The 54,127-nt window shown below is 60.7% G+C and carries 51 protein-coding genes, 1 other RNA gene and 1 pseudogene; 26 read left to right on the top strand and 27 right to left on the bottom strand.

Features of this window, described 5'->3' with window-relative positions; all coding sequences use genetic code 11:
• From ADK28_RS25875 to ADK28_RS25855, 5 genes are all read right to left on the bottom strand, one after another.
• Positions 1-674: DeoR/GlpR family DNA-binding transcription regulator (locus ADK28_RS25875; protein WP_048797033.1), on the bottom strand; the 674-nt coding region annotated here is incomplete at its 3' end.
• A 311-nt stretch (positions 675-985) separates the two neighbouring features.
• Positions 986-2,311, bottom strand: a complete 1,326-nt coding sequence (locus ADK28_RS25870; protein ID WP_048797032.1) for an MFS transporter — start codon at positions 2,309-2,311, stop codon at positions 986-988.
• Positions 2,308-2,961: a DUF4286 family protein gene (locus tag ADK28_RS25865; protein WP_016929991.1), complete on the bottom strand. Its 654-nt coding sequence runs from the start codon at positions 2,959-2,961 to the stop codon at positions 2,308-2,310. Before ADK28_RS25865 ends, ADK28_RS25870 begins: the two co-directional genes overlap by 4 nt.
• 49 nt (positions 2,962-3,010) lie before the next feature.
• The gene (locus ADK28_RS25860; RefSeq protein WP_048797031.1) at positions 3,011-4,357 is read right to left on the bottom strand and encodes an amidase; all 1,347 of its coding nucleotides are present in this window, start codon (positions 4,355-4,357) and stop codon (positions 3,011-3,013) included.
• Entirely contained in the window at positions 4,357-5,070 is a 714-nt protein-coding gene (locus tag ADK28_RS25855) for a DUF2848 domain-containing protein (protein ID WP_048797030.1), read from the bottom strand. Before ADK28_RS25855 ends, ADK28_RS25860 begins: the two co-directional genes overlap by 1 nt.
• Positions 5,071-5,232: 162 nt before the next feature.
• Here ADK28_RS25855 and ADK28_RS25850 point away from each other — a divergent pair, with 162 nt between their 5' ends.
• Complete coding sequence (locus ADK28_RS25850; protein WP_169540627.1) at positions 5,233-5,877, top strand: GntR family transcriptional regulator; 645 nt, start codon at positions 5,233-5,235, stop codon at positions 5,875-5,877.
• Positions 5,878-6,102: 225 nt separating this feature from the next.
• Here the strand turns inward: ADK28_RS25850 and ADK28_RS25845 are convergent, their stop codons facing one another.
• The 3 genes from ADK28_RS25845 to ADK28_RS25835 form a co-directional block, all read right to left on the bottom strand.
• Complete coding sequence (locus ADK28_RS25845; protein ID WP_033639455.1) at positions 6,103-6,420, bottom strand: BrnA antitoxin family protein; 318 nt, start codon at positions 6,418-6,420, stop codon at positions 6,103-6,105.
• A gap of 225 nt (positions 6,421-6,645) precedes the next feature.
• Positions 6,646-7,392: an SDR family oxidoreductase gene (locus ADK28_RS25840; RefSeq protein WP_048797029.1), complete on the bottom strand. Its 747-nt coding sequence runs from the start codon at positions 7,390-7,392 to the stop codon at positions 6,646-6,648.
• Between the two features lie 96 nt (positions 7,393-7,488).
• Positions 7,489-7,722: a hypothetical protein gene (locus ADK28_RS25835; protein WP_016929998.1), complete on the bottom strand. Its 234-nt coding sequence runs from the start codon at positions 7,720-7,722 to the stop codon at positions 7,489-7,491.
• A 189-nt stretch (positions 7,723-7,911) separates the two neighbouring features.
• Between ADK28_RS25835 and ADK28_RS25830 the strand changes: the two genes are divergently transcribed.
• The 3 genes from ADK28_RS25830 to ADK28_RS25820 are packed head-to-tail and all read left to right on the top strand — an operon-like array spanning position 7,912 to position 10,521.
• On the top strand, positions 7,912-8,571 hold the full coding sequence (locus ADK28_RS25830) for a response regulator (RefSeq protein WP_016929999.1): 660 nt from the start codon (positions 7,912-7,914) through the stop codon (positions 8,569-8,571).
• A 4-nt stretch (positions 8,572-8,575) separates the two neighbouring features.
• On the top strand, positions 8,576-9,994 hold the full coding sequence (locus ADK28_RS25825; protein ID WP_033639452.1) for an ATP-binding protein: 1,419 nt from the start codon (positions 8,576-8,578) through the stop codon (positions 9,992-9,994).
• Positions 9,994-10,521, top strand: coding sequence for a GNAT family N-acetyltransferase (locus tag ADK28_RS25820; RefSeq protein WP_028127694.1), 528 nt, complete (start codon positions 9,994-9,996; stop codon positions 10,519-10,521). Before ADK28_RS25825 ends, ADK28_RS25820 begins: the two co-directional genes overlap by 1 nt.
• Before the next feature lie 10 nt (positions 10,522-10,531).
• Here ADK28_RS25820 and ADK28_RS25815 read toward each other — a convergent pair whose 3' ends face one another.
• The 8 genes from ADK28_RS25815 to ADK28_RS25780 all read right to left on the bottom strand — a co-directional run bounded on the left by ADK28_RS25815 (position 10,532) and on the right by ADK28_RS25780 (position 21,026).
• Positions 10,532-11,497, bottom strand: a complete 966-nt coding sequence (locus tag ADK28_RS25815; protein WP_048797028.1) for a quinone oxidoreductase family protein — start codon at positions 11,495-11,497, stop codon at positions 10,532-10,534.
• A 108-nt stretch (positions 11,498-11,605) separates the two neighbouring features.
• The gene (gcvP, locus tag ADK28_RS25810; RefSeq protein WP_004931634.1) at positions 11,606-14,485 is read right to left on the bottom strand and encodes an aminomethyl-transferring glycine dehydrogenase; all 2,880 of its coding nucleotides are present in this window, start codon (positions 14,483-14,485) and stop codon (positions 11,606-11,608) included.
• Positions 14,486-14,576: 91 nt separating this feature from the next.
• Entirely contained in the window at positions 14,577-14,963 is a 387-nt protein-coding gene (gene gcvH, locus ADK28_RS25805; RefSeq protein ID WP_016930003.1) for a glycine cleavage system protein GcvH, read from the bottom strand.
• Between the two features lie 44 nt (positions 14,964-15,007).
• The gene (gene gcvT, locus ADK28_RS25800) at positions 15,008-16,105 is read right to left on the bottom strand and encodes a glycine cleavage system aminomethyltransferase GcvT (RefSeq protein WP_048797027.1); all 1,098 of its coding nucleotides are present in this window, start codon (positions 16,103-16,105) and stop codon (positions 15,008-15,010) included.
• Between the two features lie 506 nt (positions 16,106-16,611).
• The gene (gene ubiI, locus ADK28_RS25795; RefSeq protein ID WP_033639448.1) at positions 16,612-17,814 is read right to left on the bottom strand and encodes an FAD-dependent 2-octaprenylphenol hydroxylase; all 1,203 of its coding nucleotides are present in this window, start codon (positions 17,812-17,814) and stop codon (positions 16,612-16,614) included.
• A gap of 81 nt (positions 17,815-17,895) precedes the next feature.
• Positions 17,896-19,074 carry a 2-octaprenyl-6-methoxyphenyl hydroxylase gene (ubiH, locus tag ADK28_RS25790; protein WP_048797026.1) on the bottom strand — a complete coding sequence of 393 codons (1,179 nt, stop codon included), beginning with the start codon at positions 19,072-19,074 and terminating at the stop codon, positions 17,896-17,898.
• A 1-nt stretch (position 19,075) separates the two neighbouring features.
• Positions 19,076-20,392 carry a Xaa-Pro aminopeptidase gene (pepP, locus tag ADK28_RS25785; RefSeq protein WP_016930007.1) on the bottom strand — a complete coding sequence of 439 codons (1,317 nt, stop codon included), beginning with the start codon at positions 20,390-20,392 and terminating at the stop codon, positions 19,076-19,078.
• 55 nt (positions 20,393-20,447) lie between these two features.
• The gene (locus ADK28_RS25780) at positions 20,448-21,026 is read right to left on the bottom strand and encodes a YecA family protein (RefSeq protein ID WP_028127696.1); all 579 of its coding nucleotides are present in this window, start codon (positions 21,024-21,026) and stop codon (positions 20,448-20,450) included.
• Positions 21,027-21,345: 319 nt separating this feature from the next.
• Between ADK28_RS25780 and zapA the strand changes: the two genes are divergently transcribed.
• The 3 genes and pseudogenes from zapA (at position 21,346) to ADK28_RS25770 (ending at position 22,558) form a co-directional block, all read left to right on the top strand.
• Positions 21,346-21,675 (top strand): cell division protein ZapA, encoded by a 330-nt coding sequence (gene zapA, locus ADK28_RS25775; RefSeq protein WP_004931621.1) that lies wholly within the window; start codon positions 21,346-21,348, stop codon positions 21,673-21,675.
• Positions 21,676-21,715: 40 nt separating this feature from the next.
• Positions 21,716-21,898: non-coding RNA, 6S RNA (gene ssrS, locus ADK28_RS29510), on the top strand.
• Positions 21,899-21,950: 52 nt separating this feature from the next.
• Positions 21,951-22,558 (top strand): annotated as a pseudogene (locus ADK28_RS25770) (5-formyltetrahydrofolate cyclo-ligase).
• A 48-nt stretch (positions 22,559-22,606) separates the two neighbouring features.
• Here the strand turns inward: ADK28_RS25770 and serA are convergent.
• Positions 22,607-23,845, bottom strand: coding sequence for a phosphoglycerate dehydrogenase (gene serA / locus ADK28_RS25765; protein ID WP_028127697.1), 1,239 nt, complete (start codon positions 23,843-23,845; stop codon positions 22,607-22,609).
• Between the two features lie 292 nt (positions 23,846-24,137).
• Positions 24,138-24,794: a ribose-5-phosphate isomerase RpiA gene (rpiA, locus tag ADK28_RS25760; RefSeq protein ID WP_004931614.1), complete on the bottom strand. Its 657-nt coding sequence runs from the start codon at positions 24,792-24,794 to the stop codon at positions 24,138-24,140.
• Positions 24,795-24,998: 204 nt separating this feature from the next.
• Between rpiA and ADK28_RS25755 the strand changes: the two genes are divergently transcribed.
• On the top strand, positions 24,999-25,892 hold the full coding sequence (locus tag ADK28_RS25755; protein ID WP_004931613.1) for a LysR family transcriptional regulator ArgP: 894 nt from the start codon (positions 24,999-25,001) through the stop codon (positions 25,890-25,892).
• 48 nt (positions 25,893-25,940) lie between these two features.
• On the opposite strand, the gene ADK28_RS25750 is transcribed toward ADK28_RS25755, so the two are convergent.
• The 3 genes from ADK28_RS25750 to ADK28_RS25740 form a co-directional block, all read right to left on the bottom strand.
• On the bottom strand, positions 25,941-26,672 hold the full coding sequence (locus ADK28_RS25750; RefSeq protein WP_004931607.1) for an oxidative stress defense protein: 732 nt from the start codon (positions 26,670-26,672) through the stop codon (positions 25,941-25,943).
• 121 nt (positions 26,673-26,793) lie between these two features.
• Positions 26,794-27,411 (bottom strand): arginine exporter ArgO, encoded by a 618-nt coding sequence (argO, locus tag ADK28_RS25745; protein WP_004931603.1) that lies wholly within the window; start codon positions 27,409-27,411, stop codon positions 26,794-26,796.
• 125 nt (positions 27,412-27,536) lie between these two features.
• Positions 27,537-28,355, bottom strand: a complete 819-nt coding sequence (locus tag ADK28_RS25740; RefSeq protein ID WP_033632146.1) for an IclR family transcriptional regulator — start codon at positions 28,353-28,355, stop codon at positions 27,537-27,539.
• 374 nt (positions 28,356-28,729) lie between these two features.
• Between ADK28_RS25740 and ADK28_RS25735 the strand changes: the two genes are divergently transcribed.
• The 12 genes from ADK28_RS25735 to ADK28_RS25680 all read left to right on the top strand — a co-directional run bounded on the left by ADK28_RS25735 (position 28,730) and on the right by ADK28_RS25680 (position 41,039).
• Positions 28,730-30,283, top strand: coding sequence for a sugar ABC transporter ATP-binding protein (locus ADK28_RS25735; RefSeq protein WP_048797025.1), 1,554 nt, complete (start codon positions 28,730-28,732; stop codon positions 30,281-30,283).
• The gene (locus tag ADK28_RS25730; protein WP_016930014.1) at positions 30,276-31,358 is read left to right on the top strand and encodes an ABC transporter permease; all 1,083 of its coding nucleotides are present in this window, start codon (positions 30,276-30,278) and stop codon (positions 31,356-31,358) included. Before ADK28_RS25735 ends, ADK28_RS25730 begins: the two co-directional genes overlap by 8 nt.
• A gap of 14 nt (positions 31,359-31,372) precedes the next feature.
• The gene (locus ADK28_RS25725) at positions 31,373-32,473 is read left to right on the top strand and encodes a substrate-binding domain-containing protein (protein WP_048797024.1); all 1,101 of its coding nucleotides are present in this window, start codon (positions 31,373-31,375) and stop codon (positions 32,471-32,473) included.
• Positions 32,470-33,345 carry an SMP-30/gluconolactonase/LRE family protein gene (locus ADK28_RS25720; protein ID WP_016930016.1) on the top strand — a complete coding sequence of 292 codons (876 nt, stop codon included), beginning with the start codon at positions 32,470-32,472 and terminating at the stop codon, positions 33,343-33,345. The genes ADK28_RS25725 and ADK28_RS25720 overlap by 4 nt, the downstream gene beginning before the upstream one ends.
• 256 nt (positions 33,346-33,601) lie before the next feature.
• Entirely contained in the window at positions 33,602-34,600 is a 999-nt protein-coding gene (yiaK, locus tag ADK28_RS25715) for a 3-dehydro-L-gulonate 2-dehydrogenase (RefSeq protein WP_016930017.1), read from the top strand.
• 13 nt (positions 34,601-34,613) lie between these two features.
• On the top strand, positions 34,614-35,084 hold the full coding sequence (locus ADK28_RS25710) for a YhcH/YjgK/YiaL family protein (RefSeq protein WP_016930018.1): 471 nt from the start codon (positions 34,614-34,616) through the stop codon (positions 35,082-35,084).
• A 124-nt stretch (positions 35,085-35,208) separates the two neighbouring features.
• Positions 35,209-36,504, top strand: coding sequence for an MFS transporter (locus ADK28_RS25705; RefSeq protein ID WP_033639442.1), 1,296 nt, complete (start codon positions 35,209-35,211; stop codon positions 36,502-36,504).
• Positions 36,504-37,994, top strand: coding sequence for an FGGY-family carbohydrate kinase (locus ADK28_RS25700; protein ID WP_048797023.1), 1,491 nt, complete (start codon positions 36,504-36,506; stop codon positions 37,992-37,994). The genes ADK28_RS25705 and ADK28_RS25700 overlap by 1 nt, the downstream gene beginning before the upstream one ends.
• Positions 37,991-38,647 (top strand): 3-keto-L-gulonate-6-phosphate decarboxylase UlaD, encoded by a 657-nt coding sequence (gene ulaD, locus ADK28_RS25695; RefSeq protein ID WP_016930021.1) that lies wholly within the window; start codon positions 37,991-37,993, stop codon positions 38,645-38,647. The genes ADK28_RS25700 and ulaD overlap by 4 nt, the downstream gene beginning before the upstream one ends.
• A gap of 1 nt (position 38,648) precedes the next feature.
• Complete coding sequence (locus ADK28_RS25690; protein ID WP_048797022.1) at positions 38,649-39,509, top strand: L-ribulose-5-phosphate 3-epimerase; 861 nt, start codon at positions 38,649-38,651, stop codon at positions 39,507-39,509.
• The gene (gene araD / locus ADK28_RS25685; RefSeq protein WP_033639438.1) at positions 39,503-40,198 is read left to right on the top strand and encodes an L-ribulose-5-phosphate 4-epimerase; all 696 of its coding nucleotides are present in this window, start codon (positions 39,503-39,505) and stop codon (positions 40,196-40,198) included. Before ADK28_RS25690 ends, araD begins: the two co-directional genes overlap by 7 nt.
• 142 nt (positions 40,199-40,340) lie before the next feature.
• Positions 40,341-41,039 carry an RluA family pseudouridine synthase gene (locus ADK28_RS25680; protein WP_048797021.1) on the top strand — a complete coding sequence of 233 codons (699 nt, stop codon included), beginning with the start codon at positions 40,341-40,343 and terminating at the stop codon, positions 41,037-41,039.
• A 7-nt stretch (positions 41,040-41,046) separates the two neighbouring features.
• On the opposite strand, the gene ADK28_RS25675 is transcribed toward ADK28_RS25680, so the two are convergent.
• Positions 41,047-41,586 carry a DUF2058 domain-containing protein gene (locus tag ADK28_RS25675; RefSeq protein ID WP_025160208.1) on the bottom strand — a complete coding sequence of 180 codons (540 nt, stop codon included), beginning with the start codon at positions 41,584-41,586 and terminating at the stop codon, positions 41,047-41,049.
• Positions 41,587-41,902: 316 nt separating this feature from the next.
• On the opposite strand from ADK28_RS25675, the gene ADK28_RS25670 reads away from it, so the two are divergent.
• From ADK28_RS25670 to ADK28_RS25660, 3 genes are all read left to right on the top strand, one after another.
• Positions 41,903-42,880, top strand: a complete 978-nt coding sequence (locus ADK28_RS25670) for a DUF1852 domain-containing protein (RefSeq protein ID WP_016930027.1) — start codon at positions 41,903-41,905, stop codon at positions 42,878-42,880.
• A gap of 25 nt (positions 42,881-42,905) precedes the next feature.
• Positions 42,906-43,937, top strand: a complete 1,032-nt coding sequence (locus ADK28_RS25665) for a methionine synthase (RefSeq protein WP_028127699.1) — start codon at positions 42,906-42,908, stop codon at positions 43,935-43,937.
• Positions 43,938-44,108: 171 nt separating this feature from the next.
• The gene (locus ADK28_RS25660) at positions 44,109-45,458 is read left to right on the top strand and encodes an MFS transporter (RefSeq protein WP_033639435.1); all 1,350 of its coding nucleotides are present in this window, start codon (positions 44,109-44,111) and stop codon (positions 45,456-45,458) included.
• An 81-nt stretch (positions 45,459-45,539) separates the two neighbouring features.
• Here the strand turns inward: ADK28_RS25660 and mscS are convergent, their stop codons facing one another.
• Positions 45,540-46,406 (bottom strand): small-conductance mechanosensitive channel MscS, encoded by an 867-nt coding sequence (gene mscS / locus ADK28_RS25655; protein ID WP_015378992.1) that lies wholly within the window; start codon positions 46,404-46,406, stop codon positions 45,540-45,542.
• Positions 46,407-46,611: 205 nt separating this feature from the next.
• Here mscS and ADK28_RS25650 point away from each other — a divergent pair, with 205 nt between their 5' ends.
• Entirely contained in the window at positions 46,612-47,280 is a 669-nt protein-coding gene (locus ADK28_RS25650) for a DUF1345 domain-containing protein (protein ID WP_016930030.1), read from the top strand.
• 56 nt (positions 47,281-47,336) lie between these two features.
• Here the strand turns inward: ADK28_RS25650 and fbaA are convergent, their stop codons facing one another.
• From fbaA to ADK28_RS25630, 4 genes are all read right to left on the bottom strand, one after another.
• Positions 47,337-48,416 carry a class II fructose-bisphosphate aldolase gene (gene fbaA / locus ADK28_RS25645; protein WP_004931586.1) on the bottom strand — a complete coding sequence of 360 codons (1,080 nt, stop codon included), beginning with the start codon at positions 48,414-48,416 and terminating at the stop codon, positions 47,337-47,339.
• Positions 48,417-48,532: 116 nt separating this feature from the next.
• The gene (pgk, locus tag ADK28_RS25640; RefSeq protein ID WP_025160206.1) at positions 48,533-49,696 is read right to left on the bottom strand and encodes a phosphoglycerate kinase; all 1,164 of its coding nucleotides are present in this window, start codon (positions 49,694-49,696) and stop codon (positions 48,533-48,535) included.
• Between the two features lie 70 nt (positions 49,697-49,766).
• Entirely contained in the window at positions 49,767-50,783 is a 1,017-nt protein-coding gene (gene epd, locus ADK28_RS25635) for an erythrose-4-phosphate dehydrogenase (RefSeq protein WP_004931582.1), read from the bottom strand.
• 311 nt (positions 50,784-51,094) lie between these two features.
• The gene (locus ADK28_RS25630) at positions 51,095-52,054 is read right to left on the bottom strand and encodes a LysR substrate-binding domain-containing protein (protein WP_272491432.1); all 960 of its coding nucleotides are present in this window, start codon (positions 52,052-52,054) and stop codon (positions 51,095-51,097) included.
• An 82-nt stretch (positions 52,055-52,136) separates the two neighbouring features.
• On the opposite strand from ADK28_RS25630, the gene ADK28_RS25625 reads away from it, so the two are divergent.
• Complete coding sequence (locus ADK28_RS25625) at positions 52,137-53,222, top strand: tartrate dehydrogenase (RefSeq protein WP_048797020.1); 1,086 nt, start codon at positions 52,137-52,139, stop codon at positions 53,220-53,222.
• Positions 53,223-53,586: 364 nt separating this feature from the next.
• On the top strand, positions 53,587-54,127 hold a 541-nt coding region (locus tag ADK28_RS25620; protein WP_048797019.1), incomplete at its 3' end, for a BCCT family transporter.

Here is a 54,127-nt window from a genome sequence, read left to right as displayed (position 1 = left end):
CGGCGGCCGAACTTGTTGCTGTCCACCAGCAGGAACTTGCGCTCCGAGGCCAGCAGCATCTGTTGCTTCAACCGCGCATGGTGCTCGTTGCTCTCGCGGATGCCGCCGTCCTGGCAAATGCCGTGGCAGGAGAAGAACAGCTTGTTGATCACGAACTCTTTCAGCATCTGCTCCGCCAGCACGCCGATAAAATCCTCGTACTTGGCGGAATACTCGCCCCCCAGGCCGATGGTGCGCACGTTGGCCTTGCAGGCCAGCGTCTGGATGATGTGCAGCGAGTTGGTCAGCACCACCAGCGAGATATCCGGCAGCTGGCGCGCCAAAAACCAGCTGGTGGAGCTGCTGTCCAGCAGCAGGCAATCCCCCGGCGCGATAAACTCCAGCGCGCGTTTGGCGATGCGCGTCTTCTGCTCCGGCGCCTCGTTGCTGCGCTGGCGGAAAGATTCCCCCTGGTCTATCTCGGCGGGCACATAGGTTTTCTCCGCCGCCGGCGGCTCGACGAACACCGCGCCGCCGTGGCTGCGCAGCAGCAGGCCGCGCCGTTCAAGCAGGGCCAGATCACGCCGCGCCGTCTCGATAGAGATCTGGCACAGCTGCGCCACCTCCTGCACCATCACGCGGCCGCGCTGGCTCAAGACTTCGGTAATAAAGCGATGACGTTCTACAGGCAGCATGTTTCTTTTCTCCTCCACGACGATGATTACGATATCGATTTGCCGCGCCGCGTTTTGCGCGCAGACGCAAAGCGCATCGCCCCGCGATCGGGCAACGATCGCGCTGTGATAGTTGTCAAAAAAATCGGGAAGGAAATGAAATGAATAATTACGAAAGTGTGGAGTAACAGACAGTTATGATGCGCGACCATCTGAGGCAGACTGGCGAGAAACGGTAAACGGTCACAATTCCACGTTCCGCAGCATGACCGTTAATGACCGTTTGTGTGGTTTTGACCGAACGCCGGGCCCAAAGTAGCCCGGCGTTCTATTTACAGCGGCTTATGCGCCGTTTCCCGCGCCGCCCATACCGCCCAAAGCGTGATAAGCAGAGCCAACGCGACATAGGCGGAAATCGCCAGCGTGCTGTCGTAAGATTTAAACAAAGAAGTGATGATCAGCGGGGCAAAGCCGCCACCGATAATCCCCGCCAAGGTATAGGCTAACGAAGATCCGGCATAACGCACCCGTGTCGGGAACTGTTCCGTGATGAATGCCGCCTGTGGCCCATACATCGCCGCATGGATCAACAGCCCAATCACCACAGCCATGCAGATCAACACCGGTTGACTGCTGTCGAGCAGGACGAAGAACGCAAACGCCCACACTATCGCCGCCAATGCACCGCCGATATACACCGGACGACGGCCGAAGCGATCCGACAACGCGCCGAACAGCGGTACTGCGACGGCGTTGCCTATCGCCCCCAGCATGGTGGCGCCCAGCGCCAGAGGGCGCGGCAGATTCAGCACGGTGGTGACGTAGGTCAACGTGAACACGACCACCAGCGCATAGAGCACGTCAGAGCCGATTCGCGATCCGCCGGCGATCAGCAGTGGACGCATGTGCTGCGTGAAGACTTCGCGGATCGGCGACTGCGTAACATCTTTCGACGCCTCCAGTTGTAAAAATGCCGGCGTCTCACCCACACCCCGGCGCAGCCACAAACCGAAGATGACCAGCACCAGACTCAGCAGGAACGGGATCCGCCAGCCCCATTGCTGGAAATCGTCCGCCGACATCGCCAACGTCACCAGCGTAATGAGGCCTGTGCCGATCAACGAACCGCAGGACGGCCCTACCTGAGCAAAGGACGCGTTGCGCCCGCGCTGATGCGGCTTGCCGTGTTCCATCGACAACAGTACCGCACCCGCCCATTCTCCGCCCAGCGCAATGCCCTGAATAAAGCGCAGCGTCACCAGCAGCAGCGGGCTCCAAATCCCCCAGCTGGCGTAGCCGGGCAGCAATCCCATCAGCGCCGTGGTCACGCCCATGATCACCAGCGTGGTGACCAGTACAAAGCGCCGTCCCAACACATCGCCAAGGTGGCCGAATACGATGCCACCGATCGGCCGGGAAACATAACCCACCGCATAAGTGGAGAAAGCCAGGATCGTGCCCACCAGCGGATCGAACGATGGGAAGAATACATGGTTGAAAATCAACGCGGCCATGATGTTGTAGACGGTGAAATCGTACCATTCCAGCGCCGTGCCGATCGAGCTGGCCGCCGCCAGTTTGCCGGTATTGGGCGGTGCGGCGGCGCTTTCTGCGGCCGGTGCGGCAGCCTGTGCCGTTTCAGTGGTGTATGCATTCATGATGTCAGCTCCTGTGCGGTCAGTTGCCAGCCAAGGGCATAATGCCAGGCATCGGCGGCGGGCATGTTCAGCGCTTCAGCGGCCTGCTCGCTTAAACGCAGGCCGGCTTCGGCGTCGCTGCTTTCGATCAATAGCATCGGCAACATTCGGCGGTTTTCTCGCGATTCTTTCGGCAGCGGGGAACTGAGTTCGGCATCCGGCGTCAACAGGCTGCTGCGCACGAATCCGGGCTGTTCAGCCAGCTGCGCGCCCAATTGCAAGACGCGGGCATGCAGCGCTTCCGATGCCGCCGACGGCAGCACAAAGATACAGAGATGACTGCCGCACCCTTGGCCAGTGACCGCCTCCACCGCACACACTCTGCGCATTGGATCACGCATTTTCTCCAGGCTCGCCACCGACCATGGCGTTTGGTGTTGAAACGCGGCGCGATAGGCTTCGGAGGTAAAACTGGCCAACGATTCGGTTTTATACAACCCCAAATATTGACGCCCCCCCTGCAATGCCCGATAGCGGGTGCCGGATAAAAAGCCGGGCACCCGCACTCGCTCCTCCACATGTTCGCGGTCATACCAGCGATTGAAATCCGCATCATCCTGCGTGGCGACATCCGTCGCGACAAACAGCATTCCGTTCTGGGAATCGTTCATGGATATTCTCCTGGTCATTTCAAAAGGCAGGCCTGCGCCCACCGGAAAATCACGCGTCGGCGAGGCAGCGTTCGATCGCCAGCGCCCACCCCAACAACACCTCATCACGCATCGGCAACCCAGCCAGCATCAGTCCGACCGGCGCCTCTCCTGGCTGTTGGCAAGGCAAGGACAACGCGCAACCGTCGAGGAAATTGATGATCGCGGGATTGCGCAGCATCAGTCCGTTGCAACGGAAGTAGGCATCATCCGCCGCCAGCTCGCCGATAGTTGGCGCAATCATCGGCACGGTCGGCATCAGCAAAGCGTCAAAACTCTGCAGCTCCGCCGTAACTCGCCGCTGCCAGCCGGCGCGTTGTCGCTGCAACAGCTGCAGCTCGGCGTCGCCCAAGGATGCGCCGCGGCGAATGCGCGACAGCACCCTTGGGTCATAACCATCGGCCCGTTCAGCGATCAACGCTTGATGCCAGCGCCAGGACTCCAGCGCGGTGAAACCGCCGTCGGCATTGATCGCCGCCAGCTCGGCGAACGCCGTGGCGGGGATAAATTCAATACGTGCGCCTGCCTGACTCAGGCATTGCAGGCTGCGCTGGAACGCCCCGGCGACTTCCGGCTGCAGTTCATCCAGCCCCACCGCTTGCGGCACGGCAAAATGCGCCTGCGCCAACGTTTTTTGCGGCACCCGCAGCGGACAGTCGGCAATCAGTGCATCCAGCGCAATACAGCTGGCGACGTCATGAGCGATCACGCCGATCGAATCCAGCGAAGGCGACAGCGGCAGTAAGCCGGCGTCATTGATGCGCCGTGCAGTGGGTTTATAACCGGTCAACCCGCACAGCGCGGCGGGAATGCGTACCGACCCGCCGGTATCGCTGCCAATCGCGCCCAGGCACATGCCGTCGGCCACCGCCACCGCCGCACCGGAAGAGGAGCCGCCGGGAATGCGCGCCGCCTGGCGCTCCCAAGGATTGGCCGGCGTCCCGTAATGCGGATTGATGCCCAGACCGGAATAGGCGAACTCCGTCATCGTCGTTTTGCCAACCACCACCGCGCCGGCTTGCAACAGCCGTTCCACTACCGCAGCGTGTTTTTCAGCGGCTGACGCGTCCGCTAATACGCGCGAACCGGCCGTAGTCACCTCACCGGCCACGTCAAACAGATCCTTGACCGAGATCGGCACGCCATCCAGCGCCGACAGAGGCGAGCCGGCGGCGCGTCGCCGATCGGAGGCCTGCGCTTGCCGTTGCGCCCACTCGGTGTAGGTTCGCGTAAATGCGCGCCCCCCCTCTCCCCGCTCATCGACGATCTGCGCCAAAGCGGCGGCGGTGAGTTGCACTGCGGTGAGCTCACCGCTAGCCAGCCCGGCGGTGGCCTGCATCAAAGTCAGCTTTTTCATTACGCCACCACCGGCAGTTCGATGCTGCGGTAGCGATGACTGATGGTTCGCCCGAGCACGTCGTCCACCAGTTCCATGCGAAACTCGCCAGCCGGCCGAATGCCGCCGATCGCCGCCACCGTGCCGCAAGTCATCGCCAACCCGTCGGGCGTTTGCGGCTGCGCCAGCCCGCACTCCGGCGGCTGCATACCGGTGAAGTAACGTTCCAGCAAATCACCGGGCGTACGCAACGCGGCAAGGCAGCCCTGTTGATACAATCGCCATTCGCCCTCTTCTCTGATCCACGAACGCAAGATCAAACTGTCCCAATGTTCCAACACCTCCTGCAGCGGCCAGGCGACTCGCGCCACCGGTTTAACGCAAATCTGTTTCGACAGCGCCACGCTGTGCGCTTCGAGTTGACGATCGGTGTGATCGGACGCCAATGACACGAACAGTTCGCCGCGGTGGGCAAAAATCAGCGGTTCCACTTCGCCGGACGTCGCGTTGCCAATGACTTCAATGGTCTCTTGCTGGCTCAACTGATTGGCGGCAACGCGGTAAAACAGGGGGATTGCACTGGGCTGGGGCACGCCCAGCTCGGCCAATTCACGAATATGGTGCAAGATCGCCTCGCGATCGCGTCCGGTCCAACCGGCGATCACCAGATGATCAATCTCAACATTCAACGTCGCCGCGCCGCAGGATTCAGGTAAAGTGAAGGTCAGTCTCATGGCAGTTTCGCCCCTTTTGTTAAAACACTGTGAAATTTCACTATATCTTTAGTTACCAAATAAGCGATTTCCATGCCATGTTTTTGTGTACTATGTCTAAAAACTTTCTTCTTGCAGGAGCAAAACGTGAAGACTGTTGACGCAGAAAGCCCGCAGCGCCCGATGACGGAAGAAGCCGGCGTGTCACTGAACGAGCTGGCCTACCGGCGTTTCAAACAGGCGCTGGTCACACTCAGCTACAAGCCGGGCGAATATCTCAATACCGCGCAGGTGATGAACGACCTGGATATGGGCAGAACGCCGATCAATCAGGCAATCCACCGCTTGGCCAACGAGGGGTTATTGCAGGTCATCCCGCGCAAAGGCGTGATGGTTTCACCGTTGTCGATGGACGATGCGTTGGAATTGATCGAAGTAAGGCTGGCTAACGAGATGCTGTGTATGCGGCTGGCAAGCCAGAAGATTACCGAGAGGCAGATAGCGACGCTGACCGAACTCAATCGGCAAATCGAAGCCGCGAGCCAGGAGCGAGATAGGGTGCGCATGATGACACTCGACCATGAATTTCACCAGGAACTGGCGCAGATCGCCGGCAATAACATGCTGGCGGATATCCTGAGTGTACTGCACGCCAGGGCGCAGCGTTTTTGGGCCAGCACCCTGTCGCGGGAAGGACATATGCGCGAAGTGATCGACGAACACCGGGCAATTATCGCCGCGCTGGCCGCACAAGACAGCGCCGCCGCCGCCGAGGCCGCGCAGGCGCATATCCTGTCATTCCGCACTGCGCTGCTGCACGACGGGTAACCCCGCGGCGCAGGATATTACCGGGAAGAGTTATGATGACCCTGTTCTGCCGATGAGCAGGAGATAAACGGTAAACGGTCATATTTCACGCTCCGCGGAATGACCGTTTTTATAGTTTTGATCGAGCTCCATCGAGAGGTGGCCGACGTTGGCAGGTGTTGCCTTAAAAAACAGCAAAAAAAATCCGGTGAGAATCTCACCGGATCGTTAGCCGCCTGACACACATTATTCCTCGTGCTCATGCTCTTTCAACATCGCCTCACGCAACACGGCGTTCAGGCGTTTCTGATAGCCTTTGCCTGGTCGCTGAAGCCAGGCCAACACATCCGCATCGATTCGGATGGTCTTCGATACTTTCATCGGCTTATAAAAACGCCCCTGAACCGCAGTCTGCCACGTTTCTTCCCCCAGCGCCGGCGCATCGGCATAATCGATGTCCTCGTCCGGCAACGCATTCAGTGAAGCAATTTGCGCTTTCTGCTCCTCCGTCAACGGCGGGAGTACGCTATGGGCCAGATTTTTGGCGGAATTTTTGCGCTTCATATCTTCCCCTCTCTTTGGCATCGGCCTTGCGTGCTGAAATGAAATGGTTGGGATCCAGAAAAACCCGTTGCGCTATCTCAAAACTGACATGGTGTTTGCGCTGGTTACTGTGATTTTTATCCTGATTCCATTCAAAATAAAAATACATTTTTGTAACTACATTTTGATTGTTATTTAATCAAAATACATCGCCTCCGAAGGGATGTCAAAATTCTCCGGACGCGTTCAACGCCCGCCTGCGGCCTCGATAAAGGTGCCGGTCACGTAAGATGCGGCGTCGGACAGCAGCCAGGCGATCGCCTCCGCCACTTCTTGCGGCTGGCCGCCGCGCTGCATCGGCAAACTGCCCTTCACGCGATCCACCCGGCCGGGTTCGCCGCCGCTGGCATGTATCTCGGTATAGATAAGTCCAGGCCGCACGCCGTTGACGCGGATGCCCTGCGCCGCCACCTCCAGCGATAGCCCGATGGTCAACGAATCGACGGCGCCTTTCGAGGCGGCATAATCCACGTACTCCCCCGGCGCGCCTAAACGAGAAGCGGCGGAAGACACATTGACGATAGCGCCGCCCTGCCCGCCATGACGCTGCGCCATGCGTTTCACCGCCTCGCGGCAACACAGGAAGTAACCGGTGACGTTGGTACCGAGCACCTGATTGATGCGCTCGGCGGTCAACTGTTCAATGTTCGCCTGCCGGAACAGAATGCCGGCGTTGTTGACCAGCGCGCTGAGCGTGCCCAGCCCGGCATCCAGCGCCCTGAACATCGCCATCACCTGCGCTTCATCGGCCACATCGGCCTGCAGCGCCAGCGCCTTACCGCCCTGCGCCTCGATCTCCGCCACCACCTGGCGCGCCGCATTTTCGTCACGCAGGTAATTCACACCCACCGCATAGCCCTGCCGGGCCAGCAGCAAGGCGGTCGCGCGGCCAATCCCCCGGCTTGCGCCGGTCACCAATGCCACTTTCGTCATACTGTTTTTTCTCTGGTTAGCGATATCAACACAGCGGCCTGCGCGCAGGCGCCCCGTATGCCCGTCAGAGTATAGAGCGGCTCCCTAAAAACCGCTTCAAAGCTGAGCCAGGCGGCGCAGCTGCTTTTTAATGCGCGACTTGGCGCAGCCGTAAGCATCCGTCGCCGCCGCCTGATGCACCCGCTGCAAAGCGGAAGCATGATGGCCGCCGTGGCTATGGCTCTGCGCATCGCCGCGAAAAGACAACAGCAACAGAACGAGCAGCATCGCAACGCTTGAATACATCAGCCGCCGCGAGGCGCCCGCGTTCGGGAAACCTTCAGTCTGCATGTTTCGCTCCCCCAGCCATAATTTCGAATGGCAGCAAAATAACTGAAATTCTTCCGCGCTCCCTTAACGCGAGATTAAAGCCAGATTAAGGTTTGCTTAAGAACACGCAGGCCGAGCAGGTTTCCCCGTTGTCTTCCCGTCAGCGTTATAGTTAGATAAGCGCGACTCAAGGATCTCAGCGGAAATAACGTGAACATACTGTTGGTGGAAGACGACCTGCAATTAGGCAAGGCGCTGTGCCGCGCATTGGAGCTGGCCGGCTTTAATTTGTGCTGGGTGCGCCTGATCGCCGACGCGGAAAATAAACTTTCATCCGGCGGATTCGATCTGATGCTGCTGGATCTCACGCTGCCGGACGGCGACGGTTTGCAGAAGCTGATCGCCTGGCGCGCCGCCGGGCAAAATATCCCGATCATCATCCTGACCGCCCGCGACCGCATTGAAAGCCTGGTGAACAGCCTGGACTCCGGCGCGGACGACTTTCTGGCCAAACCCTTTGCGCTGCCCGAACTCATCTCGCGCGTCAAAGCGGTTAACCGGCGCATGGCGGGCTTCGCGTCACAAACCTGGAGCCTCGGCGCGCTGTATCTCGATCCGGTCAACCATCAGGTCATGCTGGATAACGAATTGCTGATGCTGTCGAAAAAAGAGTATCACCTGCTGCACGAACTGATGCGTTGCGCCGGCACCGTGGTGCGCAAAGCGGTGTTGGAACAGCGGCTGTTCGGCCACGGCGATAGCGTGGAAAGCAACTCGCTGGAAGTGCACATGCATAATTTACGGCGCAAGATCGGTAAAGAAAGAGTGATTACCGTACGCGGCATTGGCTATTTGCTGAAGAAAGAGTAGCGGAATGATCGGTTTCAAATCCTTCTTTATGCGCACCATTATTTTCCAGGTGCTGGCCATTTTATTATTGTGGGGGCTCCTCGTCGCCTGGGTGAAATATTGGTATTACCCCGACATGGAGAAATATTTCGATAACCAGCAACGCATCGTCGCTGCAGGCATCGCCAATATTCTCGACGAAACAGGCACTGACAATATCGATTACCGCGGCATCATCAAGACCATTGAAGGCATGTACATTGATTCCATCAATAACGGCATGCAGGATGAAATCGACTATCACCCGCTGTTTGTGGTTTACGATCGAGACAACCGGGTGCTTTACAGTTCGCAAACGCAGGGAGAGCCGCTGCGCCTGCCGCCTTCGGTGCTGTCCGGTTCCGTCAATTACGCCGGCGCTAACTGGCATCTCGCCGGCAGCTGGAGCGAAAAGCGCCAGTACCGGGTGATCGTCGGCGAATCGTTCAACGATCGCACCACGCTGTTCGGCAATCCGGCGGAGAGCACCGCCGTACCGCTGCTGGGCATTCTGGCGGCCATCATCGTCACCTTGCTGTTTACCGCCTATTTCAGCCTGCGGCCGCTGCGCCAGATCGCCCGCACCATCTCCGATCGCCAGCCTGGCAACCTGTCGCCGATCAACGTCAGCGAGCAGTATCAGGAAATCCGGCCGGTGGTGATGGAGGTCAACAAACTGATGGCGCGCATCGACGCCGCCAATCAGCGCGAGAAACGGTTTATGGCCGACGCCGCGCACGAACTGCGCACGCCGATCGCCGCCGTGCTGGCGCAGCTGCATTTGCTGACCCAGGTCACCGAGCAGCAGGAGCGCCGGGAGATCATCGGCGACATGCAACAAGGGCTGGATCGCGCGGCGTCGCTGTCACGCCAGCTGATCAACCTGGCCAAGCTGGAGGCGGAAGATTTTCCGCTGAAGATTGAGGCGGTGGACATCTACGCCGAAATTGGCAAATGCATCGCGCAGCACGTTCCCTATGCATTGGAAAAGGATGTGGAACTGTCGCTCGACGGCAGCGAGGATGTGGTGGTGAGCACCGATCGCCGTGCGCTGATCGCCATCTTCACCAATCTGCTGGACAATGCGCTCAAGTACGCGCCCCCCGGCAGCCGTATCGAAGCCAATATCCGCTCGCTGGCGCCGCTCGGCTGCTATATTACGTTGCGCGACAACGGCCCAGGAGTAAGCGAAGAACACCGTTCCCGCCTGTTTGAGCGCTTTTACCGCGTGCCCGGCACGCAGCAAACCGGCAGCGGGCTCGGATTGGCCATCGCCCGCAACCTGGCCGACAAAATCGGCGCGCAGCTGCGCGTCACCGAAGGCCTCGACGATCGCGGCATCGGCTTCATCATCGATTTGCCGGAAAGTTACCGGCCACAGACTGAGAGTGAACCACGACCATGATTGCCCCTGTTCTGCTGCAACGGCAGCAACTCGACCGGCTATGGGATATCGACCGCAGCGAAATTATCGACACTCTGTATCGCCTGCAGGACGGCAAGTTGCACCCCTACCCGGACTACTACGATGTACGCGGCTGGGATCCGCACGATCGGGAAACCTATACGCCGATCCACGAAGCGTGCTTCGATCGCGGCGGGGCGTTCTTCGCGCTGTTCGAAGGCGAGGAGATCGCGGCGGCGGCGGCGCTGGACACCGAACCGCGCGGCCCACAGCGGGATCTGCGCCAGCTGCTGTTCTTTTACGTCAGCGCGCACAAACGCGGCCAGGGGTTAGGCAGGCAGCTGTTCCAGCTCTGCCTGCGTCAGGCGGCGCAAGACGGCGCCGCCGGGCTGTATGTCTCCTCCATCCCCAATAAAAGCACCGTAGACTTCTATCTGGCGCAAGGGTGCCGACTCATCGAACAGCCGGATACGGAATTGTTCGCCCGTGAGCCGGAGGATATTCATCTGGTCTGCCCTTGCCGCTAACGGCCGGGGCTTAACGGGCGATGCGTATCACCGAACGCACGTCACTTTTCTTGTTCAGATCCCACACCTCGGCGATCTCCGCCAACGCGTGTTCCTGCGTCTCGATAGTGAGCGCTCCGGTCGCCGCCAGCGTCAGAATCTCGGTCGCGTAGCGCTGCATTTCCGGGATCGGCGGGAAGTTGCCGGTGCCGCTGCCGAGGATCTGCAGCTGATTGCTGCGCAACACCGCCGCCGGCAGCCGGATGTCCGGCGCGGCCATCGAACCGACGTTGACCAAGCGAATGCCGCGTCCGCCGGCGTAAGACGAGAGATCGTGATTATTGAGGGTCGCAAGCAGCGCTTCGGTCGCCGGCCCCCAGATGTAATCGACGATCACCTGATAACCGCCCGGCCCCGCCGCCGCCGCGAAGGCCTGCGTCAGCGCCTCGCCCTGCAGGCTCAGATCCACCGTGGCATCCACGCCCAACGCTTCCAGCACGCTCAGCCGACGGCCGGCGGCAACGATACGCCCTGCCCCTGCCTGACGCGCCGCGGCAACCGCCAGCTTGCCTGAGGTGCCGGTGGCGCCGATGATCAGCACCGTTTCACCGGGCTGCAGATCCGCCCGCCAACGCAGCGGCAGCCAAGCGGCGAAGGCCGGATTGATCAGCGCTGCCGCCGTGGCGTCGTCCACCGCCTCCGGCACCGGCACCGTCCATGACGCGACGCTGCGCTCAGCCATCGCACCGTAAGGACGGCGGAAGGAGGCAAAGTACACCCGTTTTCCGTCCGCCGTACGGCCCACGCCGTCGGTGCCGGGCACTATCGGCAATTGCTTCGGGCTGGAATAGTGGGTGCCGGCGACGGTGGCGCGATCCAGCTGTTTGATGCCGGCCGCCAGAACGTCGATCGGCACTTCATTCGCCTGCGCCTGGGGCTCCTCAAAGGTGCCGAAAACCGGGGCTTGCCCCAGCGCTGTTACGATTGCCGCTTGCATGGTGNCTCCTCAAATCGTGGGAACGTACAGGAAAGAATAGGCCGCTATAAAATAAAAAGGGACACCGCATGATGCGGTGTCCCCCAAACACAAACTTTGCCGAACGTGTTATTCGTAATCGCTCATCGGCACGCAAGAGCAGAACAGGTTACGGTCGCCGTACACGTCGTCCAGACGCTTAACGCTCGGCCAGTACTTGTTCTCGCGTACGCCGGCCACCGGGAACACCGCCAGCTCGCGGCTGTACGGGTGCTGCCAGTCGTTGACCAGCTCCGCCTGCACGTGCGGCGCATTCACCAGCGGGTTGTCTTCCAGCGGCCATTCGCCTTTGGCGACGCGGTCGATCTCGCTGCGGATCGCCAGCATCGCATCGATAAAGCGATCCAGCTCCACTTTGCTTTCCGACTCGGTCGGCTCGACCATCAGCGTGCCCGCCACCGGGAACGACATGGTCGGCGCGTGGAAGCCGAAGTCAATCAGGCGCTTGGCGATGTCCATTTCGCTGATGCCGGTCTCTTCCTTCAGCGGACGAATGTCGAGGATGCATTCGTGCGCCACGCGGTGATCGCGGCCGGTATACAGAATCGGATACGCGTCTTTCAGACGGGTGGCGATGTAGTTGGCGTTCAGGATCGCCATCTGGCTGGCCTGCTTCAGGCCTTCCGCGCCCATCATGCGGATGTACATCCAGCTGATCGGCAGGATGGAGGCGCTGCCGAACGGCGCCGCGGAGACCGCGCCCTGCTGGGTGGTTACGCCGTCGATCTGCACGACGCTGTGGCCCGGTACGAACGGCGCCAGGTGCGCTTTCACGCCGATAGGGCCCATGCCCGGGCCGCCGCCGCCGTGCGGGATGCAGAAGGTTTTATGCAGGTTGAGGTGCGAAACATCCGCGCCGATGTAGCCCGGCGTGGTGATGCCCACCTGGGCGTTCATGTTGGCGCCGTCCAGATACACCTGACCGCCGAACTGATGCACGATCTGGCACACTTCACGAATGGTTTCTTCATACACGCCGTGGGTCGACGGGTAGGTCACCATGATGCAAGAGAGTTCTTCGCCTGCCTGCTCCGCCTTGACGCGCAGATCGTGCAGATCGATGTTGCCGTTCTTGTCGCAGGCGACCACGACCACGCTCATGCCCGCCATCTGGGCGGAGGCCGGGTTGGTGCCGTGCGCCGAGCTCGGGATCAGGCAGACGTGACGGCCCGCTTCGTTGCGGCTTTCGTGGTAGCGGCGGATCGCCAGCAGGCCGGCGTATTCGCCCTGCGCGCCGGAGTTCGGCTGCATGCACACCGCGTCATAGCCGGTCAGCTGCACCAGCCACTGAGACAGTTGGCCGATCATCTGTTGGTAACCGGCAGCCTGCTCCGGCGGGCAGAACGGGTGCAGTTCGGAGAATTCAGGCCAGGTGATCGGGATCATTTCCGCCGCGGCGTTCAATTTCATGGTGCAGGAACCCAGCGGGATCATCGCCTGGTTCAGCGCCAGATCCTTACGCTCCAAGCGATGCATGTAACGCATCATCTCGGTTTCGCTGTGATAGCGGTTGAATACCGGGTGGGTCAGGATCGGATCCTGTCGCAGCATGGCGGCCGGGATCGATTGACTGTTTTTGCTCACCGCCGCGTCCAACGCGTCGATGTCCAGACCGTGATTGTCGCCGGCCAGCAGTGCGAACAGCGTTTGCACGTCTTCACGCGAGGTGGCTTCATCCAGCGTGATGCCCACGGCGCCGTGGATGTCGGTACGCAGGTTGATGCCGAAGCTCAGCGCGCGCTCCAGCACGGCGGCCTTGTCTTTCACTTCAACGGTCAGGGTGTCGAACCAGGTGTTGTGGCGCAGCGTCAGGCCGGCCTTCTGCAGCCCGGCGGCCAGAATGTCGGTCAGGCGATGGATGCGCCCGGCGATGCGCTGCAGCCCTTGCGGGCCGTGATACACCGCATACAGGCTGGCGATGTTGGCCAGCAGCACCTGCGAAGTACAAATATTCGAGTTGGCCTTCTCGCGGCGGATATGCTGCTCGCGGGTCTGCATCGCCATGCGCAGCGCGGTGTTGCCGGCGGCATCGCGGGAAACGCCGATGATGCGGCCCGGCATCGAACGCTTGAACTCGTCGCGGCAGGCGAAGAAGGCGGCATGCGGGCCGCCGTAGCCCATCGGCACGCCGAAGCGCTGCGCGGAGCCGAACACCACGTCGGCGCCCTGCTTGCCCGGCGCGGTCAGCAGCACCAGGGCCATGATGTCGGCGGCCACGCTGGTGATGATTTTGCGCGATTTCAGTTCGGCCAGCAGCGCGCTGTAGTCGTGCAGTTCACCGGTGGTGCCCACCTGCTGCAGCAACACGCCGAACACGCCGTCCAGCTCCAGCACTTTTTCCGCTTTATCGACGATGACGTCGAAGCCGAAGGTTTCGGCGCGGGTGCGCACCACGTCCAGCGTCTGCGGATGCACGTCGTCAGCCACGAAGAAGCGGTTGGCGTCTTTCAGCTTGCTGGCGCGTTTGGCCAACGCCATCGCCTCGGCGGCGGCGGTGGCTTCATCCAGCAGCGATGCGGAGGCCAGATCCAGGCCGGTCAGATCGAGGGTCACGGTCTGGAAGTTCAGCAGCGCTTCCAGACGGCCCTGCGACACTTCCGGCTGATAAGGGGTGTAAGCGGTGTACCAGCCCGGGTTTTCCAGCATGTTGCGCAGGATCACCGGCGGCGTCAGCACGGCGCTGTAGCCCATGCCGATATAGGATTTGTAGCGCTGATTCTGCGAGGCGATCGCCTTCAGCTCAGCCAGCGCCTGGTGTTCGGTCGCCGCGTCGCCAACCGGCGGCGGCCCCGGCAGCTGAATGTCCGCCGGCACGATCTGTTGGATCAGCGCGCTGAGCGAGCGAGCGCCCACCGCTGCCAGCAACTCCTGGCGTTGTTCCGCAGAAGAGCCGATGTGGCGTTCGATGAACGCTTCGCTGTGTTCGAGTTGGCTGAGTGTCTGAGTCATTGCTACAAATTCCTGAATGCTTGCGTGATACGGGATATAGCTTGAACGGTAACTAAAACGCCCCGGCCGAAAGGCCTGGGGCGTGGCACGATTACTCGTCGATCGAGGCCTGATAAGCCGCGGCGTCCAGCAGGTTCGCCAGCTCGCCTTCGTCGGAGGCTTTAATCTGGAACAGGAAGCCGTCACCGTAAGGTTCGCTGTTCACCAGCTCCGGGGAGCTTTCCAGCTCGCCGTTCACCGCCACGATTTCACCGCTGATTGGCGCGTAAATGTCCGACGCAGCCTTGACGGATTCCGCCACGGCGCAATCTTCACCGGCGGCGACTGTGCGGCCCACTTCCGGCAGATCGACAAATACCATATCGCCCAGCAGTTCCTGCGCGTGTTCGGTGATGCCTACGGTGTAAACGCCGTTACCTTCTGAACGAACCCACTCGTGGGAGGATGCGTATTTCAATTCTGTTGGCACATTGCTCATCGCCGGTTACTCCTTCGAAGAAATAAAAAATCAATCAATAAAAATTAATTTGCCAGCGGCTTGCCGGCGCGAACGAAACCGGGCTTGGTCACTTTGACCGGCATCTCGCGGTTGCGGATCTGCACGATAGCCTGCTCGCCGATGCCCGCCGGCACGCGCGCCAGCGCGATGCTGAAGCCCAGCGTCGGGGAGAACGAGCCGCTGGTGATCACGCCTTCGCGGGTTTGCCCCGCCGCGTCGGTGAAACGCACCGGCAGCTCATTACGTAATACGCCTTTTTCCGTCATGATCAAGCCGACCAGTTGCTCGGTGCCCTGCTCGCGCTGTTGCTCCAGCGCTTCGCGGCCGATGAAACGGCGATCTTCCGGCTGCCAGGCGATGGTCCAGCCCATGTTGGCGGCCAGCGGCGAAACGCCTTCATCCATCTCTTGCCCGTAGAGGTTCATGCCCGCTTCCAGACGCAGCGTGTCGCGCGCGCCCAGACCGGCCGGCTTGACGCCCGCGGCCAGCAATTTTTGCCAGAAATCCGCCGCCTGCTCTTGCGGCAGCGCGATCTCATAGCCGGCCTCGCCGGTGTAACCGGTGGTGGCGATGAACAGCTCGCCGGCCTGCACGCCGAAGAACGGCTTCATGCCTTCGACCGCGCTTTTTTGCTCCGGGGTGAACAGGGTGCCGGCGCGCTCTTTGGCCTGCGGGCCCTGCACCGCGATCAGCGCCAGATCGTCGCGCACCGTCAGCGCGACGCCATACGGCGCGGCGTGCTCTTCGATCCAGGCCAGGTCTTTGTCGCGGGTGGCGGAGTTCACCACCAGGCGGAAATAGTCTTCAGTGAGGAAATAAACGATCAGGTCGTCGATCACGCCGCCGGAGGCGTTCAGCATGCCGGTGTACAGCGCTTTGCCGGGTTGGGTCAGTTTGGCGACGTCGTTCGCCAGCAGGTAGCGCAGGAACTCGCGGGTGCGGGCGCCGTGCAGATCCACAATGGTCATGTGAGACACGTCGAACATGCCGGCATCCTGACGCACCGCGTGGTGCTCATCGAGCTGCGAGCCGTAGTGCAGCGGCATCATCCAGCCGTGAAAGTCTACCATGCGCGCACCGCACGCCACGTGCTGGTCGTACAGTGGGGTTTGCTTTGCCATCTTTTCCCTCTTTCCACTCGTCGCTAGAAGTTAGGGTGCTGCCACGCAACGCGGCGGAGACTGGCTCGCGGCCCGATCGCCATGGCGCACTGACTGCTCAACACAAATGCTGCGCCGGGACGGGCGGAAACTGCGTGCAACCGCCGTGACGCAAACGATACCTTTCCCTCGAACTTATCACCGAACGACCACATTAACCATAAGTTAAAATAGGCTCATCGCCGTTCCCGGGCGGTAAAACGCCGGGCTAGTGTGCAGAGTTTTTCACTGGAAAAATGCGCCTTAAGGCACAAAATTAACAATTAAAGCGGCAAAACACCGAACTTATATAACAAACCTATGGCCGCACATGGGATCCTGACTTTTGATAACCGAACATGGAATTAGAAAAAGTAATGATAAAAAGCGGCTGAAATTAGATTATTTCAAATGAGGGGTTATATAAGGAAACGCGATGGCATAAGGCGAGAAGCGCGAGCCCGCTGCGGGCTCGCAGAAGGCAGGTGTCAGGCAAGCCACTCGGGCAGATCGTTCAGGCCCATCGCCTGACGCACCAGCTTCGGTTTGACGCCCGGCAGGCTGTCCGCCAGCCGCAGCCCCACATCGCGCAGCAGCTTTTTGGCCGGGTGGTTGCCGTCGAACAGTTCGCGGAAACCCTGCATGCTGGCCAGCATCACCGCCGCGCCGTGTTTGCGGCGGCGCTCATAGCGGCGCAGATAGAGGTGCTGGCCAATATCCTTGCCCTGCCGTTGCAGGCGACGCAGTTCGGAAATCAGCTCGGCGGCGTCCATAAAGCCCAGGTTCACGCCCTGGCCGGCCAGCGGATGCACGGTATGCGCCGCATCGCCCACCAGCGCCAGGCGGTGCGCCGCGAAGCTGCGCGCATAGCGGCCGGTCAGCGGGAACGCCAGCCGTTCGCTTTCCAGGCTGCAGGCGCCCAGACGCATATCGAAGGCCATCGCCAGTTCGCGGTTGAATTGTTCCGGCTCCAACTGCTTGAGACGCTCGGCCTCTTCCGGCGCGACCGACCAGACGATGGAGCTCAAATGCGGATCGCTGAACGGCAGGAACGCCAGAATGCCGTCGCCGTGGAAAATTTGCCGCGCCGTGGCCTGATGCGGCTCTTCGGTGCGGATGGTGGCCACCAGCGCGTGGTGGCGATAGTCCCAGAAGGTAAGCGGGATATCGGCATGCTGGCGCAGCCACGACTGGGCGCCGTCGGCGCCAATCACCAACCGCGCGGTCAGCATACGGCCGTCCTCCAGCGTGATGAAGGCGTCATTCTCGCCCCACGCCACCTGCTTGAGCGCGGCCGGGGTAATCAGCGTGATGTCCGACAGGCTTTCGGCGCGTTTCCACAGCGCCTGCTGGATCACCGAATTTTCGATGATGTGGCCGAGATGGCTGAAGCCGCACTCATCGCCGCGGAAGGCGATTTTGCCGAAGCTGTCGCGATCCCACACTTCCATCGCGTTGTAGGCGCTGGCGCGCTGCTGGAGGATGTCGTCCCACACGCCGATGTGCTGCAGCAAACGCTCGCTGGCGGCATTGATGGCGGAGACGCGCAGCGCAGGCTGCTCCGACGGCGGCGCCATCTCCGGCTGGCGCTGCTCCAGCACCGCCACGCGCAGCCCGCTGCCCTGCAAGCCGCAGGCCAACGCCAGCCCCACCATACCGCCACCGGCGATAATCACGTCAAATGATTGCATGCTGCTCGATTTCCTTAAATAACGCGCGACGCCTTGCCGCGCCGCGTTTTTGGGCGCGCCACAGGGCGCACGATTCTGTGTCTAACGTTCCACCCAGCCCAGCGTACGCTTGGCGAAGGCGTCGCGCACCGCCGGCAAACGCGCCATCGCCATCAGCCCCAGATTGCGGCCGACCACCAGCGGGCTATAACGATTGGCGAACAGGTGGATCAACCCATCGGTCACGCCGATCGTCGCCTGCTGATCGTTTTGCCGCCGCTGCTGATAACGGCTCAGCAATGCGTAACCGCCGGCGTCTTCGCCGCTGTCTGCCGCTTCCGCCAACGTTTCCGCCAGCGACATCACGTCGCGCAGACCCAGGTTGAACCCCTGCCCGGCGATCGGATGCAGCGTCTGCGCCGCGTTGCCCACCAGCGCCAGCCGGTGGCTGACATGGCGATCGGCGGTCAGCAGGCCAAGTGGATAACTGTGCCGCTTACCGGCCTTGAGGATGCGCCCCAGCCGCCAGCCGAAAGCCTGTTGCAGCTCGGCGATAAAACGCGCGTCGTCCCAGGCATCCACCCGGGCGCGATCTTCGCGCGCATGGCACCACACCAGCGAACTGCGCCCCTGCGACATCGGCAACAGCGCCAGCGGCCCATAACGGGTAAAGCGCTCGAAAGCTCGCCCCTGCGGATCTTCCGCCGTGGTGACATTGGCGATGGTGGCGAACTGCGGATAGTCCTCCTGCCGCCACTGCACGTTGCAGGCCTGCGCCAGCGCCGAACGCGAACCGTCGGCCGCCACCAGCAGCTGCCCGCGCAGACGCTGGCCGTTGTCCAGCAGCACTTCCGCCAGCTCCGCGGTGCGGATCACGTCCACCACCCGCGCGGGGCAGTGCAGCGTGACGCCCGGCGCCTTCGTCAGCAGCGCAAACAGCCGCTGCCCGGCGTCGTGCAGTTCGATCACCTGGCCGAGCGCATCGACCTGATAATCCTGCGCCTGCAGATTAACGAAACCGGCGTGACCGCGATCGCTGACGTGCACCTGAGTGATCGGCGTGGCGCAGTCGCGCAGCGCCGGCCAAACGCCGATGCGCGCCAGCTGTTGGCAGGTGCCCTGCGCCAAAGCGATGGCGCGGGCGTCAAAACCAGGATGGCTGCGGTCGTCCGGCCGGGTCGCCTCGACCAGATCCACCGCCATTCTTCCCTGAGTAAGCGACGAGATAGCCAGCGCCAGCGTCGCGCCCGCCATACCGCCGCCAACGATAATTACGCTCATGCTATGACCTTGCCGCCGCCATCAACGCTTCGATGGCATCGGCATCTTTCACTACGGTGGCGGTCAGGTTTTCATTGCCGTCGGCGGTGATCACGATGTCGTCCTCGATGCGGATGCCAATGCCGCGGTATTCCTCCGGCACGTCCGCATCCGGCGCGATGTACAGCCCCGGTTCCACGGTCAGCACCATGCCCGGCTCCAGCAGCCGATCGCGGCTCGGCGTGCCGTAGTGGCCGACGTCATGCACATCGAGCCCCAACCAGTGGCTCAACCCGTGCATAAAGAACTGACGGTGGGCCTGCTCGGCGATCAATTGATCGACTTCACCTTTCAATACGCCCAGCTCCACCAGCCCGACCACCATGATGCGCACCACTTCGTCATTGACTTCGCGGATGCTGGTGCCGGGCTTGAACAGTTCCAAAGCGCGCTGCAGCGACGCCAGCACAATGTCGTACACCGCGCGCTGCGGCCGGCTGAACTTGCCGTTGACCGGGAAGGTGCGGGTGATGTCGCCGGCGTACCCCTGGTACTCGCAACCGGCGTCGATCAACACCAGATCGCCGTCGCGCATCTGGCTCTCGTTCTCGGTGTAGTGCAGGATGCAGCCGTTTTCGCCGCTGCCGACGATGGTGTTGTAAGACGGATAACGGGCGCCGAGGCGGGTGAATTCATGATGAATTTCCGCTTCCAGCTGGTATTCGAACATGCCCGGGCGGCATTTTTCCATCGCGCGGGTATGCGCCAACGCGCTGATCTCACCGGCGCGGCGCATCACCGCCAGCTCTTCCGGCGATTTGAACAGGCGCATGTCGTGCAGCCACGGCCGCCAGTCGGTAACGGTGGCCGGCGCCTGCAGATTCTGGCGGAACCCCTTGCGCAGCTTGTCCAGCGCGCCGAACAGGATCTGATCGGCATAGGCGTATTCGCCCTGCGCGTGGTAGACCGCATCCAGGCCGTTGAGCAGCAGGTGCAGTTGGTCATTGATTTCATCGAACGGCAGCGCGCGATCCACGCCCAGCTTCGCCGGCGCGGCGTCTTGCCCCAGGCGGCGGCCAAACCAGATTTCCGCCGTCAAATCGCGCACCCGGTTGAACAACACGCTGTGGTTGTGCGTTTCATCGCTTTTAATCAGCACCAGCACCGCTTCGGGCTCATTGAAGCCGGTCAGGTACCAAAAGTCGCTGTTCTGCCGGTAGGGATAGTCTGAATCTGCACTGCGCGTCGTTTCCGGCGCAGAGAAAATAACCGCCGCGCTGGCCGGCGCCATTTTCGCCAACAGCGCCTGGCGGCGGTTGTTGAATTCCTGCTGAGTCATTGCCTTCTCCTGAAATCATGCCATCCGCACCGCCGGCGGAGGGGCGATAAAACGTTTAGTGCAACGTCGGTTTGATGTTTTCCGGCGCCGTCGGCTTGTGACGGGCGAATTCGCCGTGGCACATGATGGCGGCGACCCGCACATACTCCGCCACTTCTTCCAGCGACTGTTCCAATTCTTCCTGATCTTCGTCTTCGTCGTAGCCCAGTTGCGCGATGTTGCGCAGGTCGTCGATCGCTTCACCGACTTCGTCTTTCACCTGGGCCAGCTTCGGCTGCATCATGCCCAGCCCGAGCAGGAAGTGGTTGACCCAACCGGCCAGCGCGTCGGCGCGATCGAACACGCTGACGATCTCTCCTTCGGGCAGCATCAGTTGGAACAGGAACTCGTCATCTTCCAGCGTGTCGCGCGTCGCTTCATACAGCTGTTGCAGCGGTTGGCTGAGCGCCTGCGGGAAGGCGACGCCTTCGTTGGTCAGATCGTGCACCAGCGCCTGCCAGCCGGCGTCACGGCTGCCGCCGCACAGCAGGCCGCTGATCAGGCCGTGCATTTCTGCCGCGGTCAACGCCACCGACTGCTGGTTGAGGGCCACGGTTAAAGATTGGTAACTTGGAAATGTATTCTGTATAGACATGCGCATTCGTCATCGTTGGCAGGATAAGTTCGTGTTATGCTACCACCAAGGTCCGTCGCTATACCAGATAAGCGCGACACCTCAGTGGCTAGTTATAATCGCGATGTGGCAGGTTTCACACTGCGCCGGCGGGGGGCGAAAGTGCGGTAAATACGCATTTTGAAACCCTTTTTTGACTGGCAATGTGCGCCACAGTAGATTACAACCAGGTACTGAAAAAGGGGTTGTATCTTGGTACCGAGGTATATATAGTGGCGCCCGCTTTGACGGCCCGGCCAGGGCGGACAAGGCTGGCGCGAAATTTAGGCAGGAAGGTGGCATGTCTGCACAACCGGTAGATATTCAAATTTTTGGCCGCTCGTTAAGAGTCAATTGCCCGCCAGAACAACAAGATGCGTTGAATATGGCGGCGGACGATCTTAACCAGCGGTTGCAAGATCTTAAAGTTCGCACTAGAGTCTCCAATACTGAGCAACTGGTTTTCATCGCGGCATTGAACGTCTGTCACGAACTTGCTCAAGAACGGTTGAAAACCCGTGACTATGCGTCCAATATGGAACAACGCATACGGATGCTGCAGCAGACCATTGAACAAGCGCTGCTTGAACAAGGTCGCATCTCTGAACGTCAGGATGCACAATTCGAATAACTTAAGTTGTTGAAATCAAAGTTTCGGCAACGAGTACAAAATTTCTCTGAGATGTTCGCCAGCGGGCCAGTCCCCTGAGCCGATATTTAGTACAAACAGAATGTGTTGCTCCGCGATCGGTGAGCACGCTCGGTGCGCCGAGAAGCCTTAAGATTGCGACGGCACGTTCACCTTGAACCATGGGTTCAAGGGTTACAGCCTGCGACGGCATCTCGGAGATTCCCCTTCTCAGCGGTTTATGTGTGCTGAACGCCACACTGAGCAAGCCTGATACGATGTCTTTTCAACCCCAATTCGCGCAGCAGCGCCAAGCCATTCGTCAACTCATTCGCCAACGTCGGCGCGAGCTTACGCCGGGCCAGCAACGCTTTGCCGCAGACAAGNAGCCGAACGCCTCGTCGCGCATGAACGCATTCAGGCGGCGCACAGCATCGCGGTATTTTTGTCGTTTGACGGCGAACTCGATACCGAGCCGCTGATCGAGCGGCTGTGGACGCTCGGCAAACGGGTTTACCTGCCGGTGCTGCATCCGTTCAGCCCAGGCCACCTGCTGTTCCTGCGCTATGCGCCGGAAACGCCGCTGGTGCGCAACCACTTCAATATTCTCGAACCGCGCCTCGATGTGCGCCAGGTGTTGCCGCTGGGTGAACTGGAGGTGGTGCTGACGCCGCTGGTGGCGTTCGATCATACCGGGCAGCGTCTGGGCATGGGCGGCGGCTTTTACGATCGCACCCTGCAAAACTGGCGCAGCGGCGGCCCCTATCCCATCGGCCTGGCCCATGATTGCCAGCAGGTGGAGCACCTGCCGACCGAACATTGGGATATCCCGCTGCCGGAAATCCTCACCCCGCTCTGCAGCTGGGCGTGGCATGAGCCCAAATAGCAAAAGGCCGGATCGCTCCGGCCTTTTTCGTTGCGGCATGCCGCCGAATCAGAACAGCAGGCGGGCGCGGATGGTGCCGTCGATGGCCTTCATACGCTGCAGCGCGGCGTCGGCGCGCGCGGTTTCCGCTTCGATGTCGATCACCACATAGCCGATTTCCGGCCCGGTTTGCAGATACTGTGCGGCGATGTTAACCCCCTCTTCGGCGAAGATCTGGTTAATCTGCGTCAGCACGCCCGGACGGTTTTCGTGGATGTGCAACAGGCGGCTGGCGTTCGGGCCATGCGCCGGCAGCGACACTTCCGGGAAGTTGACGGCGGACAGAGTCGAACCGTTGTCGGAGTATTTCGCCAGCTTGCCGGCCACTTCGTCGCCGATGTTCTCCTGCGCTTCCTGAGTGGAACCGCCGATGTGCGGCGTCAACAGCACGTTGTCGAACTCACACAGCGGCGAGTTGAAGGGATCGCTGTTGGTCGCAGGCTCTTCCGGGAAGACGTCGATCGCCGCGCCCGCCAGGTGATTGCTGGCCAGTGCGTCGCACAGCGCGGGAATATCCACCACGGTGCCGCGCGAGGCGTTGATCAGAATGGCGCCCGGTTTCATCAGCGCCAGCTCTTCCGCCCCCATCATATTTTTGGTCGATGGCGTTTCCGGCACATGCAGCGTCACCACGTCGCTCATATTGAGCAAATCGGACAGATGGCGCACCTGCTGCGCATTGCCCAGCGGCAGCTTATTCTCGATGTCGTAGAAGAACACCTTCATGCCCAGCCCTTCGGCCAGAATGCCCAATTGGGTGCCGATATGGCCGTAGCCGATGATGCCCAGCTTTTTGCCGCGCGCCTCATAGGAGCCCACGGCCAGTTTGTGCCACACGCCGCGGTGCGCCTTGGCGTTGGCGGCCGGAATGCCGCGCAGCATCAACAGCAGCTCGCCCAGCACCATTTCGGCCACGGATCGGGTATTGGAGAAGGGGGCGTTGAAGACCGGAATACCGCGTTTGGTCGCCGCTTTCAGCTCAACCTGGTTGGTGCCGATGCAGAAGCAGCCCACCGCCACCAGTTTTTCTGCGGCGGCGAACACCTCTTCGGTCAGATGCGTGCGCGATCGGATGCCGACGAAGTGTGCATCGCGGATGGATGCCTTCAGCGATTCGGTGTCTAACGCACCCTTGTGGTATTCGATGTTGGTATAACCGGCGGCACGTAAATTATCGACCGTGCTCTGATGAACCCCTTCCACCAACAGGAATTTAATCCTGTCTTTCTCCAATGATACTTTTGCCATTTACCCGACCCTATGTTCAGACTTCAGAAGCGGCTGTGACGACACAGCTCCCATCCAACATAACAAAAATAACGCGGGCGGCAATACAAACGATTGCCTGCCCGGCAGGACAAGGCGCAGCGTTGATGGCGGTTTACGGCAGAAAATGCCATAGGGAAAGTTTTCGGCAGAAGCTTTGGGGAGTCAGTTTTCACAATGTGACATAAGTCACCAAATTTGCCGTTTTTCAGAAAAGATATTTTAACCGAAGAATTATGCGGCCCGGCACTGCCGGGCCACAGACGGCAGAAGTTTATTTGACCACTTTCACGCCTTCCGGGGTGCCGACCAGCGCCACGTCCGCGCCGCGGTTGGCGAACAGCCCCACGGTCACCACGCCGGCGATGCCGTTGATCTTGTTCTCCAGCGCCACGGCGTCGGTGATGCTCAGGTTATGCACATCGAGGATCACGTTGCCGTTGTCGGTCACCACGTTCTGGCGATACTCCGGCAGACCGCCGAGTTTCACCAGCTCGCGCGCCACGTAAGAGCGAGCCATCGGGATCACTTCCACCGGCAGCGGAAACTTGCCCAGCACGTCCACCTGCTTGCTGGCGTCGACGATGCAGATAAATTTCTTGGCGATGGCGGCAATGATCTTCTCGCGCGTCAGCGCCGCGCCGCCGCCCTTGATCATCTGCATATGGCCGTTGATTTCGTCCGCGCCGTCCACGTAGATATCGAGCGAGTCCACTTCGTTGCTGTCGAACACGTGGATGCCGAGGCTTTTCAGCTTGGCGGTGGAGGCATCGGAGCTGGACACCGCGCCTTCGATCTGGTGCTTGATGGAGCCCAGCGCGTCAATAAAGTGGGCGGCGGTAGAGCCAGTGCCGACCCCGACGATGGTGCCCGGCGTCACGTATTCCAGCGCCGCCCAGCCCACCGCTTTTTTCAGTTCATCCTGCGTCATAATATGTCCCTTGCCTCTGTACGAAAACGTGTGCGTATTATAGGGTAAAACGCTGTTTTTCACGCCGGCAGGATCACACTTATTTACCGCAGCCCGCATTTTTACCCGCTTGGCGGCTAGCTGGGGGCGTGATTTTTCCACCTGCGCCATGCGTAAAATGTGGCATAGTGCCGGTATCATTCTAATTTAAGGGATATCTTTCCGATGAAACGCCCAGACTATCGTACGCTGCAAGCGCTGGACGCGGTGATCCGTGAGCGCGGCTTCGAGCGCGCCGCGCAAAAACTCTGTATCACGCAATCGGCGGTATCCCAACGCATCAAACAGCTGGAAAACCTGTTCGGCCAACCGCTGCTGGTTCGTACCGTGCCGCCGCGCCCGACCGAACAAGGGCAAAAGCTGCTGGCGCTGCTGCATCAGGTGGAGCTGCTGGAAGAAGAGTGGCTCGGCAATGACACCGGCGTCGATACGCCGCTGCTGCTGTCGCTGGCGGTCAACGCCGACAGTCTGGCGACCTGGCTGCTGCCGGCGCTGAAGCCGGTGCTGGCGGACTCCCCCATTCGTCTGAATCTGCAGGTGGAAGATGAAACCCGCACCCAGGAGCGGCTGCGCCGCGGTGAGGTGGTGGGCGCGGTGAGTATTCAGCCGCAGCCGCTGCCGAGCTGCCTGGTGGATCGGCTGGGGGCGCTGGACTACCTGTTCGTGGCCTCCAGCGGCTTCGCCGAGCGCTATTTCCCGAACGGCGTCACCCGTTCCGCGCTGCTGAAAGCGCCGGCGGTGGCCTTCGACCATCTCGACGACATGCACCAGGCATTCCTGCAGCAGAACTTCGATCTGTCGCCGGGCAGCGTGCCCTGCCACATCGTGAACTCATCGGAAGCCTTCGTCCAGCTGGCGCGTCAGGGCACCACCTGCTGCATGATCCCGCATCTGCAGATCGAAAAGGAGCTGGCATCCGGTGAACTGATCGATCTGACGCCGGGGCTGTACCAGCGCCGCATGCTGTACTGGCACCGCTTCGCGCCGGAAAGCCGCATGATGCGCAAAGTGACCGACGCGTTGCTGGAACACGGCCACCAGGTATTGCGCCAGGATTAAAACGAAAAAAGGTTCGCCGCAGCGAACCTTTTCTTCAATACAACACCCTTACTGCGCGGCGTTGCGCTGCAGCTCAAACACCACATCCACCTGATCGTCGAAGTGAATGCTTTGCTGTTCATAGGTTTGCGCCGCGTCGTTTTCCGCCGCCGCGCCGGCCGCCTTATACATCCGCGCCACCGGCATCGGCTGATAGTTGGCGACCCGGTAGCGAATGCTGTACACCGGCCCCAGCTTGGCGTGGAAGCCTTTGGCCAGGGATTCGGCCTGCTGAGTCGCGTTCTCGATCGCTTTTTGCCGCGCCTGCTCGCGATATACGTCCGGTTTGGCGACGCCCAGCTCCACCGCGCGGATCTCGTTCAGGCCGGATTTCAGCGCGCCGTCCAGCAGCTCGTTCAGCTTGTCCAACTGGCGCAGGGTGACCTGCACCTGGCGCACCGCCCGGTAGCCCTTCAGCACCGACTCGCCGGTTTTCAGGTAGTCGTATTCCGGCTGAGTGCGCAGGTTGGCGGCGCTGATGTCTTTTTTCTCGATGTTGTTTTTCTGCAGGAAATCAAAGTACTGCGCCACGCGCTCGTCTACCTGCTTCTTCGCCTGAGCGGCGTCTTTGGAGGAAACGCTCACCTCGATCGCCAGGGTGGCGATATCCGGCGTGGCGTCCACGCTGGCGGTGCCGGAGGTGACGACGTGCGGCCCTTCAGGCACTTCAGCCGCCTGCAGCGCCATCGGTAACGTCCCTAATCCGACCATTGCGGCCATAGCCAATGCTTTTAGCTTCACAGTGTCTCCTTAATGACAGGCTGTCTCTGATCGCCGGCTTTTCCCTGCGAGAACCGCCGGATTCCTGGCATCAAACGTAGCATATCGCACGGCGTTTTGAATTCGGATTAGTGACAAATTCTTATAAATTTGCCCCCTGCCAGGCCAGCTGCAGCGCGATGCCCCACATCACCAGCCCGACCAGCGCATTGATGATGCGCTGCGCCCGCTGCGTATTCAGCCACGGCGCCAGCCAGGAGGCCAGCAGCGCCAGGCCGAAGAACCACACCGCCGACGCGCTGACCGCGCCAAGCGCGAACCAGGAGCGCACATCCGCCGTCAGCTGTCCGCCCAGGCTGCCGAGCACCACGAAGGTGTCCAGATAGACGTGCGGATTCAGCCAGGTGACCGCCAGCATGGTGACCACGATGCGCCAGCGGCTCTGCGCCAGCTCCTGCGCCGCGGCCTGCGCCGGTTGCGGGCTGAAGGCGGAACGGAACGCGCCCCAGCCGTACCACAGCAGAAACGCCACACCGCCCCAGGTGACCAGCGCCAACAGCAGCGGCGAGCGGGTCAGCAACGCGCTGCCGCCGAAAATACCGGCGCAGATCAGCACGATATCGCTCAGTGCGCACAATGAGGCGATCATCAGATGATACTGACGGCGAATGCCCTGATTCATCACGAATACGTTCTGCGGGCCCAGCGGCAGGATCATGGCGGCGCTCAGGGCAAACCCCTGCAGGAAGACGGCTAACATGGGAGATTCCTCGAATGATAAAAGGCGCCGGACGTGGGCGCGTATCGGTCAACACGCGCATCATACGAGGAAGCGATCATTAGTTGAAATTGATGTTTCTAATCCAGCATCAGCAGAGCTAATACTCAAATCGGCGTGACGAACCCCAGCTCCTGCGAGATGCGTTGCGCGGTGGCCAGCACCGGTTTGATCAGGCTTTTGACGCCGATCTGCTGCAGCTTGGCGGTCGGCAGAGAAACAGACACCGCATAAGGCACGCGCTGTTGAATATCGAACACCGGCGCCGCCACGCAGGAGACCCCCAGCTCGTTTTCCTCGCGATCCATCGCCAAGCCGCGCTGGCGAATATCGGCCAGTTCCTCATACATCTTCGGCAGCTCGGTAATGGTATTGCGCGTCAGCGTCTGAATCTCCTGCTGGTGAGTCTGCCAGTAGTGGGCCGGATAATCGTCGTTGCCGTAGGCCATGAAGATTTTACCCATCGCCGAACAGTACAGCGGCATATGCTGGCCGATATAGGCGCGAGTGCGCATCATGCCGGTGGTCGGCTCCAGCTTGTAGATCAGGATGACGTGGTCGTCTTCGCGGCTGGAGAAGTTGACCGTCTCCCCCACTTCCAGGTTCAGCTGCTCCAAATGCGGCGCAGCCACGTGGATGATGTTGAGTGACGACAGCGCCTTCTGGCCGATGGAAATGAACTTGGTGGTCAGGCGGTAGCTGCCCGGCGACGGCGCCTGGGTCACATAGCCGCTGGTGTGCAACCCCTGCAGCAGACGGTGCACCGTGCTCTTGTTCATGCCGGCCAGCTCAGACAGATGCGCCAGTGGGCACCCGTTGGGAAAATTGCTCAGGATCTCAATCAACTGCAAACCGCGGAACAGGCTTTGGCTGCCCAGTGGTTTGTCTTTCTTGTCATCTTTCTCGTCGACGGCTTTCAGGCTCATAGCGAAAATCTCTCCAGTGTCGAACCGCCAACCGGCGCTGCGGCGAAGTCAGCAGGCTCTTTGCCGGGCATGTTACCCCAAGGCCCGCATCAGGTGAAGACGGAACGCCGTTTCATTGTCCGCAGCGGGCCAAAAATCCGCAATATTTCCCCCGCATTGAAGTGAGCCATCGGTCACACTTCCGCAAAGTAAAAAATAACCCATTGTTTAATAACAGCAATTAAAACCTCATCGCCTTTGATTTAGCGCAACGAACGTCATATTATTTTTGAAATTGAATTTCGCATATTGAAATTTAAAGACCAGATACTCACCAGCGGTTTAGCTGATTTGCCCGGCATCTTCGCACGGGCGCAACACCAGGGGCGCATCACATGACTATCGATAATGCGGCACAACCCATCCTTACCCTCAGCCACATCGTCAAACGATTTGGCGGCAACGTGGCGGTCAACGACGTCAGCCTGCAGGTGATGCCGGGCGAAGTTCTGGCGCTGCTGGGCGAAAACGGCGCCGGCAAATCGACGCTGATCAAAGTGCTGGCGGGCGTCTACCCGCGCGACGGCGGCGATATTCGCTTTCAGGGCGCAAGCATCGCCTCCGCCGCCGCGATAAAAAGCGCCAGCCGCCAGCCGATCGCCTTTATTCATCAGGATCTCGGCCTGATCGAATGGATGACGGTGGCGGAAAACATGGCGCTGGTGATGGGGTTTCCCCGCCGCTTTGGGTTGATCGACTGGCGCGCCATTCGCCGCCGAGCGACGCAGGCGCTGCAAGACGTCGGCATCGCGCTCGATCCCGATGCGCGCGTCTTCGAACTGTCGCGCACCGAAAAATCGCTGCTGGCGATCGCCCGCGCGGTGGCGGTCAACGCCGAGCTGCTGGTGCTGGATGAACCGACCGCCTCCCTGCCCGCCAACGACGTGCGTCATCTGTTCGCCGTGATCAACCGGCTGCGTGCCAAAAAGGTCGGCATGATTTACGTCACCCACCGTTTGGACGAAGTGATCGAAATCGCCGATCGGGTCTGCGTGATGCGCGACGGGCGCTATGTCGCCGGCGGCCGCACCGCCGACTACTCGCTGCGCGATCTGGTGCAAACCATCGTCGGCGAAGCGATGGCGGACGATCAGCGCGAACCGCTGCCGGAGCATCGTCCGCCGGTGCTGCAGCTCGATAGCGTCACGGTGGGCGACATCGGCCCGGTGAGCTTCGAGTTGCAGCCGGGCGAGATGCTGGCGTTGGCCGGCCTGCGCGGGGCAGGGCAAGAAGAGATTGGCCGGCTGCTGTTCGGGTTGCGTCAGGCCGACGGCGGCGCGATTCGGTTTCGCGATCGGCCCTATCTGGCGAGTTCCCCGCAGCAGGCGATGGCCTGCGGCGTTTCACTGGTGGCGGGCGATCGCACCGGTGAAAGCCTGGTGATGTCGATGAGCGTGCGTGAAAACCTGTTTATCAACCCCTGCGCCAGCGGCCACCGGCTGCTCTCCCGCTACGGGCGGCGAGCGGAGATCGGCGCCAGTTGGTGGAAGGTGCAGCTGTTCGACGTACGCCCCAAGGACGTCAATATCGATATCAGCGCGCTGTCCGGCGGCAACCAGCAAAAGGTGGTGATGGCGCGCTGGATGCACCTGGGGGCGCCGCTGCTGATCCTGGAAGATCCCACCGCCGGCGTGGACGTCGGCGCGCGAGCGGAAATCTACCACCTGCTGAATAAATCCCTGGCGGAAGGTGTGGCGGTGCTGGTTATCTCCAACGATTTCGAGGAGATCGCCCATATTTGCAACCGCGCGCTGGTATTCAACCGCGGGAAAGTGGTCGGCGAATTGAAAAATCAACAGGTGTCATTCGCCAATTTATTGGAGCTGGCCTCTGCCAGCACCGGGGAAAGCGTCGCAATCACGTCAGAATCCGAGGTAGGCCATGTCTAAAACATCCGTTAAATCAACCGCGCTGGAGCAGCGCGTCAGCCTGGCGCAGGACGGCGCCGGCCCGTGGCTGATGCAGGTTCTCACCCGCTATGGCCTGCTGCTGCTGTGCATCGCGCTGGTCGTGCTGTTCTCACTGCTCACCCCCTCCTTCGCATCAATGCTGACGCTGCAGGCGATCCTGTCGAGCAAGGCCAAAATCGCCCTGTTGGCGCTGGCGGCGACCATCCCGATGATCGTGGGCAAGATCGATCTTAACGTCGGCTTCGGCATTGTGCTGTGGCACATCCTGGCGATCACGCTGCAGGTGGAATACGGCTTCTCCTGGCAGATGGCGGTGCTGACGGTGCTGGCGATTTCGGCGCTGTACGGGTTGCTGAACGGCATTCTGGTGGCGCTGGCCGATATCGACAGCTTTGTCGCCACCCTCGGCTCCGGCACCGTACTGTACGCCATTGCCCTGTGGCACTCCGGCGGGCGGCAGATCGTCGGCGACTTGCCGGATGCCTTTATCGCGCTGCACCACACCGAGATCGCCGGCATTCCGATCGTGGCGTTTTACGTGCTGATCGTCGCGGTGGTGCTGTGGCTCATCACCGAACATACCCCGCTCGGCCGCTGCATGTATGCGGTGGGCGGCAACCCGGCGGCGGCGCGTCTGAACGGCATCTCGGTCAATCGCTTTACCATCGGCGCCTTCATCGCCTCCAGCGTGCTCACCGGTTTCAGCGGCGTATTGATCGCCGCCGAACAGGGCGTCGGCCAGGCCAGCGTCGGCATGGACTATCTGCTGCCGGCGCTGGTCGGCGCCTTCCTCGGCAGCACCACCATTCGCCCAGGGCGCGTCAACGTCTGGGGCACCGTGGTCGGCATCGCCATTCTGGCAATCGGCATCGCCGGCATTCAACAGTTCGGCGGCGAATTCTGGGTCGAGCCGCTGTTCAACGGCGCGACGCTGTTGCTGTCGATCACCCTGGCCGGCTATGCCCAACGCCGTCGGCTGCTCAATCAGAAAGCGGTACAACGCAGCCAGGCGACGCCGGCTGACAACAACAATCAGACAGCGACCCACCCTTAAACCAGGAGCACACCATGAAACGCATTTGGCTGTTACCGGGGTTCACCACATTTTTGCTCGCCGCATCGCCGGTCTGGGCCGACGCCTATCTCGATCAGGCCACCGCCGCCGTGGCGAAGGCCACCGCCAGCGCCATTCAGTGGGACGGCCCCACCAGCGGCCCGCAGCTGCAGGCCAACAAGAAGATCATTTTTATCGCCTCCGACATGAAGAACGGCGGCGTGCAAGGGGTGCAACAGGGGTTGAGCGAAGCGGCGAAAGCCGCCGGCTGGAAGCTGGAAACGCTCGACGGCGGCGGCTCGGTGAAAGATCAGCTGGCATCGCTCAATCAGGCCATCGCTCAGAAACCGGACGGCATCGTGATCGGCGGCTGGAACCCTAACGTCGCCAAGATCCCGCTGAAAAAGGCCGTACAGCAGGGCATCGTGCTGACCGCCTGGCACGCGGTGCCGGAACCGGGCCCCATCGCCAAATACAACGTGTTCTATAACGTCACGTCGGATTCCAACGAAGTGGCGCGCATCGCCGCGCAATACGCGGTGGTTCAGTCCGGCGGCAAGGCGAGCGTGTTGATCTTCACCGACTCGCTGTACCAAATCGCGTTGGACAAGGCCAACGTCATGAAAGAAGAGATCGCCAAATGCAGCGGCTGCACGCTGCTGGAATTCATCGACACGCCGCTGGCCGATACCGCCAATCGCATGCCGGCGATGACCTTCAGCCTGCTGCAGAAGTACGGCGAAAAATTCCAATATGCGCTGGCGATCAACGATCTGTACTTCGACTTTATGGCCCCGGCGCTGAAGACCGCCGGCAAAGGCGGCAAGAACGCGCCTTACAACGTGTCGGCCGGCGACGGTTCGATCTCCGCTTACCAGCGTATCCGGTCAGGCGACAGCCAGTCGGCGACGGTGCCGGAGCCCTTGAAGCTGCACGGTTGGCAACTGCTGGACGAATTCAACCGCGCCTTCGCCAAGCAGCCGCCTTCCGGCTACGTCACGCCGGCGCACCTGGTGACACGCGACAATATCGCCGCCGACGGCGGCGCCAATAACCTGTATGACCCGCAAAACGATTATCAGGGCCATTACAAAGCGATCTGGGGCGTGAAGTGAACGGCGGCATTCGGCATTCATTGCGCACGCACGCTCAGCTCGAGCGCTTGTGCTCACCGGCGATTTGGGCCGAAGGGCCGGTCTGGCTGCCGCAGGAGGATGCGGTGGTGTTCAGCGACGTGAAAGGCAATCGCATGTTCCGCTGGTCGCGCCGGGGTGAGCTGGCCCTATACCGTTCGCCGTCGCACTACGCCAACGGCAATGCGCGCGACGGCGAGGGGCGCGTGGTCAGCTGCGAACACGGGCGGCGCGGCATCAGCCGCACCGAAAGCGATGGCGAAGTGCGCCTGTTGATCGACCGCGTCGACGGCAAGCGCTTTAACTCGCCGAACGACGTGGCGGTGCGTTCCGACGGCACCCTGTGGTTCACCGATCCGCCCTACGGCATCATCGGCGACGAAGAGGGTTACAAATCGGAAAGCCAGGTGATCGGCTGTTACCTCTACAGCTTCGATCCGCGCGACGGTTCGCTGACCATCGCCGCCTGCGACCTGCAGCGCCCGAACGGCCTGGCGTTTTCACCGGATGAAAAATGGCTGTACGTGGCGGACATGTCGATCGTGGATTTCCCGACGCTGGGCCGCCGCGAGCTGCGCGTCTATGCGGTCAACGGCCGCGAGCTGGAAGCCGGCCGCCGTTTCGCCACGGTGGAGCCCGGTTTCCCGGACGGGTTCTGCGTCGACCGGGCCGGCAATCTGTTTTGCAGCTGCGCCGACGGCGTGCTGGTCTTTGATCCAGAGGGGCGACAGATCGACAAAATCAGCGTGCCGGAACGCGTCTCCAATTGTACCTTCGGCGGCCCGAACGGCGATGAGCTCTATATCACCGCCACCACCTCGCTCTACCGCATGGTGTTGAACACCCGCGGTTAGCCGGGGTCTTGCAAGACGCAGGGTGGGTTTCGATCCGCCCTGCTTTGCCACGTCTGAAGCACGCCATCTCCACCAAAATGTGGCGGCGATCACAAAATCACCACTCAATTTTAACATCATGTTTTTCATGAATAATTTTACTCCCCCTTGCTTTGACTTCCCTGAATCGCCGGGATAGCATTTATTTGAAATGCAATTTCGCATATTGAAATTTAGCGAACCAAAAACAGACAATTCGCACAGGCGGAGAACCGGCATGAGAGTGAGTTACAGCGAATTAAAACAGCAATTCAAACGCGTGCTGCTGGCGCGCGGCGTGGCGGAACATCTCGCCGACGACTGCGCCGGCATGTTCGCCGACACCACCGCCAGCGGCGTTTACTCCCACGGCGTTAACCGCTTTCCGCGCTTTATTCAGCAGCTGGACGCCGGCGATATCGTGCCGGACGCCGAACCCAGCAAACTGTTGTCTCTGGGGGCGATCGAGCAATGGGATGCGCATCAGGGCATCGGCAACCTTACCGCCCGCCGCATGATGGATCGCGCCATGCAGTTGGCCGACGATCATGGCATCGGCCTGGTGGCGCTGCGCAACGCCAACCACTGGATGCGCGGCGGCGGTTACGGCTGGCAGGCGGCGGAGAAAGGCTATATCGGCATTTGCTGGACCAACTCGATCGCCGTGATGCCGCCGTGGGGTGCCAAAACGTGCCGTATCGGCACCAACCCTTTGATCGTCGCCGTGCCCGGCAACCCGATCACCATGGTGGACATGTCGATGTCGATGTTTTCCTACGGCGCGCTGGAGCTGAACCGGCTTGCGGGCAAAACCCTGCCGGTGGACGGCGGCTTCGACAACGACGGCCATCTGACCCGCGATCCGGCCACCATCGAAGAGAATCGGCGCATTTTGCCGATGGGGTACTGGAAAGGATCGGCGTTGTCGATCGTGCTGGACATGATCGCCACCCTGCTGTCAGGCGGCGCCTCGGTGGCGGAAGTGACGGAAGATCACCGCGACGAATACGGCGTCTCGCAGGTGTTCATCGCGATTGAGATAGACCGGTTGATCGACGGCGACAGCCGCGATCAAAAACTGCAGCGCATCATGGATTACGTCACCAGCGCCGAACGGGACAACCCCGACGTCGCCATTCGCCTGCCGGGCCACAAGTTCCCGCGCATTCTGGCAGAGAACCTGCGCGACGGCATTCCGGTCGACGAACGAGTCTGGGCGCGCATTCAGGCGCTGTAACGGGAGGATCATCATGATATTCGGCCACATCGCCAACACCGCGCCCGAGCAGTACCCGACGCCGGTCGCCAACGCCGTCGCCTATTTGCAGCGCACCGATTTCAGCGTCTTGCCCGCAGGGCGCTATGAAGATCCCGCCACCGGCTACGTGGTGCAGGTGCTGGATCTGCATACCCAACCACCGGACGCGCTGCGCCCGGAAGTCCACCGGCAAAACGTCGACGTGCAGTTTCTGGTCAGCGGCACCGAACTTATCGGCGTAGCGGCGGACAACGGCGACAACGTCGTTCATCAGGAGCTGCTGGCGCAGCGCGACATCCTGTTTTATCAGGACGTGGCCGACGAATCCTGGCTCACGATGCGGCCCGGCAACTTCGCGGTATTTTTCCCACAGGACGTGCATCGCCCGGCCTGCATTAACCAACGCCCCAGCGCGATACGCAAGGTGGTGGTGAAGATACCGCTGGCGTCGTTTAGCGCCTGATAGCCGCCACACCCGTAACGATAACAACACCGGTCCATGGGCCTGTGCGGGCGCCCCTGCGCCCAAATCAAGCAAAACAATAACGCCCGACCCTACAAAAAAGCGAACATCGAAAGAGGTCCTTATGAATACAGCCTCCGTTTCCGTCAGCCAAAGCCAGGCGATCCCCAAGCTCCGCTGGCTGAGGATCGTGCCGCCGATCCTCATCACCTGCATCATTTCTTACATGGACCGGGTCAACATCGCCTTCGCCATGCCCGGCGGCATGGATGACGAACTCGGCATCACCGCCTCGATGGCCGGGCTGGCCGGCGGCATCTTCTTCATCGGTTACCTGTTTCTGCAGGTGCCCGGCGGCAAGCTGGCGGTATACGGCAACGGCAAGAAGTTCATCGGCTGGTCACTGTTGGCCTGGGCGGTGATCTCGGTGCTGACCGGGCTGGTCACCAACCAGTATCAGCTGCTGTTCCTGCGCTTCGCCCTCGGCGTTTCCGAAGGCGGCATGCTGCCGGTGGTGCTGACCATGATCAGCAACTGGTTCCCGGATAAGGAGCGCGGCCGCGCCAACGCCATCGTCATCATGTTCGTGCCGATCGCCGGCATTCTCACCGCCCCGCTGTCGGGTTGGATCATCACCGCCTGGGACTGGCGCATGCTGTTTCTGGTGGAGGGCGCTCTGTCGCTGGTAGTCATGGCGCTGTGGTACTTCACCATCAGCAACCGGCCCCAGGAGGCCAAATGGATCTCGCAGGCGGAAAAAGAGTATCTGGTAAAGACCCTGCACGACGAACAGCTGCTGATCAAAGGAAAAACGGTGCGCAACGCCTCGCTGCGCCGGGTGCTGGGCGACCGGATTATGTGGCAGCTGATCCTGGTGAATTTTTTCTACCAGACCGGTATCTACGGCTACACCCTGTGGCTGCCGACCATTTTGAAAGGGCTGACCCACGGCGATATGGAGCAAGTGGGCCTGCTGGCTATCTTGCCCTATATCGGCGCCATCTTCGGCATGCTGATCATCTCCACCCTCTCCGATCGCACCGGCAAGCGCAAAATCTTCGTCGCCCTGCCGCTGGCCTGCTTTGCCGCCTGCATGGCGCTGTCGGTACTGCTGAAGGATCACGTCTGGTGGTCTTACGCTGCGCTGGTCGGCTGCGGCGTATTTATTCAGGCGGCGGCCGGGGTGTTCTGGACCATCCCGCCCAAATTGTTCAACGCCGAAGTGGCCGGCGGCGCGCGCGGCGTGATCAATGCGCTGGGCAACCTCGGCGGCTTTTGCGGCCCGTATATGGTCGGCGTCCTGATCAGCCTGTTCAACAAGGATGTCGGCGTCTACAGCCTGGCTGCCTCGCTGGCGATCGCCTCCGTGCTGGCGTTGATGCTGCCCAATAAATGCGACCACAGCGCGAGGAGCGAATGATGGAATATTGGCTGGGGCTCGACTGCGGCGGCACCTTCATCAAGGCGGGTTTATACGACCGCAGGGGCCGTGAACACGGCGTTGCGCGGCGCAATCTGGCGATCGTCGCGCCGCAGCCCGGCTGGGCCGAGCGCGATATGGCATCGCTGTGGCGCACCGCCGCCGACGTGATCCGTGAAGTGCTGTCCGCCAGCGGCGTCGCCGCCGGCGCCATCCAGGCCATCGGCATCTCGGCGCAGGGCAAGGGCGCGTTTCTGCTGGATAAGCAGGGGCAGCCGCTGGGCAACGCCATGCTCTCTTCCGATCAGCGCGCGCTGGCGCTGGTGCAGGAATGGCAACGGCAGGGCGTGCCGCAGGCGCTGTATCCGCAAACGCGCCAAACGCTGTGGACCGGGCACCCGGTCTCGCTGCTGCGCTGGCTGAAGCGGCATCAGCCTGAACGTTACGCCCGCATCGGCAGCGTGCTGATGGCGCACGACTACCTGCGCTATTGCCTGACCGGCGAGCTGGCCTGCGAAGAAACCAATATCTCCGAATCCAACCTGTATCAGATGCGCAGCGGACGCTATGACCCGGCGCTGGCGCAGCTGCTGGGCATCGGCGACATCATGCCCGCCCTGCCGACGATTGTCGGTTCGGCCGACATCGCCGGACGCGTCGCGGCAAACGCCGCGGCCATTACCGGCCTGCCAATCGGCACCCCGGTGGTCGGCGGGTTGTTCGACGTGGTGTCCACCGCGCTGTGCGCCGGCCTGCAGGACGAAACCCGGCTCAACGCGGTGATGGGGACCTGGTCGGTCACCAGCGGCATCACCGACGCCATCGTCGAGGGTTTCGATCATCCCTTTGTCTATGGCCGCCACGCCGAAAACGGCCAATACATCGTGCACGAAGCCAGCCCCACTTCCGCCGCCAACCTGGAATGGTTCTGTCACCAATGGGGGCTGCAGGACTACGACCAGCTTAACCGCTGGGTCGCCGCCCTGCCGAAAGCCGCCGGCGATCTGCTGTTCGCCCCTTTCCTGTATGGCTCCAACGCCGGCTTGGGGCTGAGCGCCAGCTTCTACGGCCTGCAGGCCTTCCACCAACGCGAGCACCTGGTGCAGGCGATCTACGAAGGCGTGGTGTTCTGCCACATGACGCACCTTAACCGCATGCGCCGGCGTTTCCCTGAGGCGCAGGCGCTGCGCGTGACCGGCGGCCCCGCCAAATCCCGCCCCTGGATGCAAATGTTCGCCGACGTCAGCGGCCTGCCGGTTGAGCTGCCGCAGGTGGAAGAAACCGGCTGTCTGGGCGCGGCGATGGCGGCCATGGTCGGCAGCGGCGTCTTCAGCGATTTCACCGCCGCCCAGCGCCGGCTGGCGCCGCGTATCGAGCGGCTGCTGCCTGATGCGGCCGCCGCCGAAGCTTACGACCACAAACACCAACGTTATCAGGCGCTGATTGCTGCATTGCAAAATCTGCAGCCCGCCAACAAGGAGGCCCCATGAGCACGAAACCGCGCCTGCAGCTGGCGCTCGATCAAACCCGTCTGGATACGGCGCTGCGCACCGCCGAGACCCTCAGCCCCCATGTGGACATCATCGAGGCCGGTACCATTTTGTGCATCAGCGCCGGCATTCAGGCGGTTAGCGCGCTGCGCGAGCGCTGTCCGCAGCACACGCTGGTGGCCGATCTCAAGGTGGCCGACGCCGGTGCGACGCTGGCCGAGCAGGCCTTCGGCCAGGGCGCGGACTGGATGACGGTGATCTGCGCCGCGCCGTTGGCCACCATGGCCAGCGCGCGGGAGGTCGCCGAGCGTCACGGCGGCGAAATCCAGATCGAACTGTTCGGCCGCTGGACATTGGAGGATGCGCGGCAATGGCGCGGCCTTGGCATTCGCCAGGCGATCTATCACCGCGGCCGCGACGCGCAGGCCAGCGGGCAAACCTGGGGCCGGCAGGATCTGGATCGGATGAAGGCGCTGTCCGATCTGGGCATCGCGCTGTCGGTGACCGGCGGCATCACGCCCGCCGACCTGCCGCTGTTTAAAGAGATCGCCGTCACCGCCTTTATCGCCGGCCGCGCGCTGGCCGAGGCCGGCGATCCGCCGGCGGCCGCCAGGCAGTTCCGCGCCGCCATCGATGACATCTGGAGATCATGATATGCGTCAGCACCCGTTGGGAATTTACGAGAAAGCGCTGCCGAAACACCTGAGCTGGCCCGAGCGCCTGGCGCTGGCCAAGGCCTGCGGCTTCGACTTCGTCGAAATGTCGGTGGACGAAAGCGATGAACGTCTGGCGCGCCTGAGCTGGAGCAAGGCGCAGCGCCTGGCGCTGGTGGACGCCATGCTGGAAACCGGCATCCGCATCCCGTCGATGTGCCTCTCCGGCCACCGGCGCTTTCCGTTTGGCAGCCACGATCCGGCGCTGCGCCGGCGCGCCTTCGACGTGATGGAACAGGCCATTCAGCTGGCCAAAGACGTCGGCATCCGCACCATCCAGCTGGCCGGCTACGACGTGTATTACGAAGAGCAGGACGAGGGGACGCTGGCGCGCTTTAGCGAAGGCATGCAGTGGGCGGTAGAGCGTGCCGCCGCCGCCCAGGTGATGCTGGCGGTGGAAATCATGGATACCGCCTTTATGAACTCGATCGGTAAATGGAAAGCCTGGGACGCCCTGCTGGCCTCGCCGTGGTTCACGGTGTATCCGGACGTCGGCAACCTCAGCGCCTGGGGCAATGACGTGCCGCGCGAGCTGGAGCTGGGCATCGATCGCATCGCCGCCATTCACCTGAAAGACACCTACCCGGTCACCGCCGTTTCGCCGGGACAATTCCGCGACGTGCCGTTTGGCGAAGGCTGCGTCGACTTCGTCGAGGTGTTTCGCACGCTGCAGCGCCTCAATTACCGCGGCGCATTCCTGATTGAGATGTGGACCGAAAAAGCCGAGGAGCCGGTGGCCGAGATCGTTCAGGCCCGCCGCTGGATCGAACAGAAAATGCAACAAGGGGGCATGACATGCTGACTCAGTTAAAACAACAGGTGCTGGAGGCCAATCTCGATCTGCCGCGCCATAAGCTGGTGACTTTTACCTGGGGCAACGTCAGCGCGGTGGATCGCGAACGCGGTCTGGTGGTGATCAAGCCGTCAGGCGTTGAATACGAGCATATGACGGCGGAGGATATGGTGGTGGTCGATCTGGCCAGCGGCCGCACCGTCGAGGGGGCAAAAAAACCGTCGTCGGACACCGCCACCCATCTGGCGCTGTACCGCGAATTCGCCGATATCGGCGGCATCGTCCACACCCATTCGCGCCACGCTACCATTTGGGCGCAGGCCGGGCTGGACATCCCCGCCTGGGGAACCACCCACGCCGACTATTTTTATGGCGCGATCCCCTGCACTCGCCTGATGACCCAGGATGAAATTGAGCACGATTACGAACTGGAAACCGGCAACGTGATTATCGAAACCTTCCGCCGGCGCGATATCAATCCCAACGCGATCCCGGCGGTACTGGTCAACGCCCACGGCCCCTTCGCCTGGGGCAAAGACGCCCACAACGCGGTGCATAATGCGGTGGTGCTGGAAGAAATTGCCTACATGGGCATTTTCTCGCGCCAGCTGACGCCGGGCATTCACAGCATGCAGCGCGAGCTGTTGGACAAACACTACCTGCGCAAACACGGCCAACACGCCTACTACGGGCAGTAGCGCGCCGGGGCTTTAACCGTGGCGCCCGATGCTTTGCCGCATCGGGTGCCAACGGGCATGAGGCGCAGTGTAGCGAAAACCGCATTCGCCCATCGGCGAAAAATTCGCTATCATCCGCACCCACCCTCCAGCCGGCCGCCCGATGTCTACGATCACCGATACCTTTATCGCCCCGCCATGCCATGACCAGATAGAGATCCTCTATCAGGACGATCATCTGGCGCTGATCAATAAGCCGGCCGGGCTGCTCAGCCTCTCGGGCAAGAATCCGCAGAATCTCGATTCGGTACACCACCGGCTGGAACAGAGGTTCCCCGGCTGCGCCCTGGCGCACCGCCTGGATTTCGGCACGTCCGGTTTGATGGTGGTAGCCCGCAACAAGGCCGTCAACGCCGCGCTCTGTCGGCAGTTCAGCGAACGCACCGTCGGCAAAGTGTACAGCGCGCTGCTCTGCGGCCATCTGGCGGATAACGAAGGGGTAATAGACGCGGCGATCGCCAAAGATCCGGCGTTGTTCCCGCTGATGTCGATTTGCGCCCTCCACGGCAAGCCCGCCCGCTCCCGCTATCGGGTCGTCGAACGTTTTTATCGTGAAATGGAAGGCGGGATCTCGCTGCCGCTGACGCGGGTGCAGCTCACCCCGGAGACCGGACGCACCCACCAGCTGCGTATTCACAGCCGGCAATTGGGCCATCCTATTTTAGGTTGCGATCTGTATGGCGGGCGCCTGCTGCCGGGTACCGAACAGACACCGCGGCTGATGCTGCACGCCAGCGAGCTGGACTTTGTGCACCCCATCAGCGGAGAGCGGATAGCCGCTCGTCACGCAGCGCCGTTCTGAACGCGGCTTACCACATCAAATCGTCGGGCACTTTAAAGTCGGCATACGGATCGTCTTCATCCTGTTCTTCCTGACTCAGCGCGCTGTGCAGCACTATGCTGGCCGCATCGCGCTGCGCGATTTTATCGGCGACGCTCGCGGGGATAATCGCGTATTCACACTCTTCCCGGTTCTCGACCACCAAGCGGGCAATGGCGAGGCGGCCATTGATCAGCTGCGTCTGCGTCGCCTTATCCACCAGGATTTTTTTGATCAGGTTGCCGTCGGTGAAGTTGAAACCGATATCGCCTTTCGCCAGGACGATGCGGTTCATCTCGATCAGCTGCTTCACCTGCGCCTTGTACTCTTTGGACAACGCGGCCTGCTTTTGCTGCTCGCTCAGCTGCTTATCGCGCTCAAGCTGCGCCTTTTTATTCTCTTCCACCGCTTCTCTGGCCTCGCGGGCCTGAACGCGTGATTTTTTAGCCGTTCTCTGGACTTTGGCCATTTTCTTGCTGGTTACCAAGCCCGCTTTGAGCATCTGCTCTTGTAAGGTGAGTTTTGTCATGTTCGTGTCTGAAGCCGTGGGATCATGGAGGGATTATACCCGTAATTTTTCAGGCTGCACCAGGTGGCCGGCCCAACCCACCGGCGGTTTGCGCCGCAGGGCAACGGCGATAAACCGCCCCGAACGCCAGAACATGAATACCGCTCATGTGGTAATGAAATTAAGTCTCTTTCACTCCCACCGGGACTCTGGCAAAAATAGACCTCATTAACGACAGACAATATGAAATCGGCTGAATGAAAAAAGAGAAAAACAACCCATTGAAATAAATGGATAAATCCAGCCTTCATATCATATAACAGGATGCTATAAGACGATGAATAGAGACTTTACCTTTACGATTAAGAGCAGTTCTTTCGATGAAGATTATAACCCTTCTGAAAGTACGCGTATCACCACCAACTTCGCCAATTTGGCCAGAGGGGAAAATCGCCGGGAGAACCTGCGCAATACGCTGGTGATGATTAACAATCGCTTCAATACGTTGGCGCATTGGGATAACCCCAAGGCCGATCGCTATTCGGTCGAGCTTGAAATCATCTCGGTTGAGATGCGCATTGAAGATCAGGGCGCCAGCTTCCCGGTGATCGAAATCCTGAAAACCAACATCCTTGATAAAAAAACGCAAAAGCGTATCGAGGGCATCGTTGGGAACAATTTCTCCTCTTACGTGCGCGACTACGACTTTAGCGTCTTGCTACCGGCGCACAATAAAAACACGGCGGAATTTACCATTCCGGATGATTTCGGCGATTTGCACGGCAATATCTTTAAGCACTTCGTCAATTCAAACGAATACCATGAAAATTTCAGCAAACCGCCGGTGATTTGCCTCAGCGTGTCCAGCAAAGACACCTACCATCGGACAGGCAATCAACACCCGGTGTTGGGCGACGAGTATCGGCAAGACGGCGCTTCGCTGACCGACCGGTATTTTAAAAAAATGGGCCTGCAGGTGCGCTATTTCATGCCGAAAAATAGCGTCGCGCCCCTGGCGTTTTATTTCCCCGGGGATTTGCTGAGCGATTACACCGATCTGGAACTGATCGGCACCATCAGCACGATGGAGACCTTCCAGAAAATTTATCGGCCTGAAATTTACAATGCCAACTCGGCGGCGGGGCAATGCTATCAGCCCAGCCTGAATAACCAGGATCATTCATTAACCAAGATTGTTTACGATCGCGAAGAGCGTAGCCAGTTGGCGATTGAGCAGGGGAAATTTACGGAAGAGCAATTTATCAAACCCTACAAACCTCTTCTTGAGCAATGGTCTGCTCACTACGCGCTTTGATTCACTCAAATACAGGTCATCTATCATGAAAATATTGCTCCCTACGTCGACCGCCGGCAGCTTGCCCAAACCTGTCTGGCTGGCCCAACCGGAAACCCTGTGGTCGCCCTGGAAATTGCAGAATGAAGAATTAATCGAAGGGAAACAGGACGCCTTGCGTTTGTCGCTGGCAGAGCAACAACAGGCCGGCATCGATATCGTCAGCGATGGCGAGCAAACGCGCCAGCACTTCGTCACGACGTTTATCGAGCACCTCAGCGGCGTCGATTTCGAGAAACGCGAAGTGGTTAAAATCCGCAATCGCTACGAAGCGAGCGTGCCAACCGTTGTGGGGGCGGTCTCGCGCCAAAAACCCGTTTTCGTTGAAGACGCCAAATTTTTACGCCAGCTGACCAAGCAGCCGATTAAATGGGCCCTGCCGGGGCCGATGACCATGATCGACACGCTTTATGACAACCACTATAAAAGCCGCGAGAAATTGGCCTGGGAGTTCGCCAAGATCCTCAATCAGGAAGCCAAAGAGCTTGAGGCCGCCGGCGTCGACATTATTCAGTTTGATGAGCCCGCATTTAATGTGTTCTTTGACGAGGTGAATGACTGGGGCATCGCCGCCCTGGAAAGAGCCGTTGAAGGGCTTAAGTGTGAAACGGCCGTACATATCTGCTATGGATACGGCATTAAGGCCAATACCGACTGGAAAAAGACGCTGGGCTCTGAGTGGCGGCAATATGAAGAGGCGTTTCCCAAGCTGCAAACGTCGACTATCGATATTATCTCGTTGGAGTGCCATAACTCGCACGTGCCGATGGATCTGCTTGAACTGATTCGCGGTAAGAAAGTGATGGTCGGCGCCATCGACGTAGCGAATCATGCCGTTGAGACGCCGGAGGAAGTAGCCGCTACGCTGCGCAAAGCGCTGCAATTTGTCGATGCCGACAAGCTCTATCCGTCGACCAACTGCGGCATGGCTCCCCTGCCCCGTCAGGTCGCCAGCGGCAAGCTGAATGCCTTAAGCGCAGGCGCCGAAATCGTGCGCCGAGAACTGTTGGCCAAATAACCGCGCCAGCGCCCGCCGCAGTAGCCTCCTGCGGCGGGCGATTATCATCGACTCCCCCTCCCCGCAACGCCCCCGCTCTGGTGTATACTCGGATTTCTACGCGATGCCAGCCAAAGCGGCCTGAACGGCCCCTCAGCCAGCCCACACCAGCTTAATAACAGTGGAACCCTCATGAGCCCAGATACCGCTCGCATCAGCGAAATTATCGATCGCGCCAAGATCTCGCCTTATCAAATCCTCATCCTCGCCCTGTGTTTCCTGATCGCCCTGCTGGACGGCTTCGATACCGCCATCATCGGCTATATCGCCCCGGCGCTGCGCGAAGAGTGGGGCCTGCAGCCAGCGCAGCTCTCCCCCGCCTTCGGTGCGGGATTGTTCGGCCTGCTGATCGGCAGCCTGCTGTTCGGGCCGATCGCCGACGCCATCGGCCGCAAACGCGTGCTGCTCGTCGCGGTGTTGGTGTTTGGCGGCTGCACCCTGGCTTCGGCCTATGCGCATTCGATCGAATCCCTGACCCTGTTGCGCTTCATCACCGGCATTGGCCTCGGGGGCGCGATACCGACCTGCATCACCCTCAGCTCTGAGTACTCACCGGCGCGCCGGCGCATGCTGATGGTCACCCTGAGCTGGAGCGGCTTTACCGCCGGTCTGGCCTTGGGCGGCCTGCTGGCCGGGCAGATCATTCCTGCATTTGGCTGGCGCGGCCTGCTGGTGGTCGGCGGCATTGCGCCATTGGCGCTGCTGCCGCTGTTGGCCTGGCAGATGCCCGAATCAGTACGCTTTATGGCCGCCAGCGCCAAACATGCCGATCGGCTGCGCCGGGTGGTCGAGCGCATCACCGGCCAGCGTTGGGCCGGTGTGACGATTGTCGATGACGAGCGTCCGGCGCAGGTCAAATCGCCGATCTCGCATCTGTTTATCGAAGGGCGCGCCGTGCGCACCCTGCTGCTGTGGGCGGCGTTCTTCTGTTCGCTGTTCGTGTTCTACCTGCTCACCAGTTGGTTGCCGACGATACTCAAAGACGCCGGTTTCGATATCGCCCACGCCTCGCGCATCGGAGCCATGGTGCCGCTCGGCGGCACTCTGGGCGCCATCCTCATGGCGCTGCTGATGGATCGGGTCGGGCCCTACCGCGTATTGGCCGTCTCCTACCTGGGCGCCGCGCTGGTGATCGGCGCGACCGGGTATCTGATGGGCGACGTCTACACGCTGGCCGCCATTGTGTTCCTTATCGGCTTCGGCGTGGCCGGCGCGCAGAACGGCCTGAATCTGGTTTCCGCCACCCTTTACCCGACCGCAGCCCGCGTCACCGGCGTCAGTTGGGCCATGGCCAATGGCCGCTTCGGCTCGATCGTCGGCTCGATGCTCGGCGCCTGGATGATGACCGCCGCCGGATCGCCAGAAGTGTTCTTCCTCTGGCTGGCGTTGCCGGCGCTGCTGGGCGCAGCCGCCATCTTCCTGCTTTATCGCCTCAGCCTGCGCCGCCGCGCGCCGCTGACCGAACCGGCGGCCGGCATCTGAACTCGCGGAAATAAAAGGCCGAGACGCCATCGGTAGCGTCTCGGCCCGCAATAAAAAAGGGGGCCAAGGCCCCCTTCTGTGTTATTCCGCCTTGGCGGAAGCGTCTTCGGTGCGATACAGGTGCACGTCCATCTGCGGGAACGGAATGCCGATGTTGTGGGCATCCAGCGCGCGCTTGAAGTTTTCCATCAGATCGAAGTACACGTTCCAGTATTCCGCGTTAGTGGTCCAGGAACGGGTCACGAAGTTCAGGGAAGATGGCGCCATCTCGTTCAGACGCACGGTCACGCCTTTAGCGTGCATGATGCGTTTGTCGGCGGCGATCACGTCGCCCAACACCTTTTTCACCACGTCGATATCGGCGTTGTAGGCCACGCCTACCACGATATCCACGCGGCGGTTCGGTTCGCGGGAGTAGTTGATGATGTTGCCGGCGATGATTTTACCGTTCGGCACCACGATGGTTTTGTTGTCTGCGGTGCGCAGGGTGGTGGAGAAAATCTGCACCTGATCGACGGTGCCGGCCACGCCGCCCAGATCGACATACTCACCCACGCGCAGCGGGCGGAAGATCACCAGCAGCACGCCGGCGGCGAAGTTGGACAGCGAGCCTTGCAGCGCCAGACCGACGGCCAAACCGGCGGCACCCAGCACGGCGATCACCGAGGTGGTCTGCACGCCGACGCGCCCCAGCACCGCGATGAAGGTGAACGCCAGCACGCCGTAACGTACGATCGCCGACAGGAAGTCAGCTACCGTGGCGTCGATGCCGCGCAGTTTCATCACGCGGTTCAGCGCATTGCCGACCACGCGGGCCACGATCGAACCGATGATCAGGATAACGATGGCGGCGACGATATTCACCGCGTACTGGATCAACAGATCCTGGTTCTTCACCAACCAGTCGCCGGCACCGTTGATGCCGTCTACTACATTCAAATCTTTCATTCGTGTCGTCCTAACTCAGTCCCTAACGGGAGAAACTCGCAAAAATACACTGGCTTCGGCAGCCAGTAGGAAACCACCGCCTAAGGGTAACCAACATTAAAGGCTCATGCCAACCGTCAGCGTTAAAAATAGCCGAAACCGCCCGCCGCTTCTTCTATGCTGAAAACAGCGCGTTGGCCATTTCACGACAAGAGATCCGTTCTTCATGCACATTCGCTCTTCGCTCAAACACTATTGGCAAGTGCGGCCCAGGCTGCTGTTTTCCGTCGGCGCCGGGCTGTTGTGCTTTCTGTTGCTGCCCGCCCAACTCTCGTTGCTGCAGCGCCTGATGATCGGCTGGAATACGCTGGCCTGGCTCTATCTGCTGTTTCTCTGGCGGCTGATGCTGGTCAGCACGCCGCAGCACATTCGCCAGATCGCCCGGCGACAGGATGAAAGCGCCAGCACGGTGTTGGCGCTGGTCAGTTTCGGTTGTCTGGTGAGCATTCTGGCGATCCTGTTCGAATTGAGCAGCGCCAAACAGGCCAGCGACTCGCTGAAAACGCTACATCTGGCGTTAACCGGCGCAACGCTGGCAGTCTCCTGGCTGCTGCTGCCGACCGCCTTCACCATGCACTATGCCCATCAGTTTTATCGTCAGGGCGCACAGCGGGATCCTTTGCCGCTGCTGTTCCCCGGCAATCTCACCGAGCCGACCTATCTGGACTTCGCCTACTTCTCCTTCACCATCGCGGTCGCGTCGCAAACCGCCGACGTGGCGGTCGGCGCCGCGGAGGTGCGTAAAATCGCGCTCGTGCAGTCGGTTATTTCGTTCGTGTTCAACATGCTGATCCTGGGCCTGTCGATCAACGTCGGCGCCGGCCTGCTGGGCTGAAAACAAAAAAGGCTCCCCGCAGGGAGCCTTTTGCATCGTGCAACAGGTGCCGAAGATTACAGAACGTCTACCGCGTTCAGATCTTTGAAAGCCTGCTCCAGACGCGTCACCATGCTGGTCTGCGCTGCGCGCAGCCATACGCGTGGATCGTAGTATTTCTTGTTCGGCTGATCGGCGCCTTTCGGGTTGCCCAGCTGGCCCTGCAGGTAAGCTTCGTTCGCTTTGTAGTACTGCAGGATGCCGTCCCAGGTCGCCCATTGGGTATCGGTATCGATGTTCATCTTGATCACGCCGTAGCTGACGGACTCTTTGATTTCCGCATCGCTGGAACCGGAGCCGCCGTGGAACACGAAGTTCAGGCTGTTATGCGGCAGGTTGAATTTCTCGGAAACGTATTTCTGAGAATCGCGCAGGATGGTCGGAGTCAGCTTAACGTTGCCTGGCTTGTACACGCCGTGCACGTTACCGAAGGAAGCTGCGATGGTGAAGCGCGGGCTGATGGCGTTCAGTTTTTCGTACGCGTAAGCCACGTCTTCCGGCTGGGTGTACAGTGCGGAAGCGTCCATATGGCTGTTGTCCACGCCGTCTTCTTCACCGCCGGTGCAGCCCAGTTCGATTTCCAGCGTCATGCCGATTTTGGCCATGCGCTTCAGGTAGGCGCTGCAGATCTCGATGTTTTCTTCCAGAGACTCTTCAGACAGATCGATCATGTGGGAAGAGAACAGCGGTTTGCCGGTAGCGGCGAAGTGCTTCTCGCCGGCGTCCAGCAGGCCGTCCAGCCATGGCAGCAGTTTCTTCGCGCAGTGGTCGGTGTGCAGGATCACCGGCACGCCGTAGTGTTCAGCCATCTGGTGAACGTGGTGTGCGCCAGAGATGGCGCCCAGAATCGCTGCGCCCTGAGGCACATCGGTCTTCACGCCTTTGCCGGCGATGAACGCGGCGCCGCCGTTGGAGAACTGAACGATGACCGGCGCGCGCACTTTAGCCGCGGCTTCCAGCACTGCGTTGATGGAGTCGGTACCCACGCAGTTTACCGCTGGCAGCGCAAAGTTGTTCTCTTTAGCAACTGCGAAGACTTTCTGAACGTCATCACCCGTGATGACACCCGGTTTTACGAAATCAAAAATTTTAGACATGTTACTTTGTCCTGTTTCGTCGGCCGTAGATGGATGTAAATCGATGTTTTCACGCCGCGCAGCGTTAGCCGCGCGGTATAAAACAAACGGGCGGCTTTCGCCTCCCGTTGTCTGAATTACTGCTTAGCGCGCTCTTCCAGCATCACGACTGCAGGCAGCGGTTTCCCTTCAACGAATTCCAGGAATGCGCCACCGCCGGTGGAGATGTAGGAAATTTTGTCAGCGATACCGAACAGATCGATGGCTGCCAGAGTGTCGCCGCCGCCAGCGATAGAGAAAGCGTCGCTATCGGCGATCGCGCGGGCGACAATTTCGGTGCCCTTACGGAAGTTAGGGAACTCGAATACGCCAACCGGGCCATTCCACAGAATGGTCTTGGCGTTCTTCAGGATAACGGCCAGACGCTCGGCAGAGACGTCGCCCATATCCAGAATTTGCTCGTTGTCCTGGATCTCGTTGGCCTGCTTCACGGTCGCGGTTGCGGTTTCGGAGAACTCGGTCGCTACGCGCACGTCGGTCGGCACCGGAATGTCGCAGGTTTCCAGCAGTTTCTGCGCGTTCGGGATCAGGTCAGGTTCGTACAGGGACTGGCCCACGTTGTTGCCCTGCGCCGCCACGAAGGTGTTGGCGATGCCGCCGCCAACGATCAGCTGATCGGCGATTTTGGACAGGGAATCCAGCACGGTCAGTTTGGTGGACACTTTAGAACCGCCCACGATGGCGACCATCGGACGGGCCGGGTTGCCCAGCGCTTTGCCCAGCGCTTCCAGTTCGGCGGACAGCAGCGGGCCGGCACAGGCGACAGGCGCGAACTTGCCCACGCCGTGGGTGGAAGCCTGCGCGCGGTGCGCGGTGCCGAATGCATCCATCACGTACACGTCGCACAGCGCCGCGTATTTCTTGGACAGGGTTTCGTCGTCTTTCTTCTCGCCCTTGTTGAAGCGGACGTTTTCCAGCACCACCAGTTCGCCTTCGGCGACGTCGACGCCATCCAGATAATCCTTCGCCAGACGCACTGGGGATTTCAGGTGGTCTTTCAGGTAGTTGACCACAGGCAGCAGGGAGAATTCTTCGTTGTACTCGCCTTCGGTAGGACGACCCAGGTGGGAGGTTACCATCACGCGGGCGCCTTGCTTCAGCGCAGCTTCGATAGTCGGCAGGGAAGCGCGGATACGCGCGTCGGAAGTCACTTTACCGTCTTTTACCGGCACGTTCAGATCGGAGCGGATCAGTACGCGTTTACCCGCCAGATCCAGATCGGTCATCTTAATTACAGACATGGTGAACCCTCTTTATTGAATCTCTATAAAATTGCCTGAGCAGCGCGCCAATCACGCCGGCGCCGCCGTACTAGAAACCGCTGGCGGCCATTGCCCGTGTTGTATCCAACATCCGATTGGCAAAGCCCCATTCATTGTCGCACCAGACCAAGGTCTTTATCAGGTGCTGCCCGCTGACCCGAGTCTGCGTACCGTCGACGATAGCGCTGTGCGGGTCATGGTTAAAATCGATCGAGACCAATGGTAATTCCGTGTAGTCAACTATACCACGAAATGATTCCCGTGCGGCCTTTTGCAACAGCTGGTTGACCTCCGCCACCTTCACCGCGGCGCTCACGCTGACGCTGAGATCGATAGCCGTCACGTTGATGGTCGGCACGCGCACCGAGATCGCCTCGAAGCGATCGCAAAACTGCGGGAAGATACGGGTGATGCCCGCAGCCAGCTTGGTATCGACCGGAATGATCGACTGGCTCGCCGCGCGGGTGCGCCGCAAATCCGCGTGATACGCGTCGATCACCGGCTGATCGTTCATCGCCGAGTGAATGGTGGTCACGGTGCCGGATTCGATGCTGTAGGCGTCATCCAGCAGCTTGATCACCGGAATAATGCAGTTGGTGGTGCACGAGGCGTTGGACACGATGCGGTGTTCCGCCAGCAGCGTCTGATGATTGACGCCGAACACGATGGTGGCGTCCAGATCGTTGCCGCCCGGATGGGCGAACAGCACTTTCTTCGCCCCCGCCGCCAGATGGGCTTCGCCATCCGCCCGGCTGCCGTACACGCCGCTGCAGTCCAACACCACGTCGACGCCCAGCTCGCCCCAGGGCAACTGCTCCACCGCCGGCTGATGCAACAGGCGAATCGCGTCGTCTCCGACGCTCAGCGTGTCACACTCTTGCCGCACATCCCAGGCGAAGCGGCCGTGGCTGGAATCGTACTTCAGCAGATGGGCCATGCCTTCGGCGTTCGCCAGCTCGTTGATCGCCACCACGGAGATTTCCGCTCGTCGTCCCGATTCGTACAGTGCGCGCAATACGCTGCGGCCGATGCGGCCAAAGCCGTTTATCGCTATGCGGATGGTCATGCTGCTCCTGAAAAAGGGCCGTCCACGCCGGGTGACTCACCGGCGCCACCCGGCGCTGACTGGTTGTCTCACTAACCCGCATAGAGTAGTGGATCGCACCGCCCGCTGTGAATCGCCGAGTTTGCATTATTCCCGCGCTTCAGCGGCTTTTCGCCGCCTTCACATCGGCATTTCTGTCGAAGAGTGCTTCAACTGAAACGCTTCAGCTGAGCATAAACCAAAGTTTTGGCAAAAGAAACAGGTGCAACAGTTCCTCAGGTAACGGAGGGGAGTTTTACGAGCATAAGATGATCTGGCGCACATTTTTGGCCTTAAGGCCGCGGTGGATTTTCGCTCGCCGGCCCCGTTTCGCCGTAGTGCTCGCGGAAATAGTCGCGCAAAAATTCGACCGTCACTCGCACTTTCGCCGACGTTGCCAGCCGGGAAACGTACACCGCCCAGATGTTGGCCGGCTGATAATACTCCGGCAGGATGTGCACCAACCTGCCGCTGTCGATGTTCTCTTTCACGTCCCAGGCGGAACGCAGCGCGACGCCCTGCCCGTCCAGGCACCACTGGTGCACGATTTCGCCGTGGTTCGACGCCAGCGCCCCTGTCACCTTCACCGTCTCTTCGCCGCCCGGCCCCTGCAGCCGCCACAGCCCGAACGGGTGATCGCGTTCCTTGATCACCAAACAAGTGCGGCCCGCCAGCTCAGCCGGATTTTTCGGCACACCGTGGCGCTGCAGGTATGCCGGCGAAGCGCACAGGATGCGCTGATTGTCCGCCAGCTTGCGCGCAATCAAATTGGGGGCGATATCGTCGCCGATGCGGATATCCAGATCGAATCCTTCGCTGACCAGATCCACCAGCCGATCGGACACGTCGAGCCGCAGCTCCAGCTGCGGGTACTGCCGCGCCAGCGCCGACAGCGCCGGCGCCACGAAACGCCGGCCGAAGCCGAAGCTGCTGACCACGCGCAGCATGCCCTGCGGCGCCTGACGCACCTCGGACAACTCGTCCATCATCTGATCGACATCGTTGAGAATGCGCTGCGCCCATTCGTAGATGCGTTCACCGTCTTCGGTGATCGCCACCCGCCGCGTGGTGCGGTGCAGCAATGACACGTCCAGCGCCTTTTCCAGCAACGCAATGCGCTTGCTGATAAAGGCCGGCGAAACGCCCAGCTCTTCGGCGGCGGCGGCGAACCCGGCGCGGCGCGCCACCAGCACGAACACCCGCAGGTCACTCAGGATCGGCATATTGTTCATGATTCGTGTTTTATGTTTCACCGTTTTCGCGATTGATTAACAGTTAGTCAATTATAGGATAGCAGTGTTGTCAATCTCCCCTACCTACAAATGAGACCTCTGTATGAGCAAAACTTACAAGATTGCCGCCATCCCCGGAGACGGTATCGGGCGGGAAGTGTTGCCGGAAGGCATACGAGTATTGCAGGCGGCGGCAGCGCGCTGGGATCTGTCGCTGGAATTCGACACCTTCGAGTGGGCCAGCTGCGACTACTACCAGCACCACGGCCAGATGATGCCGGACGATTGGTTTGAACAGCTCAAGGGCTTCGACGCCATCTATTTCGGCGCCGTCGGCTGGCCGGATACGGTGCCCGATCACATTTCGCTGTGGGGTTCACTGCTGAAATTTCGCCGCGACTTCGAGCAGTACGTCAACCTGCGCCCGGTACGGCTGTTTCCCGGCGTGCCCTGCCCGCTGGCGAACAAACAGCCGGGCGATATCGATTTCTACGTGGTGCGCGAAAATACCGAAGGAGAGTACTCCTCGCTCGGCGGACGGATGTTCGAAGGCACCGATCGCGAGATGGTGATCCAGGAATCGGTCTTCACCCGTCAGGGCGTGGACCGCATCCTGAAGTACGCCTTCGAGCTGGCGCAGCAGCGCCCGCGCAAGCGCCTGACTGCAGCCACCAAGTCCAACGGCATGGCCATCAGCATGCCGTACTGGGATGAGCGCGTGGCGGAGATGGCGCGCCAATACCCTGATATCGCCTGGGACAAACAGCACATCGATATTCTGTGCGCGCGCTTCGTGCTGAACCCCGAACGCTTCGACGTGGTGGTGGCCTCCAACCTGTTCGGCGATATTTTGTCGGATCTCGGCCCGGCCTGCACCGGCACCATCGGCATCGCGCCGTCGGCCAACCTGAACCCGGAGCGCAACTTCCCGTCGCTGTTCGAGCCGGTACACGGCTCGGCGCCGGACATTTTCGGCAAAAACATCGCCAACCCGATCGCCATGATCTGGAGCGGCGCGATGATGCTGGACTTCCTCGGCGACGGCGATGCTCGCTACCGCCAGGCGCACGACGGCATCCTGCAGGCGATTGAGCGCATTATCGCCGACGGGCCGCGCACGCCGGATATGCGGGGCGGCGCCTCCACCCAGCAAGTCGGCCAGGCGATCGCCGCCCTGCTGCAACGCTAAACGCCGTTGATTTTCCTGCGCAGGGCGCCCTTTCGCGCCCTGCTTTGCCACGTCCGTTTTTCCGCTTCGATCGCCGCCGCAAATCCACTGAAAATCCCCCCAGAAAGCACGCCAATACCCCGGTCAAGATCACAACAAATTGTTTACATACTGTGTTTTATCCTTTTACAGATGCCCCAATTGTGGCCCTCCTGTAATTTGTGCACACTCAAAAATGTTAATGAAGAGTAAACATTTCCGGCGGCGTTCCGCCGGGGCGCTTGCTCCTCGCGGTGTAACAAAACAAAGGGTTCAAACCAACAGGGCCCGGGCGCACCCTACGCTTCGCGCACCGGCCCACCACCGATAACAGGAGTTCACTCCCATGCAGAGCAATCCTAAAAAGGATGTCACGCTCATCGCCATCAGCCTGTGCAGTATTGCGCTGATCGCCATTTGCCTGATGCTCTTTCCGGCCCAATCCGCGCTTATCGCCAACACCATTTTCAACGGCGTCACCCGGCTGTTCGGTTCAACCATTCAAATCCTGGTGCTGATCGCCCTGCTGGTGGTGCTGTATCTGGCGTTGAGCAAATACGGCAACATCCGCCTCGGCGAAGGCAAACCGCAATACTCCACGCTAGCCTGGCTGTTCATGTTCATCTGCGCCGGCCTGGGCTCGTCCACCCTGTACTGGGGGGTGATGGAATGGGCGTATTATTACCAGACGCCGGGGCTGAACATCGCGCCGCGCACCCCGAAGGCGCTGGAATACAGCATCAGCTACTCCTTCTTCCACTGGGGCCTGAGCGCCTGGGCGACCTACGCCCTCGCCTCGCTGATCATGGCCTACCACTTCCACGTGCGTAAGAACAAAGGGCTCAGCCTGTCGGGGATAATTTCCGCCATCACCGGCGTGCGCGCCA

Origin of the sequence: Serratia sp. 506_PEND (assembly GCF_001076875.1) — a bacterium.
GTDB lineage: Bacteria > Pseudomonadota > Gammaproteobacteria > Enterobacterales > Enterobacteriaceae > Serratia > Serratia marcescens.
Note: the sequence above shows the minus strand (reverse complement) of the source record. Positions and strands in the feature narration are given on the sequence as shown.

Bases quoted from the DNA above. Each gene is read 5' to 3' on its own strand.
- ADK28_RS25845 (WP_033639455.1), bottom strand. From the start codon at position 6,420: ATGAAGCGCAAAAATTCCGCCAAAAATCTGGCCCATAGCGTACTCCCG.
- epd (WP_004931582.1), bottom strand. From the start codon at position 50,783: ATGACCATCCGCATAGCGATAAACGGCTTTGGCCGCATCGGCCGCAGC.
- ADK28_RS25735 (WP_048797025.1), top strand. From the start codon at position 28,730: ATGACTATCGATAATGCGGCACAACCCATCCTTACCCTCAGCCACATC.
- ADK28_RS25840 (WP_048797029.1), bottom strand. From the start codon at position 7,392: ATGACGAAAGTGGCATTGGTGACCGGCGCAAGCCGGGGGATTGGCCGC.
- ADK28_RS25870 (WP_048797032.1), bottom strand. From the start codon at position 2,311: ATGAATGCATACACCACTGAAACGGCACAGGCTGCCGCACCGGCCGCA.
- ADK28_RS25865 (WP_016929991.1), bottom strand. From the start codon at position 2,961: ATGAACGATTCCCAGAACGGAATGCTGTTTGTCGCGACGGATGTCGCC.
- ADK28_RS25705 (WP_033639442.1), top strand. From the start codon at position 35,209: ATGAATACAGCCTCCGTTTCCGTCAGCCAAAGCCAGGCGATCCCCAAG.
- ADK28_RS25700 (WP_048797023.1), top strand. From the start codon at position 36,504: ATGGAATATTGGCTGGGGCTCGACTGCGGCGGCACCTTCATCAAGGCG.
- ADK28_RS25660 (WP_033639435.1), top strand. From the start codon at position 44,109: ATGAGCCCAGATACCGCTCGCATCAGCGAAATTATCGATCGCGCCAAG.
- gcvT (WP_048797027.1), bottom strand. From the start codon at position 16,105: ATGGCAAAGCAAACCCCACTGTACGACCAGCACGTGGCGTGCGGTGCG.
- ulaD (WP_016930021.1), top strand. From the start codon at position 37,991: ATGAGCACGAAACCGCGCCTGCAGCTGGCGCTCGATCAAACCCGTCTG.
- ADK28_RS25690 (WP_048797022.1), top strand. From the start codon at position 38,649: ATGCGTCAGCACCCGTTGGGAATTTACGAGAAAGCGCTGCCGAAACAC.
- ADK28_RS25740 (WP_033632146.1), bottom strand. From the start codon at position 28,355: ATGAGCCTGAAAGCCGTCGACGAGAAAGATGACAAGAAAGACAAACCA.
- pepP (WP_016930007.1), bottom strand. From the start codon at position 20,392: ATGACTCAGCAGGAATTCAACAACCGCCGCCAGGCGCTGTTGGCGAAA.
- rpiA (WP_004931614.1), bottom strand. From the start codon at position 24,794: ATGACGCAGGATGAACTGAAAAAAGCGGTGGGCTGGGCGGCGCTGGAA.
- ubiH (WP_048797026.1), bottom strand. From the start codon at position 19,074: ATGAGCGTAATTATCGTTGGCGGCGGTATGGCGGGCGCGACGCTGGCG.
- zapA (WP_004931621.1), top strand. From the start codon at position 21,346: ATGTCTGCACAACCGGTAGATATTCAAATTTTTGGCCGCTCGTTAAGA.
- gcvP (WP_004931634.1), bottom strand. From the start codon at position 14,485: ATGACTCAGACACTCAGCCAACTCGAACACAGCGAAGCGTTCATCGAA.
- argO (WP_004931603.1), bottom strand. From the start codon at position 27,411: ATGTTAGCCGTCTTCCTGCAGGGGTTTGCCCTGAGCGCCGCCATGATC.
- ADK28_RS25855 (WP_048797030.1), bottom strand. From the start codon at position 5,070: ATGAGACTGACCTTCACTTTACCTGAATCCTGCGGCGCGGCGACGTTG.
- ADK28_RS25665 (WP_028127699.1), top strand. From the start codon at position 42,906: ATGAAAATATTGCTCCCTACGTCGACCGCCGGCAGCTTGCCCAAACCT.
- ADK28_RS25670 (WP_016930027.1), top strand. From the start codon at position 41,903: ATGAATAGAGACTTTACCTTTACGATTAAGAGCAGTTCTTTCGATGAA.
- ADK28_RS25825 (WP_033639452.1), top strand. From the start codon at position 8,576: ATGATCGGTTTCAAATCCTTCTTTATGCGCACCATTATTTTCCAGGTG.
- ADK28_RS25835 (WP_016929998.1), bottom strand. From the start codon at position 7,722: ATGCAGACTGAAGGTTTCCCGAACGCGGGCGCCTCGCGGCGGCTGATG.
- ADK28_RS25860 (WP_048797031.1), bottom strand. From the start codon at position 4,357: ATGAAAAAGCTGACTTTGATGCAGGCCACCGCCGGGCTGGCTAGCGGT.
- serA (WP_028127697.1), bottom strand. From the start codon at position 23,845: ATGGCAAAAGTATCATTGGAGAAAGACAGGATTAAATTCCTGTTGGTG.
- ADK28_RS25730 (WP_016930014.1), top strand. From the start codon at position 30,276: ATGTCTAAAACATCCGTTAAATCAACCGCGCTGGAGCAGCGCGTCAGC.
- ADK28_RS25675 (WP_025160208.1), bottom strand. From the start codon at position 41,586: ATGACAAAACTCACCTTACAAGAGCAGATGCTCAAAGCGGGCTTGGTA.
- pgk (WP_025160206.1), bottom strand. From the start codon at position 49,696: ATGTCTGTAATTAAGATGACCGATCTGGATCTGGCGGGTAAACGCGTA.
- ADK28_RS25815 (WP_048797028.1), bottom strand. From the start codon at position 11,497: ATGCAAGCGGCAATCGTAACAGCGCTGGGGCAAGCCCCGGTTTTCGGC.
- mscS (WP_015378992.1), bottom strand. From the start codon at position 46,406: ATGAAAGATTTGAATGTAGTAGACGGCATCAACGGTGCCGGCGACTGG.
- ADK28_RS25650 (WP_016930030.1), top strand. From the start codon at position 46,612: ATGCACATTCGCTCTTCGCTCAAACACTATTGGCAAGTGCGGCCCAGG.
- ADK28_RS25625 (WP_048797020.1), top strand. From the start codon at position 52,137: ATGAGCAAAACTTACAAGATTGCCGCCATCCCCGGAGACGGTATCGGG.
- gcvH (WP_016930003.1), bottom strand. From the start codon at position 14,963: ATGAGCAATGTGCCAACAGAATTGAAATACGCATCCTCCCACGAGTGG.
- araD (WP_033639438.1), top strand. From the start codon at position 39,503: ATGCTGACTCAGTTAAAACAACAGGTGCTGGAGGCCAATCTCGATCTG.
- ADK28_RS25710 (WP_016930018.1), top strand. From the start codon at position 34,614: ATGATATTCGGCCACATCGCCAACACCGCGCCCGAGCAGTACCCGACG.
- yiaK (WP_016930017.1), top strand. From the start codon at position 33,602: ATGAGAGTGAGTTACAGCGAATTAAAACAGCAATTCAAACGCGTGCTG.
- ADK28_RS25850 (WP_169540627.1), top strand. From the start codon at position 5,233: ATGACGGAAGAAGCCGGCGTGTCACTGAACGAGCTGGCCTACCGGCGT.
- ADK28_RS25680 (WP_048797021.1), top strand. From the start codon at position 40,341: ATGTCTACGATCACCGATACCTTTATCGCCCCGCCATGCCATGACCAG.
- ADK28_RS25755 (WP_004931613.1), top strand. From the start codon at position 24,999: ATGAAACGCCCAGACTATCGTACGCTGCAAGCGCTGGACGCGGTGATC.
- ADK28_RS25780 (WP_028127696.1), bottom strand. From the start codon at position 21,026: ATGTCTATACAGAATACATTTCCAAGTTACCAATCTTTAACCGTGGCC.
- ubiI (WP_033639448.1), bottom strand. From the start codon at position 17,814: ATGCAATCATTTGACGTGATTATCGCCGGTGGCGGTATGGTGGGGCTG.
- fbaA (WP_004931586.1), bottom strand. From the start codon at position 48,416: ATGTCTAAAATTTTTGATTTCGTAAAACCGGGTGTCATCACGGGTGAT.
- ADK28_RS25725 (WP_048797024.1), top strand. From the start codon at position 31,373: ATGAAACGCATTTGGCTGTTACCGGGGTTCACCACATTTTTGCTCGCC.